The following is a 57671-nucleotide window of genomic DNA, read 5'->3' as shown; positions in this document are numbered from 1 at the left end:
TTCAAAACGAGTTGTTCGGAATAACCGAATATGTGAACTATCCGGTAATTCCGGATGGTTGAACTTGTAAGTAATCCTTACAGGTTGTAGATAACAAAAAACCCCGCCGAAGCGAGGTCTTGAATTCATTTAGTGTGAATGTTTATAAAAACCCCACTATTTATGAACGATAAGACAATTCTATGCAAAAAGCAAATTACCTTTATCCATTACTTTCCAATATTGGTTTCAAATACCCATGCACCATTAATTTCCCCTATTGCTTTAATTTTTACACCCTCTAAAAATGCGGAAAAAATAAAGATAGAGTGAGGAAGCCAGCCTAGATTAAGTATTCGTTCAAATTCTGACTTTAAATCATATGAATTTTTTTTGTTGTAGTTTTTTAATTTATTCCTACTAGCTATTAATTTTCTACAAGGTTCTATTAATTCCTCTCTCTTTTGAATATCAACAACTAATGACTCAAAATCAGTAAACAGATCTATTGGGCTATAAATATTCCATAATCTTTCAAGATCTTTTGCATAAGAATTTTTCATAAAAACCCTTCAGTTTGTTAGTAATAAAAAATCAATATAGCCTCATATAAATCAAATTGCTACACTTTAAAAATATGCTTGACAGATTAAAGGCAATGCTTATTTTTTATACAAAAACATAACAAATAGTTACATTAAAATTTAATAAACCTAAGCCATCACCTTTTATCATATTTACTTTGTAACTTTACTAAATATTTTTTCTGCAACATTCTCTTCAGTAAAACATTTGCTAATTAACTTCTCATAGAACGGTTTCCAGTTACGAGACCATGTAGATTGTGTTAATTCAGGCACTATATGTTTTATCGCTTGATATGCTACTGACGAAGGCATCCTTTTATATCCGCGACCAGCACAACGATGGCATTCTTTAAATACAGGCACTCCCTGTAATTCTGTTTGCACCTCATCCAAGACTTGGCCACGCCCATTACAACGGCACCGATGTGTAATAATTCCTTTTCCTCCACATGTTTGGCATTTATCACCAACCAATTCATTTTTAATCACTGGCTCTGTAATCACTTCGCCATTCGATTTTGTAATACCGGGATATTTAATAACGTCTTTGTGGTTATAAATAAGCTTTCTGCCTTTGCAGTTAGGGCATTCACACACTGAACCTGCTGAACGAGAGTAATCTTCAAACGCCATTTTCGATAATATGACCAAACAGTAACCCAGTTTATTGCCCGCCGATTTGGCCACCAATTTGGGGGTTACTTTAAGTGCATATTGCGTTAACTGCTCTACGGTGCTGAACTTATCTTTTTCACTCACGTCATTCTTAGCAAAAAAAGCAGACACACCAAACTTAGCACGCTGTTCTGTCATACAAAGCGCACCTGCAGTATCCATTCCTTTCATTCTATTGGGATCTGTGCAGTTTGGTGTATCGGTGATCATCGGTGACTTTGGATAAAATTGTTTTAATGCTGACTCTAATTTCATGCTAATACTCCTCGTGCCGTACACACGTTAAATAAATGCACCGATGCCCAATGAACGGTTTAAAAAATGAAATAACAATTCGATTTGATTGCCGTGAGTGGCTTCCCATTGTTTTGGGTCTCGATGTAACTCGTTATGATGAATGCGACATAATGGAATAGTAAATAAGTCATGAGCTTTCGTTCCCATGCCTCCCATACCATGACCTATGATGTGATGCGGATCATCAGCCTGTTGCCCACACACGAAACACGGTTGAGTTTTTACCCATTGCAACCATTGGGTATTTTCCCAACGTTGCATTTTAGGTTTCAGTAGAAATGACGCTGGTGGCTCTGGTTCAATATCAACTTTAATAACCGGCTTTATCGCATCTAAACGCTCATTCATTGCTGATAATGCTGTTACGTTGCTTGGGATAATGTCAGCTTCAGGAAAACCACCATGAACTTTGCGTTCCTCTTGTTTATCTGACCAATTTAAAATCTGACGCAATATCGCTTCTGGCAATTCATCAACCAAGTTATGCATCACTGCGAATGAGAAAAAATCAGGTACTGTCAGCTGGTGGTCACTATCTAATCTCAAACGACTACGAATAGTATCTAACATCCAATTGATACGGTTTTCATGAGCCATCTCAGCAATCCAACCCGCCGATGAATGCCGAATATGGTTATCATGATGCCAGCAAGTGCGGATCACGCCAGCCTCGTGAAAGGTCGTCACTAACTCATGGTGATGATAATTATCTTCATCGTTATCAATCTGACAGTATTTGATATTACTAATAACCCACGAATCCATCGGTGCCACTTTATCAATGGCGTGGATCACTTTTTTGCTATTGAGAAATTGGACGATGTGCTTATTGCTTAAAATTGGCTGTTCATCGCCAGTTAATGCTCCCGACGGAAGAACATCTAAACTTTTAGGCACATCACTAATAATCACGCGGTGATGCTTTTTAAATTGTGCGAGTAATTCAGCGCCAGGCTTAAGCAACACAACACCAAGTTCTGGCTGAATATAAGGCGTTAATAATAATTTCATGCGCTCACCTGTTTATTCAACATCACCATACGGATCAACTCATCCGTTTTACTCTCAAAGAAGTGCGGTTGGGTTTCACGAGGATTATTAGGGCTGGTCATGTTTTTCCCAAACTGACAACCTCTTGCCGTAACAGACCAAAATTCTTTAGTTTTGTTAGCAGTTTTCGTGCTTGGACGTGATAAGCGTTCAACAATGCCAAGATCGGCTAATCGTTTATAGGCCTGTCGTGCTGAAATAGGTAAGTTGTGTTTGTTGATCAGCGTTGATAATGCAACTGTTGGACGACTGGAACCATCCATAGAGCCACTTGGCGCATCAATCGCATAAACAGGCGCTAACTCAGGTAAGCCCGCCATTGCTTGTAATTTTTGATAAGCACCTAACTTTGATGAATTCGAGAAGTTTAAACTTTTAGACATCGATTCCAGTAGTATCACACCCGCCTGCACTTTATCACTGAGTTTCTCTTGGTGCTGTTGTGTCACTAAGGCATCAAATGTGCGGATCACTTTTAAATGAAAAGAAGCACTGATCCACATTGCGTAGGCATACACTAATTCTTTGCAAACATAGGTGCCTTGATTATATCCACCAGCCACAGTGACAATAGGCGCTCCTGTGATCTCAGGAGCGGTCGAAATTTCATCAATTAACTCTTTAGTTTGGGCCAGTGAACTCCAATTTGATGGTTGGTGTCGTTTTTCACCACCCGATACTCGATGTAAATCATTTAAACAATAACGACCGGCTACATCTCTACGAACCTGAAAACCATCAATAACAATTAATCCATTCATGCTATTTCTCTCCACGTTTTACTCGTGACCGTACATCACGTTATTAAATGAGCGGATAGTGATTTCTAACTTTCCACCCTTTACGACTTCCATTAGCATCACATCCATGTGCTTCACTTGCTGATCATCTTCCCAAACACCCGCATGTGTTAATGCATCAAACGGGGCTTTTAAAAAGTTATCAATATCTCTGCGCTGTTTTGTGGGCGGGTATAAGCGAACCAGGACAGAGACATTTTCTTTAATCGCTTTGGGTTTTCGTTTTAACTGCTCATACACAGACGCAATTGTGTTAATTCGAAACTTACGCCCTTTTTCACTGATCAGCGTTCTGCCTTTAATGTTTCTCCAATATGAGTTCACGCTGGGTGGAAATGGCAAAGTGAGCATTAATTCAGGCATAAGTACCCCACAGCCCAATCAGTAATGTCACAACGAACCAAAAACCAACGAACAACATGTATTTAGTTAGCATCGTTTACACTCCTTTTATCCCAAGCCTTCAATGCACCATCAGCGTCATTAGCAATAGGGCCTCTTGCTCCACATTTCTGACAGCGAGTGAATGTATTGATCATCACCTGCATGACTTCTAATTTATTAGAGTTACAAAACGGGCAGTGTTTATTGCTATTTTTCATAATCAAATATCTAGGCTAATCTGCCCGCCTCCATTGAGAGCTATTAAATGATTTCCTTTTTTAGATCTAAACTTCGCATAATGTGCTTGGCGATATATTTTGACCTGCTCAACTTCGTGAAAAATATAATTACGCCCAAACCATGCTTCCTGATGCTCACAAATGGGGCAATAATCAACAGAATCAAAACCACCTCTACTTCCTTTGTGCCAATGAATATTGCCGTGAAAAGTTGAGCAATTAACACACATAGGAGCGTCACATGTGTAAGCAGACGAAAACTTAGACAATAACCCCTTATCATCTCTCTCACCTATGTAACAAATGACTCCATCACACAATAATTCAGCTTCACCTCCACAAAACATGCACTTTCTACTCATAGGTGATTACCTCTTACTGCCCTCACTAATGAATCGTAGGGCTCAGTTGGTAATTTACCCATCAAAGAAAAATTAGAAGTGGCGCGTTTTACCCATTTGATTGTAGGTAGCTCGTGTTTTTTAGCCTTCTGAGTATTCAGCTTTTCAATGTAGACTGACTCACCTGATTTACGTGACTCTGTTATTGCTGAATAAACTCTTTCAGCATCTTTAGTTACTCTGTAACGTAATGGACGCTCTTCGCTAATTCTGACTAATGCGCCTAAAGTCCAAAGGTGTGCTAATGCTCTTGACGCTCCGGCTAAATTAGTGTCTAAATCACGAATAACAATGTCGCGATTAACTTCTTCGCCTGTTTTGTATAATGCTAGTATTTGCTCTGTGATTTTCATGCAACACCTCTCGATACAAGCCACTTCGCTTGCTCAACAAATGTTTTACCGATTTGCTCTAATTCATCACGATGAATGTAATCGAATTTTTTACCCGTCCATGTCTTATCAAATAAAACAATCGCACCAGCAAAAAATGCACCTGTTGGTTTCTGTTTTTCATCGGCTGGAACAAACCAATCAGGAACGTCAAATCCAACACGCCCACGAATAAAGCACACATGATCTGCATCTTCTGGCCACCATGTTTCTGACGTAGCTACCTTTAATAAAAAAACATATCGTCCGGATTTTTCGCGCATAGCTGACGCATGACTCATGATGTGACCAACCCCTGTTAATGGCTGCCCCTCATGATATGAATTACGGGAATAAGGGGGATTTCCGAATGCTGAACCACCGATTTCCTTGAGTTTTTCCGACCAGTCTTGAGTAAGCGCGTTATCTTCAACGGTGTAGAAGTGAGGGCATTTGCTATTTTGACCATCAGTAAATAAATCTAAACTGAATGGCCCATATTTAGAGTTGATACCGTAATAAAGGTTATCTGGTGATTTCCACTGATCGCCAATTTCTTTTAATTTATGAGCAGGTTGACTTTTTAATGCCTGTAATTTCAGTGCGTAATCAATCATTGCTGAACCTCCTGTGACATTTCAGTCGCTTGTTTCCAAATGCTGTTCCATGCTTGACGACCAGAAAACTCACTCATACGACGAATGCCTGTCTTACCAGCTAATTCAAGTGCGATCTCTTCAATACGGTTTTGAGGTTTAGAACGAGAACCAATCAAGCGTGAGAAAGCGCTGTCACGTTCAACGGTATCAACTTGAACCTTTGGCTCATCCTTTGGCTTTTGGCTACGAACGATCAGCTCATCAAAGTGTTTACGTAATTTACGAGGGCTTAAAATGTTTTGGTGCCAGAATGAATCTTTGTTGGCCCAGTCGAACAACGCACAAATTTGCTCATGAGTCCGCCCATCGATTTGACGCATCAAACGAATATCGTTCGCCCAGTCATACCAAGTAGGCTCTAACGCAGATGGATTCAGTTTTTTAACACGACCAAACATCCATTTTGCCGTTTTCAAATCACCTTCATCGCCCCATTTTTGGAAGTTAGCGCTGTAAATCACCGCTTCTGGATAACGAGTTAAAAAATCATTTTTCGGCTGGTCGCTGGATTCGTTAGAATTCTGCGACGAAAGGTCTTTAGTGATCTGTAAGTTTTTATCTGAGTTAAGATCTGTATAAAGATAGGATTCCTCACTTTCGACGTTTCCATGATTCTGCATTTCTGCGGTTTCCATTCCGCAGTTTCGACGTTCCGATTCCTCACTTTCGACGTTTCCATTCCTCACTTTCGACGTTTCAGAAATAGACGGGAAAATCATAGAGATAAGTTTATTACCATCTATTTTGTAATGAGTAACAGGCGTGCCATTAACCTTTTTTGTCTTAGTTTCAATGACACCGGGAAAATACTTCTTGCGTAATTTATCGACGAGGCGTCGAGCTTGCTCTTCACCAGAAAGCCCGTGAATTTCTTCTGCCAGCTCTTCATGGCTTTTATAAAACCAACCATCATCAGCACTTGATGAAACACCAGACCAGAAGACAAGTTGATTTAAAATTGCAGACAAGGCGTGAGCTTGCTGATCACCTTTGAAAAAATCTAAATAGGGAACAGGAATAACAATGACGTTTTTCTGCCCTGACATAGCTTGTACAACATCAAAAATAGTCGTCATAGCAACGCCTCACTTAACTCTGGTGTATTTCTCTTTAAATCGTTGTAATGGTTCACATTGCGGGTCGTCACATCCATCCAGCATAAAAATAACGCGCTGTTTTTCTCTGTCATAACGAACAACATGAACAACGATACCTCGGTGATTTTTGTAGTAGCGATCGAGTTGATTTGGGTTCTCATTGCTCATTGCCTCGCTCTCCACTCAAGAAATAGAAATCAGCCCATGACTTTTTAAGAGACTGTCTATCTACCAAATATGCAGGTTTCTTGTAGTTGTCTGGTTGTTCGTCAGAGGCTATGATTTCTACATAGCGAAATGACTGACTACCCGAGACAGGTAAACAACGGAATTGCTTTTTAGGTATTAAATGCGCTAATCTACTCATGCTAATTTCTCTTCACACAATTGAAATTTGCAAACCGAAGCCAGAGGCCGTACACCTTTGGCTTCACCCTTTCTGGATATAGCCATCTTTAATTTCTCTTTTGATGTAACGAAACAAACGCATTCATAAATGTGCGGGTCTGTGAAATTAATCCATCCAACATCATTTTTATCTTTTGCTCTTCATCACCATCAATAACGCCATCAGCTAAACTATCTTTCATCAATAAGGCTAAACGCCCTTGCATTTCGTCAACATTGCTTCGTAATGTGAATAACTCGGTTGTATCTAGTTCAGCTGGATTGACTCTATCCACCAACAAGCGATTTGATTCACGAGCAACAAACTCAGCAAACAAAACGGTTTTAGAGATATCCTGCATTGCTAACAGCTCGTTTAAATCAAACGAACGACAACCGTTTTTCTCATAAAGCTTGTTGTTGAACGATGTTAAAGACAGACCAAGCGCACCAGCCATTGCCTCACGCCCACCAGCTGTTGCCTCACACATTTCTTTCACTACCTGTTTTATTGATTGGTTACTCATTTCCTACCACCCTTGGTGATTTCTTGTAGTTAACTGTTTTAAAAGGTTTTGCTATTCTTTTGGTAAGCCATCGGTTTTATTTGGATAGAGATCAGGACGCAGTTGATCCCTTGGTATGCCTGTTGCTAGTTCAACTAGTAAAACTTTATCTGAAGGAATTCGTTTATTTCTGTTTAGCCAATTCCATACTTGCTGTTGCTTTACGGTCTTACCTGATATGCCTGTTATTAGCTTCGCTAGGTGAGTCTGCCCACCTGACTTATCGATTGCCTTTTTTAAACCGATCACGCAATCGGTACTGATTGTTTTATTCATAACACCCCCTAGTTGTTAATACAACTTAATGATAATGCATAACAACCAAATTAACAACATAAAGGTGTTGGATGAATGAACACTTAAAGTTGTAAAATACATTCACAAACAAGCGGAGGTTGTTATGTCGATTGCAGAAAGACTGTTATCTGCCAGATTAAAGGCGGGGTTAAGTCAAGCGGATTTAGCGGATAAAGTAGGAGTTAGTCAGCAGTCTATTCAAAAAATTGAATCAGGCCAGACAACATTTCCTCGCAGAATTGAAGATATTGCACACGCAGTCGGTGTCTCTGCTCACTGGTTACAGTTTGGTGCACCAGATGAAAACGGTTCTAAAACAAACTTTGAAGTCAAAGAATGGGAAGATATTAGGTATCATAACGATGATTTTGTTGGTATCCCTGTGTTGGACATAGAGTTATCTGCAGGTTCTGGAGCTAATGCAGAGTTAATTGAACTGGAAGAGTACACTTATCCGTTTCGCAGAGATGAGTTGAGGAAGCATAACGTTAGTGCAAATGATGCTCGTATAGTAAAAATCATTGGAAATAGTCTATACCCCGTATTAAATAGCGGTGATTTAGTAGCGGTAGATGTTAGTAAGAGAGATATACGAGATGGTGATCTTTACGCAATACGTGATGGAGTTTTGTTGAGGGTGAAAATATTAGTTTATCAGCCAGATGGCGGAATAATTATTAAAAGCTTTAATAAAGATGAGTACCCAGATGAGCAGCTCAGTAAAAACGAGATGGCTGCTCGAGTACATATTATTGGAAGGGTTTTTTGGTCATCGAGAAGCTGGTAGTGATTTAATTAACAACTCTTCTGTTATTATCTTTACATTAGATTTTCCGCTATCACGATCAAGGATGGCTTTTTCTATTTTTCTACCGTAACTTGAAAACCTCCAATCTCGAGAAGACATAGCTCCAATTACAAGAAAATGAGTATTCTGTGTCACTCTATCAACAATTGAGCCACCAGCGCTGTTAACTCTTTCAGCTACAGTAGCTCTTTTTCCTGATATAAAACTACCAGTTAAACAGAAAGATGAATTTTTGACCTCCACTGCATCTAATTGGTCGCAGGGTAATATAGAGGACATGCCGTCCACAACACCGTATTCAAGATCTGTACCGGAGAAATCAACTAAAGCTTGATATAAAAGCTGACTTTCGTCTTTATTGATCACCCCGTCTTTTTTTATTCTCTGAATAAGTTCATAAAGATATTTCCCAGGATAATCTTTTTTTAACTGGCCATTCTTAGATAACCACCAATCGAGATAGCTTATCTCATCAACTTTGAGCTTTTTATCTGCGATTATCCCCTTGCAAAGCCCAATTAATAAATTTACATCTGATTCTTTTGAATACAAGTCAACACTAGGCATATCCATGATTGACTGTTGTACGCTTTTTAAGGTTTGAACTAGATCTAATCTTTCTTCTTTGGTTACAACTCCATCATCTAAAATTCGAGTAATTCTATCCTTAAGTAGTTGAATAAATGAGTTATCGGATATTTGATGAGCCTCATTAAGCCATGTAGTTATATATAAAATTTCAGTATCAGATAGCTCTCCGTCGGAAAGAACACCATCAATGATTGATATTAAATTAGCGAATAACTTGTCGCGATTTCTTTTGTAGTTAAATGCAGGGTTAGCGTTCATATATCCTCCTTTGAACTTATAGTTAAATTTTATTTAAGACAAATCAAACAACATAAAGTTGTTGACTTTTGCATTTTTACAACTAATATAACAACCAAAAGGTGTTTTAAATGAGGCGCTAATTACAACTTAGGTGAAGCAAATGACAACTGAACCAGTAATCATACCGCCAGCCAATTTCACTGATGAAGATATCGTTGCTTGGATGAAAGATAAATTATCTTCTGTTGATCATCTGCTTGAGCTTTATGCTAAACGTGGGGAGCTGGTGGCTGACTTATCAAAACTGGATGATGAAATAGACGAGTACAGAATCAAAAGTGCTATTCAGACCCAAAGAAAATGATTTTTATGTGTGAAGAGAACGTGTGAAGAGAAACAACTGTGTGGAGGGAAATTGGCGTGAGTAATGCTACTAATAAAAAACAAAACATCAGGATCTATGCCTTAGTCTTTCATAAGAACGCGCTAACTCTGTCAACCGACAATATTTATGAAGATTTTTGGTTAGAACTACATAAAACCGTCGGTTGGCTTAAGTTTGTAAAACATAGTGAAGAATCTGAATTTGTTAAGAACGGAGCACTGTTTGTAGCCACTGAACTGCGTCCGGTATCTGATTCAGCCCCTTACCCAGTAGTTGAAGCACAATGTGTTTTGTGGCGTCAACGGGAAGCTCTTTTAAGCGCTGCAAATACCCTTTCCTTTCTTCTGGGTCAGGGACGTTTAAAGTAATGAAATCACGAATTTCATTTAATGTTTCATCATGTAGTCTGACTGTAATTACTTTAAGAGAGGTGGATATACTGCCTTCCTCAGTAAGTAGATTTATAGCATGTCTAGTTGCTTTTATTAGTGTAAGTTCAGGAAATGTACCAGCCATTACATGGATTACTCCACCGGTTATCATTTCCTCTTCACTAAGATATGCAATGTTTTTTAATAAAATATCATCATCAATGTCAGAAAAATCTGACGGTATATTTTGGGGTTGAATAGCATTAGGGTAATCCTGTACTGCAATTTCCAGAATTTTTAATTGTAATGCTCTGCTGAAACCTGACATTTTAACATTCTCTTGGTTGTGTCGGATCTTCCAAGAATACCACCACCGCCTGAGGTGGGAAAATAATCAGGCACAATATTTGAAGTGTGAAGAGAAACAATGGCTGGCTGAGTCTTAAACCATTAACGGGGGTGTGGTGATAATGTTCTGCTCAGTCAGCCATTTTTATAGAGTTAGTTTTAGGATTGGTGAATGCGTGTAGCTCAACGGTAGAGCGAGGCCATAAAGCTGGGGTTGTGGGTTCGAATCCCGTCACGTAAGTAGGAGATAAGCACCTACCACCAATCACTAAAACTAACTCAATAAGCAAGGGTACTGGCATTATTTGTGAAATGTCTTATCAGGATTATGTCAACTCGCTAGTGCCCTTTCTTATTGTGTGAAGTGATAACGTGAGGTTATAGAAATGAGCCAAGAAGATCGTAAGACAAATGTTCCCGACTTTCTTTCCGAATTGGACGCTGGCGTTTTTGAAAATAAAGTCTCTGCTGTTTTAAATGATGTGGCTTTAGGCGTTTTAAATAATGGTGGAAAAGGCAAGGTCACTATTGAATTAGATATTGCTCGCCTTAGTAATTCAATGGAAGAAAAACGAGTTGAAATAACTCATAAACTTAAATTCTCTGCACCAACACCACGCGGAAAACGGGCTGAAGAAGACACCACCAAAACACCAATGTACGTGGGTAAAGGTGGTAAGTTGACAATTATGCAAGAAGATCAAGGTCAATTATTTTCTTTGCAAGGTCAGCCCGACGGGAAATTAAAATCCGTTAATTAGTTTCCTTATTTTTAATTAAACCTATCCATTTAATTTAATGCTTTTAAATAAGTAGGAGTTTATTCATGTCTCAATTAGACGGTAATGCTATTTCGCAAATTCAAAATATGGCGGTGGCTTCATTAAGTCTCGATGCAATAGAGAAGTCTCTTTGCCCTGCCATTGTCCTTCCTAATGACTTTAAAGTAAGTAGTTTAGAAAACTTACAAGAAGGTCGCTTCCGTTTCCGTGGTGAAATGAAAACAACAAGCATCAGTGATTTTGTTAAATACTCAATCAAGAATGCAATTGATGAAGGTGTTAGTTGCTTTATTGATGCCAATGAAATGAGTGCCAAAACTATTTTCAATATCGGCACAATTGGTGAGCCTGGTCATGCTGATAATACGGCTCTTGTGAAATTAAAACAAACAGCCCCATTCGCAGCACTATTAAAAATTGATGGTGTTAAACATCGTCAAAAAGAATTAGCGGAATGGTTAGAAGACTGGCGTGATTATTTAATGGCGTTCGATGCTGACGGTAATGTTCTAGATATCAAACAAGCTATTTCTGCTGTTCGCCGTATTACGATTGAATCAACACGCTCTGCTGAACATGAAGATCACGATTTTAGCGCCAAACGTTCAGTATTAGAAAATGTTGAAGCAAGAAGCAAAGATGTTATGCCAACAGCATTCCAGTTCACCTGCACTCCGTATGACGAGTTAAAAGAACGTAGTATTAAATTGCGTTATAGCGTGCTTACTGGCGGTGATGTTCCCGTTTTAGTGCTTCGTATTGTTCAACTTGAAAACCTTGAAGAACAAATCGCTCAAGAGTTTCGCAATCTACTTTGTGATGAATTTGATGAAAGTGAAATCGAAACATTCATTGGTAAATTTTCAGCGTAAATAATAGTACAGATGCCACTGATCTGGTGGCATTTATAGAATTGTGTGGAGAGAATAATGACTTATATTGCAACAGCAACAAATAAGCACTTCAATTACCTCGATGTACGGATCGAGGATATTGATATTCAAGATATTGCAAGTGGACTTGCTAATGAATGTCGTTTTAATGGGCAGCTTGATAATTTTTATTCTGTTGCTCAACACTCTGTATATGCGAGTTATTTAGTTGCACCTGAATTTGCATTGGAAGCCCTACTTCATGATGCTAGCGAAGCTTATGTCAAAGACCTACCGTCACCACTTAAAAATCTATTACCTGAATATAAATTAATTGAATTGCGCGTGGAAAAGATGATCCGCAAAAAGTTTGGGTTACCAGAAAGCATGTCCGATGAAGTTCATTTTGCTGACGTGATGATGTTAGCAACTGAAAAACGTGATTTAGAAATCGATGTTGGTAGTAATTGGCTAATGCTTGAGGGCATCCCAACTGGTGATTTTGTTGTTAACCCACTAACACCACCACAAGCAAAAGCCGTATTCCTGCTCCGCTTTAATGAGCTTTATAAGGGGTCTGAAAATGGCTAACGGATCAGTAAACAAAGTAATCCTCATTGGAAATTTAGGGCGTGATCCTGAAATTCGTTATCTACCCTCTGGCGGTGCTGTTGCCAATTTAGCTGTGGCCACATCAGAAAAGTGGCGTGATAAACAAACGGGTGAAAACCGTGAAAAACAGAATGGCACCGTGTCGTTCTATTCGGAAAACTCGCTGATATCGCCAGTGGCTATTTATGTAAGGGCTCTCAAATTTATATTGAGGGCCAACTACAAACACGCGAATGGGATGATAACGGTGTTAAACGCTATACAGCAGAAATTGTTGTAAAAGTTGGTGGTTCGATGCAGATGCTAGGTGGTGCTAATAAATCAGTAGGTTCACAACCGGCACAGCAAAACCAACCACCAGCTCAACCTCAAGCCCAAAATAATCAGCCACCAATGGATTTTGAAGATGACATCCCTTTCGCACCGATTGGGCTTATGTATCCACGCCATTTTATTAATGTGATTTAGGTACTCATGTAACAATAGATTAGTCACATAGATGTGAGTATGATTCCCATTTTAATTAAGGAGGGATTATGAACAATAGAGATTGGATTGATTGTGTAGTTATTATTTCTAACGTGGTTTCTGGAATGGGTGTATTTATAGCTATCTGTATTTATTTTGACCAATGTAGGAGAGAAAGAAAAAAAATAAAAATAATTAAAAAAAATTTAGCTATAGAGCTAATCAATATAAAAGATAACGTAAATAATGCGCTTGATATCATTAAAGACAAAATTAGAGAGGAAAAAACAAAAAATACAGAAAATAATAATACTCTAATCGAAAAATACGATAAAACAAACAATCTTTTATTTTTCAAAATAAATATAACAACCCTTAAGTTTTATTATGAAAAGTTAACGTCACATGATTTGCTCTTAACAAGAAATATAAGTGATTTAATTGATGCTACAAGTGAATATAACTCAATAATAATCGACATTAAAGAAAATAATAGTTTAGACTCAAACTTATTCTTATCAGAAAAAAAATTAGAAATTGAGCTAACATGTAATTACATCAAAAATAAAATACATATAATTAATAACTCTCTACACTAATACTATTTTTTATGAATAAATTATTGGAGATAAGATGAAACCAATACTTGATATGTGTTGTGGTTCTCGCATGTTTTATTTTGATAAACAAGATGACCGTGTTTTATTTAATGATATTAGATCAGAAGAACATATTTTATGTGACGGGAGAATTTTAAATATAACACCAGATATTATTTCTGATTTTAAAAATCTTCCTTTCCAAGATAATTCATTTTATCAAGTGCTATTTGACCCACCTCATTTAATTAGAGTTGGTAAAAATAGTTGGATGTTTAAAAAATATGGTTCGTTAAATAAAGATTCATGGAAAGAAGATTTAAAAAAAGGATTTACTGAAGCATTTCGTGTGTTAAAGCCAAATGGAACCTTATTGTTTAAGTGGAATGAAACTCAAATATCCGTTAAACAAATATTAGCTTTAACCAATGAAAAACCAACTGCCGTTCAGCGTGTAGGGAAAAACGATAAAACACATTGGATGGCGTTCTATAAAAAAAATCAGTAAATAATTACCACCATCATTAACTAATATCTATTTAAACTGTGTACGGACAGTGTGGAGAGAAAATATGAATACAGTATTTTTATTGTTAGCTGAATATGAAACGTCTCAAATTCCTCTATCTGTTGTTGCTGAGAAATTCCTTAGCATATCGCCTTCTTGGGCTGATAAAAAAGCTAACCTTGGCGAGTTACCATTTCCAACATACAGGGATAATCAAAAATCAGGAAGATTGGTGCATATTGTAGATTTAGCGGAATGGATAGATAAAAAAAGAGAAACAGCAAAACAAGAATTTGAACACCTTCAATGAGAAAAACAAGCTGGAAAATAGATATAATCCAGCTTGTTATCTTTTACTTATCAAAATATTCAAGCTCATCAGAGTTAGACGACTCAACCTCAGGCATCCAGCTTGTATCGCTCCATATTTCTTCTAATGCATCGGTTATTTTGTCTTTTTTTTCATTTTTCTTTAGTCCATCAATGATTAACTTTGTTTGTGACCCCCACAAAGCACTAACCTCCAACTCAGAGTAAGAAGGGGAAAGTTTCTTTTTTACTTCTTTTTTCAGCGCGTTAAACATATCAGGATGGGTATTTTTTTGAATTGCTTTATCAAAAAATAATTTTATATGAATCATGAACACCTCCATTTACTGTTTATTTATACAGTATAATTTAGAGGTGAAAAAGATCAACTTTTATTCAATTTATCAAATTTATCATGCAATGATTTGGGGTATAACTCTGTATATACCTGCCAAAGAACATTTAAAGATCTGTGCCCTGTCACTTGAGCCACCTCTTCAATACTAAAGCCAGCTTCAAATAAACGACTTGCCCCTTCTCTTCTTAAGTCATGATATCTAAGATCTTCAATCCCTAATGCGTTCCTGGTGCGCTGAAAACCTGCAGTAACTGATTTAGGGTTATAAGGGAAAATTCTATCACTTGTTTTTGGTTGGCGACTCAGTATTGCCCATGCATCCCCCAGTAAAGGCACTGACATGTGGTTACCTGATTTTTTACGCGGATCTTTTCTATCTCTAACAATTACTGATCTGTTTTTCTCGTCAACGTCTGCCCATAGAATTTTGCACACTTCACCAATTCGCATGCAACTAAGAATAGAAAAATCTAAAATATCAACATAAGGGATAATGCACTCTCTGTGTTCGCTTCGTTTTTTAAGCGCTTCTCTTAGTTGTTTTAATTCTTCTTTTTGAGGTCTACGACTACGCCGTTGTGATTTACCAATCAATCCCATTTGAATGAGTAACGGGCGTGCCTCATACGCTGGATTAGCCGTATATTCTATACCATAGATAGGTTTTGCCGATTTTAATACCGAGGTCAAATAACTAACATCATGGTTAATGGTTGAGGGTGATGCACCTGATGCGTGTCTATGTCTGCAATGATCAACAATATGTGAAACGGTAAGCTCTGTTAGCCCATATTTAGACAAATCAGAATCAAACAGCATTTCTAAAACATACCGTTTTGTTCTTCCTGCTTTCCCGCCAAGATCTGGATCATTTAAATATTTAAACAGTAAATCCCTGACTGTTATTTTTGTTGCATCAGTTGGATCTGGTATGCCGTTTTGCTCTAACTCTAAAACACGTTTAGTTCCCCATGTTTTTGCATGAGCCTGTTTGGTGAACGTTCTGCTTTCATTATAAATTCTCTTTCCACCAGCTTTCACAGAAACGGAACATCTGTATCGAGCAGTGCCGTCTGCTCTATCGCGTTTTGATATGGTATAGTAAGCCATCTCTATATAAATCCTCTCTCACTCTCAGCGGGACACCAAATTTTGGCGTCCTCACTGGTGTCCTGATAAAGAGAAAATACACTAAAATGGGTTATAATGCACGAAAACACACCAACCAGTAAAACATTAGAAAATAAGCAAACGCAAGGCATTCAAGGCAATTACCCACTTAATAGGTTCTCTGTTGCGCCGATGCTAGACTGGACTGATCGTCATTGTCGTTATTTCTTTCGTCAATTAAGTAAAAATACGTTGCTTTATACTGAAATGGTCACAACAGGTGCCATTATTCACGGTAAAGGTGACTATCTAAAATACAGTGAAGAAGAACACCCAGTTTCTTTACAGCTAGGTGGAAGCGATCCCCAAGCTTTGGCGCAATGTGCAAAATTGGCACAAGAGCGTGGCTATGATGAAATTAATTTAAATGTGGGTTGCCCTTCAGATCGCGTACAAAATGGGCGCTTTGGTGCTTGTTTAATGGGAGATGCACAACTCGTCGCGGATTGTGTGAAAGCGATGCGCGATGTCGTTGATATTCCTGTCACAGTAAAAACACGTATTGGTATTGATGATCAAGATAGCTATGAATTTCTATGTGATTTTATTGATACGGTTAGCCGTGATAATAACTGTGATACCTTTATTATTCATGCACGTAAAGCATGGCTATCAGGCTTAAGTCCGAAAGAGAATCGTGAGGTTCCACCTTTAGATTATCCTCGTGTTTATCAGTTAAAGCGTGATTTCTCGCATCTCACTATGGCGATTAATGGTGGTATTAAGTCACTAGAAGAAGCGAAGGAACATTTAAAATATATGGATGGTGTTATGGTTGGTCGTGAAGCTTATCAAAACCCATCTATTCTAGCGCATGTTGATCATGAGCTTTTTGATAATCAGTTGCCTATTGCTGATGCCGTCGCGGCAGTAAGAGCAATGTATCCTTATATTGAAAAAGAGCTTTCACAAGGCACTTATTTAGGTCATGTAACTCGTCATATGTTGGGAATTTTCCAAGGTATTCCAGGTGCTAGACAATGGCGTCGTCATTTAAGTGAAAATGCCCATAAACAAGGTGCTGATTTATCTGTTTTAGAAAATGCTCTTAAATTTGTCACTGAAAAATAATTGAAGAATAAGTATTTAAAACCTGTCTACTTTATTTCAAACAGGTTTTAAATCTTACAAATAATAATTAAGGAATAAGTAAGCTTGATCCTTGGGATTGTCTACTTTCAAGATAACGGTGTGCATCTTTCGCATCTGCTAAAGCAAATTTCTGATTATCAGGTACACTTACATTAATTTTACCGCTACCAATTAATGCAAATAACGCTTCACTTGCAGCATCTAGCTCTTCACGCGTTGTGATATAACCTGAAATAGATGGGCGCGTGACATACAAAGAACCTTTTTTATTGAGAATACCTAAATCAACGCCAGTTACTGCACCTGATGCGTTACCAAAACTCACCATTAAGCCACGACGTTGTAAACAATCTAATGAATCTAACCAAGTTGCTTTACCAACAGAGTCATAAACAACGGGTACTTTTTGGTTATGAGTCAGCGCCAAGACACGTTCTACAATCGACTCAGTCTGGTAATTAATCGCTTCCCATGCGCCTGCGGCTTTTGCTTTAGCAACCTTTTCATCACTACCTGCTGTACCAATCATTTTTGCATCAATTGCTTTCGCCCATTGGCTTGCAATTAAACCAACGCCACCAGCGGCTGCGTGGAATAAGAAAGTTTCACCTGCTTGTAATTTATAGGTTTCATTGAAAAGATAATAAACCGTTAATCCTTTTAAGAAAGAGGCTGCTGCTTGTTCAAAAGAGATATTATCAGGCAGACGTGCCACTTTATTTTCTGGTACATTATGCGTATCGCTATAAGCCCCTAGCGAAGATTGCGCATACACAACTCTGTCCCCTTCTTTTAGTGAAGTCACTTTAGCGCCTGTTTTGATAATAATACCCGCAGCTTCAGTGCCTAATCCACTAGGGAATTGGCTTACAGGATATAACCCACTACGTACATAAGTATCAATATAGTTAATACCAATTGCCTTATTCACAACCTGAACTTCATGATCGCCAAGAGGAGCAGGTGTAAATGTTACTAACTCAAGAACATCTGCATCGCCATGAGTTGCAAATTGAATACGTTTAGCCATTACTTTCTCCTTTATAGGATGAGGGGTTAAATAAGCAAGCTCTAAAGACCTTTAGTGATAATGACAAAGGATAGCTATTTCTACAAGGCACAGATAATTGGGTTAGCGTATACTAGAGCGTAATGACACTTTTTCGATTTTTATGCAGGATTTATGGCCAGAAATAAGACCACTGACAAGCTGATGTCTGATATCAAAGACCGACAAATGGAGGGATTAAAGCTACCTCCCCATTCGCTGGAAGCAGAGCAGTCCGTGTTAGGCGGTCTGATGATAGATAATGAACGTTGGGATAATGTTTCTGAACGAGTCACCGCGGAAGACTTTTATAGCCGACCTCATCGTACTATTTTCTCGCAAATGCAACGCTTGCTGGAATTAGGTAAACCTATCGATCTTATTACGCTATCAGAAGCATTAGAACAAAATGCCGAATTAGACAGCGTGGGGGGTTTTGCTTATTTAGCTGAGCTTTCAAAAAATACCCCAAGCGCAGCGAACATTAACGCTTATGCGGATATCGTCCGAGAACGTGCGGTTGTTCGCGATATGATAAAAGTTGCCAACGAAATTGCAGATGCAGGTTTTGATCCCCAGGGACGCACCAGTGAAGATCTACTCGATTTTGCCGAATCTAGAGTATTCCAAATCGCTGAAACCCGAGCCAATAAAGACGAAGGCCCTAAAGCAATAGATGCAATTTTAGAAGAAACTGTTGAAAAAATAGAACAGCTCTATCAAAAACCTCATGATGGTGTCACTGGGGTTTCGAGTGGTTATCAAGATCTTGATAAAAAAACTGCAGGATTACAAAAGTCAGATTTAATTATTGTCGCAGCACGTCCTTCTATGGGTAAAACCACATTTGCCATGAACTTATGTGAAAATGCGGCAATGACCGAAGAAAAACCTGTACTTATCTTCAGTTTAGAGATGCCCGGTAACCAAATCATGATGCGTATGTTGGCATCATTATCTCGTGTCGATCAGACAAGAATTCGTACAGGCCAGCTTGATGATGAGGATTGGGCTCGTATTTCAAGCACCATGGGCATTTTGCTTGAAAAACGCAATATGTATATCGATGACTCATCAGGTTTAACCCCAACAGAAGTACGCTCTCGTGCTCGTCGAATTTATCGTGAACATGGCGGTTTAAGCCTTATCATGATTGACTACTTGCAGCTAATGAGAGTACCTTCATTATCTGAAAACAGAACACTAGAAATTGCTGAAATTTCTCGTTCTTTAAAAGCATTAGCTAAAGAATTACAAGTTCCTGTGGTTGCACTATCACAGTTAAACCGTAGTTTGGAACAACGTGCTGATAAACGTCCTGTTAACTCCGACTTACGTGAATCAGGCTCTATTGAGCAAGATGCTGACCTTATCATGTTTATTTACCGTGACGAGGTTTACCACGAAAGTAGCGATTTAAAAGGTGTTGCAGAAATCATCATTGGTAAACAACGTAACGGCCCAATTGGTACAGTAAGACTGACCTTTAACGGCCAATGGTCACGCTTTGATAACTATGCTGGCCCTGCTTACGACGATGAATAATCACTAACCTTGACTTAATTAAAGGAAGTATTGGAATAATATGAAAGCGGCAACCGCAGTGATAGATCGCCGCGCTCTGCGTCACAATTTTCAGCATGTGAGAGACTATGCCCCACATAGCCACCTGATAGCTGTCGTGAAAGCAAACGCTTATGGTCATGGGTTATTAGAAACAGCATATACCCTAATGGATAATGCCGATTGTTTTGGTGTTGCACGTATTGGTGAAGCATTAACCTTACGAAGTGGGGGTATTGTAAAACCCATTCTCCTGTTAGAAGGCTTTTTTGATGTCGTTGACCTGCCTATTTTAGTCGTCAACCACATTGAAACCGTTGTTCATAGCCAAGAACAATTAGAAGCATTAGAACAGGCTGACTTAGATGAACCCGTCAAAGTATGGATGAAAATCGATACGGGTATGCACCGCTTAGGGGTACGTCCTGAAGACGCACAAGCCTTCTATTTACGTCTTTCCGCCTGCAAAAATGTACAACAACCTGTCAATATTGTGAGCCATTTTAGTCGTGCTGATGAACCCGATGTTCCTGAGGCGACACAAAAACAAATCTCGCTATTTCAAGATTTTATTCAAAATAAAGCCGGTGATAAGTCTATCGCAGCTTCTGCTGGTATTTTATTTTGGCCTCAAGTCCATTATCAGTGGGTTCGCCCCGGCATTATCACTTATGGTATCTCTCCTACTGGTGATGAAAGAACGGGAAAAGACTTTGGCTTAACCCCTGCAATGACGCTAAAAACAAGCCTGATTGCTGTTCGTAAGCATAAAGCCGATGAGCCTGTTGGTTATGGTGGCACATGGGTAAGTGAAAAAGACACTTATCTTGGTGTGATCGCAATTGGCTACGGCGATGGTTATCCTCGCAGCGCACCTTCAGGTACTCCTGTGTGGATAAATGGTCGAAAAGTACCCATTGTTGGTCGTGTTTCGATGGATATGATCAGCGTCGATTTGGGGACTGAACTGATTGATAGTGTTGGTGATGAAGCTATTTTATGGGGAGATGTGTTGCCGGTAGAAGAAATTGCCAAATATAGTGGTATTAGCGCCTATGAGTTGATTACCAAATTAACCTCGCGCGTCATCATGGAATACCTAGACGAACAATAATACACACGATATTGTATCCCTATGACACACTAAAAGTGATTGGAGAAGAGCCGTGTTTCAACAGGTTGAAGCGTTTCCGGGAGATCCGATTCTCTCATTGATGGATGTTTATAACAAAGACCCACGTCAGGATAAAATTAATTTAAGCATTGGTCTTTATTATGACGAAGAAGGCAAGACCCCTATTTTAGGAACAGTTTCAGTTGCACGTCAGCAACTCAATGCCATGACCCCCACCGCAACACTTTATTTACCAATGGAAGGGCTGGCACCTTATCGTAGCGAAATTCAAGATCTCCTTTTCGGTGCAGATAATCCTCTAATTGCAGAAAAGAAAATTGCCACGATCCAAACATTAGGTGGATCAGGTGCATTAAAAGTGGGTGCTGATTTTCTGCATCGTTATTTCCCAGGTTCAGAAGTGTGGATAAGTGATCCAACTTGGGATAATCATGGTTCTATTTTTGCAGGCTCAGGCTTCAAAGTGAATCACTACCCTTACTTTGATCCTGAAACCAAAGGCGTAAAATTTGAAGCTCTGTTAGATTGCTTTAAAAAACTGCCTGAAAAAAGCATTGTATTGATGCACCCTTGCTGCCATAACCCAACAGGTTCCGATCTAACTAAAGATCAATGGGATCAAGTCACTGAAGTATTGAAAGCTCGCCAAGCCATCCCATTCTTAGATATTGCTTATCAAGGCTTTGCCGAAAACTTAGATGACGACGCTTATGCTATTCGCACTATGGCAAAAGCAGGATTACCGATACTTATCAGTAACTCTTTTTCAAAAATATTTGGGATCTACGGTGAACGTGCAGGCGGATTATCCATTGTTTGTGATAATGCCACTGAGTGCGAACACGTATTAGGTCAGCTAAAAGCAGGTGTACGCCGTATCTATTCAAGCCCTGCAAACTATGGTGCGCAAATTGTCAATAAAGTGCTATCAGACCAAGTTTTAACTGCACAATGGCAAAAAGAAGTCGCGCATATGCGTGACCGTATTAAAGAAATGCGCGTGACTTTAGTCGAAGCTTTAAAAGTTGCTCTGCCTGAAAAGAATTTTGATCATCTATTAACTCAACGCGGTATGTTTAGCTACACCGGCTTTACACAAGCACAAGTTGATAGATTACGTGACGAATTTGGCATTTATCTTGTCGGTACGGGTCGTGTTTGTATGGCAGGTGTTAATACAGGTAATGTTCAACGCATTGCCCAAGCCTTTGCTGCTGTGAGTATCTAAGGCAATCAACGTGATTTCATAATAAAAAATACCTGCCTATTCTCATAAGCAGGTATTTCTTTTTACTGCATCACAACATCACTATCACTTTAGGTTTTCGCCTTTTATATATTGACAGCTTGCTTCTTTTCCCCAGCATTACGACGCGCTTTTTCTTCCATAATCTCAATGATTTGAATATCTGTATGTTGCATTGCACGACTGGCTAATGCACAGAGATTCGCTATTGAGCTATCGACATCGTCACTGACAATACCATCAGTTCCTGCAACGCTTTGATTTTGCATCGCCATTAATACGGCTTTATAAGCACTCGCTGCACTACTTGATACTTTCATTGCACAGCTATTCGATGCGCCATCACAGATAATGCCACTGATATCACCAATCATACTGTTAATAGACATACTGACAGTGGTGAAATCTTTTGTGAGTAACCATGCCATTCCTGCAGCTGCTCCCATTGAAGCGGTTGTTGCAGCACAAAGAGCGGAAAGGGGTGGAAAATGGCTATGAACATAAATTGCCATTAAGTGAGATAAAACCAACGCACGCAGTAAGGTTTCATCATCTGCTTTGATAAATTCAGCAACAACCATCACAGGCAATGTTGCAGCAATTCCCTGATTGCCTGAGCCTGAATTACTCATTGCGGGTAATACTGCTCCCCCCATGCGAGCATCAGATGCGGCTGATGCTCTGATCATGATTTCATTAAGTAAGTCTTTACCTAACAAACCTTTCTCTTGTTGCAGAATTAAGGTACGACCAATGGCTAATCCATAGGTGTTTTGTAGCCCCTCTTCCGATAAAGCGCCATTTAAACGAGCGGCATTGAGCATAAATTCAATTTCACTCACTGGCACATTAAGTGCAAAGTTATAAATATCTTCAGCACAAACATCAGTAAAAGGTTTTTCATCAGTACATTCGCAATTATTGGTAAGCGCTGATTTATCTTCCTCAAAAACAACGTTACCGTTACATTCACAACGAACAACGTGTGTATGCTCTCTTGCAATACTGACGATGGCATAACCAGATTGGCTATACACTTTCGCTTCAGAGTAAAGAACATCTTCACAGGGTGCTTTTACACCTACTGTGACTTTACCTTCAGCAACCAGTGTTTTTGCTTGAGCAACTGCATCAGTGGATGCTTTTAACAAGACCTCCAACCCTGCATCAGGATCTCCTCCTGTTGCACCTAATGCTGCTGCAATAGGTAGCCCAGCCATTCCCGTTCCCGGCACTGTTACGCCCATTCCGTTTTTCATCAAGTTTGGTGAAACCCAAGCTTCGACACGAACAACAGGCTCGCCTAAAAGTGCAGTTGCTTTCGCTGCTGCCAATGCTAATGAAATTGGCTCAGTACAACCGACTGCGGGCTTAACACCTTCACGTAACTGACGAACAAACTGTGACCATAAATGAGAATTTTTGTTCTGGCTCATAATCTAACACCTTGGATTAATTTAGTTTTTAAAAACAACTCCTAACTAGAACCGAAGTTGGCGACTATGAGAATGCCAAGAACGGAGAGATAACGAGCAGTAAACCGGTAAAGATAATCAGGTAAAGTGATGCACCTTTGTATTTATGTAACATTGGCACTTTGTACACTAAGTATGCAGGGATAAGACAACCCACCATACCGAAGATTGGGCTACAAATTGAAGTGAAGCTCAATACTGGTGCATTAAGGATGATTGCGCCCCATGCCAGTAACACAGCGAAAATCATGATGCCGTTTTGTACCCATTTTTGGTTGATTTTCTCTGTTGGAAGATAACGTTGCAGGATGTTCATCACGATCCCTTGTGTCGCTTCACGGAAACCTAAGTAAACACCAAAGAATGCAGTCATTACGGCAAAGATGTTCAGCATTACGCTTACAACGGTTACCCAACCACCAGGGAAGAATTTCGCAGCAATCGCTAATGCAGAGATATTTTGCTCATACGCTTTAACTGCTTCATCGTGACCCATTGCCAATGTGAATGAGATTGCATAGAAGAAAACAGTACAGAACAACACACCGAACGCGATATTCATTGCACGTAATGCTTTGTGACGAGCAACTTCACGGTTTTTATTACGACCACGGTAAGAGATAACCATTGGGCTTAATGTTTGGATAAACAGAATTGAAGTCAGTGTAAAAGGTAATGTAATGATTGCTTCTTTGATTAAGCGTCCAGCCGGTGGTAATGCACCTACGTTATAAAGATGCCACATACCAATCATGGAGAGCCCTAACGCTGCAACAACAAACAGTTTAGTCAGTACCATAAAGCTTGATACTTTAAACAGTAATTGTTCACCACGAGAAGAGATAGCCACTAACGCACAAATCAGGATCAAACCATAGAATGGGTTTTCTGACAGTAAACCTTCAGTAACACCAAATGTTTGTAAGTAAGAAGCACTGTCATTGGTGATAGCTGTTGAGTAAACAAACATCCAAATGACTAACATCACAAAGTAGAGTGCACCTAATAAAATACCCCAGTTTTTACCGAGATAACCAGTGATAACGCTTGGGTAGTCTTTACACTCCGGAGATTCAGCCAACGTATTAATAAATAGACGTTGGAAAAGATACATCGCTGGATAACCAATGATTGAGGATAGTAGGAAAACCCATAATCCCATCAGGCCTACCTGTACAGGTAAAAACACAATGCCTGCACCGATAGCCATACCGATACTCATGATAACCCAGCCCACATCATTGCCGTCGAATTTAATTGCTGCACGCCATTCTTGTTCAGTCATACCTGCGCGGCGAGCGCCAGCACTAGTTGCGGGATAGCTTGTTGTCTCTGTTTTTGAGGAAGCCGTTTCCATTTTAGTACTCACTTTTTATATTGTAATTGTTAATAGCAAAACGAATTTTTGGGGGTAAAAAAAGTCTATCTAACATTGCGATGTCGAAATAGCCTTACTCTTTGCAGGTATTATTTATTATGGGTAAATGATAGGGAATATTACGGAGAAAAAAGTTGTTATAAATCGTGATAGCCTGAAATGATTTGGAAAAAAATTCTATCGTAAGGAGAAAAGTAGGATTATCTGTTCAAAGAGCATAGTAAATAATAACCTTCCCTCTACTGCACCCCTCAAAAATAAATAACTGATTGATTAATAATAGAAAACACCCATTGTTATACAATAATAGTCAAGTATAACAATTGAAACAAATCACCAAATAAACTGTGCTGTCCATCACGATATACTATGATAATCCTTTCTATTTAGCTTTGTTATCTCGTATTTGGTTAAAATACTGTTACAAAATAGCATAATTAACCATTTAATCTGCTTTTTATAAAAATAGGCAGTTAATAAGATAAAAATAAATAAGTAAGTGTATAACCAACAGAGAATACTTTTTTCAATAGAATTAAATTCTATCATGCTCCACGAATTTACTTTGTTTGAAGAAAGCGCGCTACAAACAGTAAAGCGTTTATTGTCTGTAGCGCTTAGATCATAAGGGAATAAGTGGAGTGATATTAATAACCACGGTCTAAGATTGGTTTTAAGAATCTTGCAGTATGTGAGCCTTCAAACTCTGCAACTTGCTCTGGTGTGCCTGACACTAAAATTTGACCACCACCACTTCCGCCTTCAGGGCCAAGATCTACAATCCAGTCTGCTGTTTTGATCACATCAAGATTGTGCTCAATGACAACAATAGTATTACCTTGGTTACGTAACTGATGAAGAACTTCAAGCAACAACTCAATATCAGCAAAGTGAAGCCCGGTTGTCGGCTCATCGAGAATATAGAGTGTCTGTCCTGTTCCACGTTTTGACAACTCTTTTGCTAACTTAACCCGCTGCGCTTCACCGCCCGATAAAGTCGTAGCTGATTGCCCTAAACGAATATAAGAAAGACCAACATCAATCAATGTTTGTAGTTTACGAGCTAATGCCGGCACTGCATCAAAGAATTCTCTCGCCTCTTCAATGGTCATATCCAACGCTTCGTGAATATTTTTTCCTTTGTATTTGACTTCAAGGGTTTCACGGTTATAACGCTGACCTTTACATTGATCACAAGGTACATACACATCAGGTAAGAAATGCATTTCAACTTTTAAGACGCCGTCGCCTTGGCAAGCTTCACAACGTCCGCCTTTGACATTGAAACTGAAACGACCCGGCGTATAACCACGAGTACGAGATTCAGGTACACCCGCAAATAACTCACGAATAGGTGTAAAGACCCCCGTATAAGTTGCAGGATTTGAACGAGGAGTACGACCGATTGGGCTTTGGTTGATATCAATAACTTTATCGAAATACTCTAACCCTTCAACATCTAAATAAGGCGCTGGTACACTATTTGTAGCCCCATTTAATTGGCGTTGGGCAATAGGGAATAAAGTATCGTTGATAAGCGTTGATTTACCTGATCCTGAAACGCCTGTAATGCAGGTAAATAAACCTACTGGTAATTTCAGATTGACATTTTTTAAGTTATTGCCTTTTGCGCCAAGAATGGTCAGCATTTTTTCGCGATCAACTGGTACACGTTGCTCTGGAATTGCGATACGGCGCTCACCACTTAAAAATTTCCCCGTTAATGAATTCGGGTTATTAATGATATCTTCAAGAGTTCCTTGAGCGACAATTTCACCACCATGAACACCCGCACCAGGTCCAATATCAATAACATGATCAGCTGCACGGATAGCATCTTCGTCATGCTCAACAACGATCACTGTGTTACCCAAATTACGTAAGTGGATCAGCGTTTCAAGTAAGCGATCATTATCTCGTTGATGTAAACCAATTGAAGGCTCATCCAACACATACATAACGCCAACTAATCCCGCACCAATCTGGCTTGCTAAACGAATACGTTGTGCTTCACCACCTGATAATGTTTCAGCTGAACGAGAAAGTGTGAGGTAATTTAATCCTACATTTACCAAGAATTTTAGTCGGTCACCAATCTCTTTTAAGACTTTTTCTGCAATCTTCGCGCGTTGGCCGCTCAATTTCAGATTTTGGAAAAAGGTCATTGCATGACCAATGCTGTAATCGGCTATTTCTGGCAATGTTGTATTTTCAACATACACATGACGCGCTTCTCGGCGTAAACGCGTACCACCACAAGAAGCACATGAGCGATTACTAATATATTTAGAAAGCTCTTCACGTACCGCACTAGATTCTGTCTCGCGGTAACGGCGTTCCATATTATTTAATACACCTTCAAAAGGATGATGACGAACAACAACATCGCCACGATCGTTTGTGTATTTAAATTCAATATTCTCTTTGCCTGACCCCGTTAAAATAACTTTCTGGATATTATCTGGTAACGAATCAAATGGCGCTTCAACATCAAAATGATAGTGTTCACCCAATGAGCGAAGCATCTGGAAATAGTAGAAGTTACGGCGATCCCACCCTTTAATTGCACCACCGGCAAGAGAGATTTCTCTATTTTGGATCACTAATTCAGGATCAAAAAATTGCTGAACACCTAAACCATCACACGTTGGGCAAGCACCAGCAGGGTTATTAAAGGAGAATAAACGAGGCTCTAATTCGCTCATGCTGTAACCACAAACAGGGCAAGCAAAGTTGGCAGAAAAAACAATATCGTCTGCATTGCTATCATCCATATCAGAGATAACAGCGGTACCACCAGAAAGCTCTAATGCGGTTTCAAAAGATTCAGCTAAACGTTGAGTCAGATCGTCACGAACCTTAAAACGGTCAATAACCACTTCAATGGTATGTTTCTTCTGTAACTCTAATGTTGGTGGATCGGAGAGATCACACACTTCACCATCAATACGCGCACGAATATAACCTTGAGCAGCAAGATTATTGAGTAACTTAATATGCTCACCTTTACGCTCTTTAACCACAGGCGCTAAAAGCATTAAGCGCTTGCCTTCAGGTTGTTCAAGCACATTATCAACCATTTGGCTGACCGTCTGAGCGGCGAGCGGAATATCGTGATCAGGACAACGAGGCTCACCAACACGCGCAAATAAGAGACGTAGGTAGTCGTGAATTTCTGTAATCGTTCCCACTGTCGAACGTGGGTTGTGCGACGTAGATTTCTGCTCAATCGAAATAGCGGGAGATAAGCCTTCAATATGGTCAACATCAGGTTTTTCCATCAACGAAAGAAACTGACGAGCATAAGCAGAAAGCGATTCCACATAGCGTCGCTGCCCTTCTGCATAAAGCGTATCAAAGGCTAAAGAAGATTTACCTGAGCCAGAAAGCCCCGTAATAACAATCAGTTTATCGCGAGGAATGATCAAGTTGATATTTTTTAGATTATGGGTGCGAGCGCCCCGTACTTCGATTTTATCCATGAATATATCCCGGATTGAGAGAGTCGCCGAAAAAGAAAGAATCGGATAATTATGACACAAAGTTAACTGAATGGATATACAGTATATATAGTGAAATTGAATGGTGATGTAACTCTGTCATTTTGAGACAGAAAAATTTCGACAATGTTCACAATTGAGAAATTCATCACACGTCATATTCAAATTTTAGCGTACGTGATAAACTTATTCGCTTATGATTTCAAAAAATTTACTTTCGCAGGAGTACCTCACATGGCGAGCAGAGGCGTAAACAAAGTTATTCTTATCGGTAATTTAGGGCAGGATCCAGAAATCCGTTATATGCCAAGTGGCGGTGCAGTTGCCAATTTAACACTGGCAACATCAGAAAGCTGGCGCGATAAACAAACCGGTGAAATGAAAGAAAAAACCGAGTGGCACCGTGTGGTAATTTTCGGCAAATTAGCGGAAATTGCAGGCGAATATCTGCGTAAAGGTTCACAAGTGTATATCGAAGGTCAGTTACAAACACGTAAATGGCAAGACCAAAGCGGTCAAGACAGATATAGCACTGAAGTTGTTGTTAATATTGGTGGCTCAATGCAGATGTTAGGCGGCCGTGGTGGCCAAGATGGCGCACCTTCTCAAGGTGGTCAAGGCGGTTGGGGTCAACCACAACAGCCACAAGCATCACAACAATTTAGCGGTGGTGCACAATCTCGCCCAGCACAACAACCAGCTGCCACACCAGCGCCAAACAATGAACCACCAATGGATTTTGATGACGATATTCCGTTCTAAATTTCAGAACAGTTTATCTAAAATCACTTAAAAAACTAACCCAGTTCAGGCTGGGTTTTTTGTTGCTAATTATCAGTGCTTATCATCATGAAAAACCATTTTCTCCATATAAACCAATCTGGTTTACATAGAATAAATTCGCTCTACACAATAAACTTTTCATATGTTTATCTCTCTTTCTAAAGACTCATTATTTATATTGAAAGAAAACATGTTCTTTTATCTAATAACAGATACTTTTAAAAAAGGACGTAATACCACAGTTATTTTCACAAAACCCCACTTTACACAAAGGTTTACTCTTGAAAAATATGATAGGATCTGTGTCATTAACAACGTCTGAGAGCATCTTATCCCCATGAATGAAGAGAAATTGCTCGCTCAGGCAGAAAAGATCTGCCAGAAACGAGGTGTTCGCCTGACTTCACAACGTCTGGCAGTATTACGTCTGATAATGCAGCAACCTTCTGCTATCAGTGCTTATGATTTATTGGATTTATTACGCCAAATTGAGCCACAAGCAAAACCTCCTACTGTCTATCGCGGGTTAGAGTTTTTACTTGAGCAAGGATTTATCCACAAAATAGAATCCACCAACAGCTATGTGCTTTGTCATCATTTTGATGATGTTGAACATACGTCAGTAATGCTAATTTGTGACCGTTGTTTATCTGTCACTGAAAAGAATAGCCATAAAATTGAAGATGCAATTTCATTACTAGCAAAAGAGAGTGGATTTCATTTACGACATAGCGTCATCGAAATTCATGGATTATGTTCACAGTGCCACGAAGCACAAGAATGTACACATCCTGAAGGTTGTCATCATGATCACAGCATGGATGATAACCTTAAGCAGAAAAAAACCGGCGACTATAAGCCTCGTTAAGCTTATAAAATACAAAAAGCCAGGTGACTTGTATCGTTGTCATAAGCACTTCCGCAATTAAAACACATCATATTGTAATTACATTTGTAGTGCGACGGTGTTTTTTATACAAATTAGAAATAAAAAATGCAGATGATTTTGTGGTCTTACACATCATCTGCATCTTTATAAAATAAGTTGTATTGACTTACTTTGGTACAAATTACAGCCATTCGCCGTTACGAATAACCCCTACTGCTAAACCTTCCACAGTAAAGTTTTGTTCGCGTAAATCGACGATAATAGGTGAAAATTCTGGGTTTTCTGCATGAAGTTCAATTTTATTACCGCTTTTCTTAAAGCGCTTTACTGTCACTTCATCTTCGATGCGAGCCACAATAACTTGCCCATTGTGAACATCTTGCGTTTTATGCACAGCAAGCAAATCACCATCCATAATACCAATATCTTTCATTGACATGCCATTAACGCGCAATAAAAAATCTGCACTTGGTTTAAATAGCATTGGGTCAACTTGATAGTGGCTTTCAATATGCTCTTGCGCTAAAAGTGGTTCACCAGCAGCGACTCGCCCAATTAATGGCAGTCCTTCTGGCTCTTCTTCCATTAGCAAACGGATACCTCTGGATGCACCAGAGACAATTTCTATCACGCCTTTACGAGCAAGAGCTTTTAAGTGCTCTTCTGCCGCATTTGGTGAGCGAAACCCAAGTTGGGAAGCTATTTCAGCCCGTGTTGGTGGCATACCCGTTTGCGAAATGTGATCACGAACCAAATCGTAAACCTGCTGCTGCCTTGCAGTTAATGCTTTCATTCCGCCCCCTGTTTGTTTATACAGTCAGACTGTGAGTATATACAGGTATATGACGATTTGAAACCTTAAATGAATATAAAACACGCATCTTTGGATTATTTTTCGACAAAAATAGAATTTTTTAACTTTATGCGAAGAAATGCCCCCAAAGAATGGTTACCCAAGTAAATAATCCCAATATAATAGCGATCAGAACGGCGGCAGAACCCATATCTTTTGCACGTCCGGATAATTCGTGGTATTCAGATCCAATTCGATCGACAACGGCTTCTATTGCACTATTTACTAGTTCCAAGATCACAACCAATACAACGGAACCAATGAGTAAAATGCGCTCTAGACCACTGACATCGATGAAAAATGAAAGGATAATTGCAACCAAGGTCACAATTGCTTCTTGTCTAAAAGCGGCTTCATTAATCCAAGCGGCACGAATGCCTTTGTATGAATAGCCACCAGCTTTGATGATTCGGGTAAGACCTTTATTTTGATTAGCCATAATAAACTCTATCGAAAACAAACGATTATTTTGCCACTTTTCTCTATTAATATTGTCACAGCACCACAGATCTACGAAAGACTTTCTGTTATGCTTTCGAAGTATTGCTAATAAGAGGCTACAACTATTTATGTCAGCTTGGCGTAAACTATATTATAACACATTGAATTTACCACTAAAATTATTGGTAAAAAGCAAACGAGTTCCGACTGATCCTATCGCTGAATTAGGGTTAGATACGTCGCGATCCTTCCTTTATGTTCTGCCCTATCATTCAAAGGCGGACTTACTGACATTACGACAGCAGTGTCTCTCTTTAGGATTGCCTGATCCGCTGCAACCTATTGAGATCGGTGGAACTAAGCTTCCTGCATATGTCTTTATTGATGACGGCCCAAGAGTATTCCGTTACTACTCGCCCGATCCTCGTAAAGATTCCGTGAAGACATTCCACGCTTATCTTGATGCACATCGTAATAACCCACATCTTGATATCGAGATGTTGCCGGTTTCCGTGATGTTTGGACGCTCTCCTGGTCGTGAAGGCCATAATGGCGTTCCACATTTACGTGTGCTTAACGGTATCCAAAAATTTATCGCTATCCTCTGGCTAGGTCGTGATAGCTTTGTTCGCTTTTCACCTACGGTTTCAATGCGAGAAATGGCGAACGAACACGGTACTGACACCAGTATAGCCCGTAAACTCGCGCGTGTTGCCCGTATCCACTTTTCACGTCAGCGTTTAGCGGCTGTTGGCCCGAAATTGCCAGCACGCCAAGATCTCTTCAATAAATTGCTTTCCTCGAAAGCCATCGAAAAAGCGATTGAAGATGAATCAAAAGCGAAGAAAATTTCGCTCGATAAAGCGCGTAAAAATGCCACAGATATCATGGAAGAAATTGCAGCTAATTTCTCATATGAAGCGGTGCGTATTAGTGATCGCGTATTAAGCTGGACATGGAATAAGCTCTACCAAGGTATCAACGTTTATAATGCCGAGCGAGTACGTAAACTCGCACAAGATGGGCATGAAATCGTTTATGTTCCTTGTCACCGTAGCCACATGGACTACTTACTACTTTCTTATGTGCTTTATCACCAAGGTTTAGTACCGCCACATATTGCGGCAGGTATTAACCTTAATTTCTGGCCAGCAGGGCCTATTTTCCGCCGTTTAGGGGCTTTCTTTATCCGAAGAACCTTTAAAGGTAACAAGCTTTACTCCACCATTTTCCGCGAATATTTAGGTGAGCTATTTACACGCGGTTACTCGATTGAATATTTCGTTGAAGGTGGACGTTCTCGTACAGGTCGATTGTTAGATCCTAAAACAGGAACACTTTCAATGACAGTACAAGCCATGTTACGCGGTGAAACACGCCCTATCTCTGTTGTTCCAATTTACATTGGATATGAACACGTTATGGAAGTGGCAACCTATGCCAAAGAGTTACGTGGCGCAACAAAAGAGAAAGAAGGCTTTATGCAGATGGTCCGAGGATTACGTAAATTACGTAATCTTGGCCAAGGCTATGTGAACTTTGGTGAGCCGATTTCTGTTGTCCAATACTTAAATCAGGCTGTTCCACAATGGCGTGATGATATTGACCCAATTGAACCACAACGCCCAAGTTGGTTAAACCCAACAGTAAGCACACTGGCTGATAACATTATGGTTCATATCAATAATGCGGCGTCTATTAATGCAATCAACCTTGTTTCAACAGCCTTGTTGGCATCACGTCAACGAGCTCTCACTAGAGAGCAACTGTTAGAGCAAGTCGATTGTTATCTGCAATTATTACGCAATGTGCCTTATTCGACAGACATGATTGTGTCTGATAAAAATGCTGAAGCCTTATTAGAACACGCGTTGCAATCAGATAAATTCCAAGTCGAAAAAGACAGTCTAGGCGATATTGTGGTGCTCCCTCGTGAAAGTGCGGTATTAATGACTTACTACCGCAACAACACAATCCACTTAATGATCACTCCATCATTAATTGCAAGCATCGTCTTACATCATGAAAAAATTCATCGTGATGATTTAATGAAACAAGTTGAGCTAATCTTCCCTCTTATTAAAGCGGAACTATTTATTCGTTATGAGAAAGAAGAGCTCCCTGAAGTCATTAATACTTTGATTACAGAACTGTGCCGTCAGCGCCTGATTTGTTGTGATAGTGATGGCTTACTACGTATTAATCCAGCGCGTATTCGTCCATTACAACTTTTAGCCGCCAGCGTCAGAGAAACATTGCAACGCTATGGGATTACGCTTTCCTTACTCAATTTTGCTCCTGAAATTAGCCGTGCATTATTGGAAAAAGAGAGCCGTATCTTGGCACAACGTCTTTCTGTCTTACATGGTATCAACGCACCTGAATTCTTTGATAAAGCGGTATTCTCTACCTTAGTTTCAACGCTACGTGAAGAAGGCTATCTCAATGATAATGAAGATATCCTAAAAGCAGATGCATCTGCCCTTTACCAAGTGATTGCAAAATTAATGTCACCAGAAATTCGCTTGACCATTGAAAGCGTGGGGATCACTGAAGATAACAATTCAGTACAAGCTACTGATGAAAAAAGTGAGTCTGAATCTGATGAGTAATCAGTAAATAGTGTAATGACCTAAATAGAAAAGGGATAAGCTCATTGCTTATCCCTTTTTGTTTCTACTCAGTAATAGAGAATACTTCAGCGCTTACTTATCTTAAAAATAACTAAATAAAATACCCGCAAATAAAACAAAGCCAACATAGTTATTGTTCATAAAAGCTTGGAAACACGGTGCTCTTTCACGCTCTGCAATAAGCTTCTGTTGATAAATAAACAGTGCTGTTACTAACAATAGCGACCAGTAGTAGATACCTTTCAGATTCAGCAAAATACCGATACCCACTAATAAAGCCAACATCACCAGTTGTAAAATACCGATAATAATTTTGTCATAACGACCAAATAGAATAGCGGTAGATTTAACCCCAATTTTTATATCATCATTGCGATCAACCATTGCATATTGCGTATCGTAAACAACAGACCAGACAATATTCACAAGGAATAATAGCCAACACACTAACGGCAAGCTTTCAGAAACGGCAGCAAATCCCATAGGGATTGACCAGCCAAAAGCCATACCTAAAATAAGCTGAGGTAAATTACTAAACCGTTTAACGAAAGGATAAAACCATGCCAGCGCAAGCCCTGCAACAGAAAGCCAAATAGTCATGGTATTAAGTGTTAGGACTAATGCAAAGGACAAGAGCACCAATACGATAAATAAAATTTTGCTCTCTTTTTCTGTCACAGCCCCACTAGGTAATGGTCGATTTTTAGTTCGTTCAACACTGCCATCAATTTTTCGGTCAGCAAAGTCGTTTATTACACACCCAGCGGCACGCATAGAGAACACGCCAATAGTAAAGACAATCAGAATATGCCAATCTGGAAAGCCTTTAGCAGCAATCCATAAAGCCCAATAAGTTGGCCAAAGTAATAATAGCGCTCCGATAGGTTTATCTATACGCATTAAACGGCTATATGCTTGCCATTTACTTTGCGTCATACTTCCCTCCAATTTTAGCTCCCCCTAATTACTTCTTATACACTGGTGATGCAGGTAGAAACATCTCGGTTAATAATAAAGGTTTATCTGAAAGCTGGAAACGAGAACGGCGTAGCCAATACCCATTTTGTTGCCCGATATGAATAAAATCGCGACTTAAGGTTGTTTCCTGAAACAGATAACGCCCAAGTGGAACGGTTCTTAGATTGACTAGTTTTCTATCTTCGCCTGTCAATGTCTCTTCTGGTACTAACGTCCGCCCTAATAACCAAGGAATATCGTCACCACACAATACCACTTCTCTTAACCAATAACGCTGACTTTTGGGTAAACACGCGCTTTCGTCAGTTGATTCAATAACCTCAATAAATCCTTCTTGATAAGGCATTACAGTAACTTTCTGGCAATATTGTTCAAATCGCCGTGTCATTGAGCCTAATTCCATTAACCAACTTAATGTACTTTCTTGAATAGTTGCATGTTCCTCACTGGGTAGCCAATGGATAGGTGCAGAGGTAATTATTGATTTTTTGAACATTTATTCATCATCACGCTTTGATGATCCTAGCTTGTGTGAGTCATGATGCATAAGGATATCATGATGTGACTAATGGAAGTTAAAAGCTGATAACATTTCGCATAAATAATCTAAAAAAGCGTTAAAAGAAAATCAGATTGAGCACTAAACCATCAAAAAGCAAAGGAGGTTATAAAAACCTCCTTTTTATCTAACCAACTACTTATATTCAGTTTATTCGCTTAACGCCATTCTTTATAACGATTGATCAGATTATTTGTTGAGCTATCATGGCTGTTAACACTTTCCTTACCTTTTAATTCAGGAAGAATACGGTTAGCCAACTGTTTACCTAATTCAACACCCCATTGGTCAAACGTGAAGATATTGAAAATAACACCTTGTACAAAGATCTTATGCTCATACATTGCAATCAATGCACCTAATGAATAAGGCGTAATTTCTTTTAACAAAATAGAGTTAGTTGGACGATTACCTTCGAACACTTTGAAAGGTGCAACATAACCCATGGTTTTAGGATCTTTTCCTGCTGCGGAAAACTCAGCATCAACTTGCTCACGGGTTTTACCAAAAGCAAGCGCTTCTGTTTGAGCAAAGAAATTAGACATCAGTTTTGCGTGATGATCTGATAATGGATTATGGCTAATTGCTGGAGCAATAAAATCACAAGGAATGATTTTGGTTCCTTGGTGGATCAGTTGGTAAAACGCATGTTGACCGTTTGTACCCGGCTCTCCCCAAATAATAGGGCCTGTTTGATAATTCACTTTGCTTCCATCACGATCAATATACTTACCATTAGATTCCATATTGCCTTGTTGGAAGTAAGCAGCAAAACGATGCATGTATTGATCGTATGGCAGAATCGCTTCAGTTTCTGTGCCAAAAAAATTGTTATACCAAATGCCAATAAGAGCGAGGATCATTGGGATGTTATTTTCAGCATCTGTTGTTCTAAAGTGGTTATCCATAGCATGAGCACCTTCCAGCAATTGCTCGAAGTTGTCATAACCAACAGACAATGCGATAGATAAGCCAATTGCTGACCATAATGAATAACGGCCACCAACCCAATCCCAGAACTCAAACATATTGGCAGTATCAATACCAAATTTTGCCACCTCGGTGCTGTTAGTCGATAACGCCACAAAGTGTTTAGCAACAAAAGCACTCTCTTTCGCAGAGGCTAAGAACCAATCTCTTGCTGAATGCGCATTTGTCATGGTTTCTTGTGTGGTAAATGTTTTTGATGCGATGAGGAATAACGTTGTTTCAGGATCACATTTTTTCAGCGTTTCTGCGATATGCGTACCATCGACATTAGAAACAAAATGCATAGTAAGATGATTTTTATACGGGCGTAATGCTTCTGTCACCATATAAGGGCCAAGATCAGAACCACCAATACCAATATTTACAACATCAGTAATCGCCTTACCTGTATAACCTTTCCACTCACCACTTATAATACGCTCACTGAATTTCTTCATTTTATTCAGCACAGCGTTAACTTCTGGCATGACATCCTTGCCATCAACAATAACGGGAGCATTGCTACGATTACGTAATGCGGTATGTAATACAGCACGATCTTCAGTACGGTTGATTTTTTCACCCGTAAACATGCTATTTATCGCACCTTCAACATCACATTCCTTAGCCAAAGCCTGCAATTTTTCTAATGTTTCTTTCGTAATACGGTTTTTTGAAAAATCCACTAGAATTTGGTCTGAAAACGTCTTTGAAAATTGCTCAAAGCGTGATGGTTCCTGAGCAAACAGTGTTTTCATCTCGGTATCTTTGATAACCGAAAAATGGTTTTCTAATGCCTTCCAGGCTAAGGTTTGGGTTGGGTTTACATTTTTCATTCACAATACTCTCTTAAGATTACAATCTAATATTCTCAGATTGTAGCCTGACATTTAATAGTTACAGTCAATTCTTTCTCATTTAATGATATTGGTCAAAACCATTCAACAAATCTAGTACTAATTACTTACATAGGTAAAACCGATAATGCGGAGCTGATTATTAATTAAATTGATTATTCTTCACTCTGCATTGACTCTCTACTTAATAACCGATATTCCTAAGTGTGTCCAACATCTCATTTTTGCCTAAAGGAATACGACAATGACTGATAATACTGCTACGCCTTCAACTGCATCATCACCATACACTATCGCTAAATTTGGTGGCACCAGTGTTGCTAACTATTCAGCAATGGAAAAATGTGCAGATATTATCCTGAAACAAAAGTCAGTTCGTGTCGTCGTTCTTTCGGCATCTTCCGGGATCACGAATCTACTGATCGAACTTGCCACAGGTGTAGACGCTTCACAACGAGACGCTTTACTGTCACAAGTACGTGATATTGAATACGCTATTATCAACCAGCTTTCTCAACCAGAAATTATTTCTCAAGAAATAAACCGCCTGCTTGAAAATATTGAGATGCTTTCTGAAGCTGCTTCACTTGCCACGTCGGATGCATTGACAGACGAATTAGTCAGTCATGGCGAATTAATGTCAACCCTGCTTTTTGTTGAATTATTGCGTGAAAAAGGCATACAGGCAGATTGGTTTGATGTCAGAAAAGTGATGAAAACGAATGATCTATTTTGTCACGCTGAACCCGATATGGCGCAGCTTACTGAACTCACACAAAGCCTTATGCAACCTCGTCTAGAAGAAACGGTTATTGTCACGCAAGGCTTTATTGGCCAAGAGCCAAAAGGGAGAACGACAACACTAGGTCGTGGTGGAAGTGACTATACTGCAGCACTAATTGGTGAAGCTCTAGGAATGTCTCGTGTAGATATCTGGACAGATGTACCCGGTATTTACAGTACCGATCCAAGAATAGTGTCAGAGGCACATCGTATCGATCAAATCGCCTTTGATGAAGCGGCAGAAATGGCAACCTTTGGCGCTAAAATATTACACCCTGCGACATTATTACCTGCTGTTCGTAGCGGTATTCCAGTGTTTGTTGGCTCAAGCAAATCTCCCGAAGAAGGTGGTACTTTAGTGTGTGCGCAAACAGAAAACCCACCTGTATTTCGCGCAATTGCACTACGAAGAAAACAAACATTGCTCACATTACATAGCTTGAAAATGCTTCATGCGCGTGGCTTCTTGGCTGAAATTTTTACTATTTTATCGCGCCACCATATTTCAGTTGATGTGATAACAACATCTGAAGTCAGTATTGCTCTAACCCTTGATACTACGGGCACAACAAATTCATCGGGTAGTTTATTAACCAATGCCTTATTAACCGAGCTTTCTGCATTATGCCGTGTTGAAGTAGAAGAAGATCTGGCATTAGTTGCCGTGATTGGTAACTCACTTTCACAGGTAAATGGTTTAGGTATTAAAATTTTTGGCACATTAGAAGATTACAATATTCGTATGATTAGCCACGGTGCAAGTACTCATAATTTATGTTTATTAGTTGATGGTAAAGATGCGGATGATATTGTGCGTAAATTACATGATACTCTGTTTTAATTAATAACAAATTCCAATATATAAAAGAGAGATAAAATTTTATCTCTCTCAAAATTCAACCTTTATTGCTGAAAGGGTGTAAGCTTTAAAGAACTTCATTTAATAATAATTAGAATCAAAATCTAACTTTATTAATGGAGTAATAAAAAATGAAAGTTTATGATAATCTTTGCAATTATATAAAAAACAATGCAGAAAAAGTAACATATTCTAACGCGGATGCTGTTTTAAAAAAAATAAAAAATCTACTTTTCTCGATCGAAAACTCAAATCAAAGTTATACAGCAGCAGAGAAAAATACACTCTCTATATTAAAAAACGTTGAGCTAAATAAGATTTATTCTAATGATATAAAAGATAATGCTTCATTAGATAAACAATGTTTTGAATCAATAATGAAAATAAATAACATGTGTAAAAATAAAGATATTTTTGCAATATGGCAATACAACAAAATAATAAATAAACTTGAAAAAGAAAATATAAAAAAAATAAGTCAAGAAAGTGAAACAAGTAAAAAAGAAACGCTTTTAAAAATTAAAGAAGATCTATTTAATAGAATAAAAGAACCCAACGAGAAAATAAAAGAACTCATTGATATACATTATCAATACTTTCAGAAAATAACAAAAAAAATTGAAAACATTGATGATAAAAACATCCCTGAAAAAATAAATGAATATAACAAATACAAATACCAAATTCTTGATAAAATAAATGGCCATGAAATTAAAAATGAAAAAGAAATGGATTCAACTGAACTTAGACAGTATATAAAAGAACTTCAACAATATGATAATAATCTAGATAAATTTATTGAAAGCGCAAAAAACATCACTCACAGATATAAAAATGAATTAGATATACTTAGCGACAAACATTTTAAATTATCTGATGATAAAATTTTAAAAATGGTAGATTATCATGTAGGTAAATTAAAAGAAATGAATTTACAAATTAATTAACCCTTTAATTTTAAATAAAACAAAATTAAAATTTTCTAATAGGCTTCTTCTAATAAGAAGCCTATTTCTTAATAATTTAATACACCCGATAACCGTTATATTTTTTCGCAAATTGATTAAATTTACCGAAATCAATTAAGGCAATCTCTAAAGTCTTATGCGATAAATGAGACATCTTCGCAATTTTTTCGACAAAAACGCGGTTATCTTCTAGCAGTTTAGCGGTAAGTGTAGAAGCAATAATCTCACACTCTTTCGGCGTGACAATCCAACCATCATTAGTAGCAAATTTATGGATAGGAAGATTTCCTTCTTTTCCACTCTCTTTGGCTAATAACGCTTCTTCTTCTTTCATTGCCTGTTTAAATAATTCTATTTCTTCTTCAACAGGTTCTGGAGAGGTAGGAATTTTATGATAAATATAGTCTCCCACTTCTTCAATGCGGGCAGGGGTCATTTCGGCTTTCAGCCAAATTTTATCAAAGGCTTTTTCATCTAAAATAACATCAGTATCTAAGCTTCCTGTTAATTGCATCAGATTTAAAAAAGCATTAATTAAAACTTCACTTAATGGATAATTTCCTTTTGCTAAAGAAGGAAACGGCACCTCAGCGCCAGCAGGTGGGGTTTTCTGAAGGTACAAAGTATAGTTCATTGTAATGTCCTTTTTTCTGATACAGGTTCACAGCTTAAACATCTTTAATGGGATCGACCAGTGAAAATAACAAGGGGATATTACTATCCCCTCACTATTTATTACATTATTGAGATCTGAAAATAAAAATAAACTAAGACTCATATCCTAAATTAGGCGCTAACCAACGTTCAACTTCACTTACGCTCATTTCTCTGCGTTTTGCGTAATCTTCAACCTGATCTTTTTGAATTTGAGCAACAGCGAAATATTTACTTTCAGGATGACTAAAATACCAACCCGATACCGAAGCGCCGGGCCACATGGCATAAGCATCTGTCAGTTTCATGCCAATGCGATTTTCAACATCAAGTAATTGCCAAATTTTTGCTTTTTCTGTATGTTCAGGACAGGCCGGATATCCCGGCGCAGGTCGCGTTCCTTGATATTTTTCTCGAATCAGTTCGTCATTAGAGAGGTTCTCATCAGGGCTATAACCCCAAATCTTTGTTCTGACCAATTGGTGAAGATATTCCGCAAAGGCCTCTGCTAATCTATCTGATAACGCTTTTACCATAATTTTATTGTAATCATCATGAGCACGATCATAAGCATTCGCGAGGGCATCTTCTTCTAATCCGCCTGTGACTGCAAAAGCACCAAAATAGTCAGGGATACCACTTTCCACTGGCGCAATAAAATCAGCTAAACAGTAGTTAGGAAACTCTTTTTTCTCTGTTTGCTGGCGCAAATGGCAGCTGTGCAATAACTCATGCTGTCGGCTTTCATCTTGATAAATAATAATATCATCACCCAAACGATTAGCAGGGAAGATCCCCATTATTCCTTTAGGTGTTAATAATTTTTCACGACTTAGCTTATCCAGCATCGTGTTCGCATCAGCGAATACCCGTTTCGCTTCTTCACCGACCACGTCATCTTCTAAAATTCGAGGATATTTACCTGCTAAAGACCACGTCATAAAGAAAGGCGTCCAGTCGATATATTCACGCAAGCTTTCAATACTTGCAGTGATCTCCTGCACGCCTAATTGATTGGGTTTTGGGGGGGTATAATTTTGCCAATCAATGTGTAGCGCATTTTTTCGCGCAACCTCTAAAGAAACAGGCGGTGTACGAGGTTTTTTTCTGGCGTATTGCTGGCGTACGACTTCATATTCACGACGTGTTTTAGCAACAAAATCGGCTTTTTGTGTTTCAGATAATAGTGCCGCAACAACACCTACAGTTCTCGATGCATTTTGTACATAAACGGTAGGATGGCTGTAATTTGGCTCTATTTTTACTGCGGTATGCGCTTTAGAGGTTGTTGCTCCACCAATCATTAAGGGTAAAGAAAAACCGCGCCTTTCCATCTCTTTGGCAACATTCACCATCTCATCAAGTGATGGCGTGATCAATCCTGAAAGACCAATAATATCGACTTTTTCATCAATCGCTGTTTGTAGGATCTTATCGCAAGGCACCATTACGCCAAGATCGATAATCTCATAGTTATTACACTGCAAAACAACACCCACAATATTTTTACCAATATCGTGAACATCCCCTTTTACGGTAGCCAGTAAAATTTTACCTGCAGAAGTGCCTGTTTGTTTTGTCGCTTGAATATAAGGTTCAAGGTAAGCTACGGCTTGTTTCATCACTCTTGCTGATTTCACAACTTGAGGCAAAAACATTTTACCTTCGCCAAATAAATCACCCACAATATTCATGCCATTCATCAATGGCCCTTCAATCACTTCAATGGGGCTTGATGCTTGTTGGCGACAAGCTTCTGTATCTTCAACAATAAATTCGGTGATCCCTTTAACTAAAGCATACTCTAGACGTTTCTCTACATCCCATTGTCGCCATTCAGCCAATTGATGGTTTTGTTCATCACTTTTTGTTCCGCGATAACGCTCTGCCAACGCGAGTAAATTGTCTGTACTTTCTTCATGACGATTTAAAATAACGTCCTCAACCGCATTACGCAGTTCATCTGGTAATGAATCGTAAATAGCAAGTTGCCCTGCATTTACAATCCCCATATCCATGCCATTTTTTACAGCGTAATAAAGAAAAACAGAGTGAATTGCTTCACGAACAGGATCATTACCCCGAAATGAGAAGGAAACGTTAGATACCCCACCAGAAATTAAGGCATAAGGTAGTTGAGATTTAATATCTGCACAGACTTCAATAAAATCAACAGCATAATTGTTATGCTCTGCAATTCCTGTTGCGACAGCAAATATATTAGGATCAAAAATAATATCTTCAGGTGGAAAACCCGCTTGCTCTGTTAATAATTGATAAGCTCGACGACAAATTTCAATTTTACGCTCTCGAGTATCAGCTTGTCCGACTTCATCAAACGCCATAACGACAACAGCAGCACCGTATTTACGTACCAATTTAGCATGTTCAAGAAACGGTATTTCGCCTTCTTTCATCGAAATGGAGTTAACAATTCCTTTGCCTTGAATGCATTTTAAGCCTTCTTCAATCACTTCCCATTTAGAGGAGTCAATCATCACCGGAACTTTAGCAATATCAGGCTCACCAGCAATAAGGTTAAGAAAACGCGTCATGGCTTCAACAGCATCTAACATGCCTTCGTCCATGTTGATATCGATGATTTGAGCGCCATTTTCAACTTGCTGGCGCGCAACATCTAACGCTTCTTGATAATTACCTTCTTTTATCAAGCGCTTAAACTTAGCAGAGCCAGTAACATTAGTACGTTCTCCCACATTCACAAACAGTGAATTCTCATCAATGATTAATGGTTCAAGACCTGAAAGACGACATGCTTTTTTCAAGGAAGGTAATACTCTTGGTGCAATACCTTCTACTGCTTGTGAAATAGCGAGAATATGCGCAGGGGTTGTTCCACAGCATCCACCGACAATATTGAGAAAACCCGCTTGTGCCCACTCTCTAATTTGCTCTGCCATTTCTTGGGCATCTAAATCATAGCCTCCAAATGCGTTAGGCAAACCCGCATTAGGGTGAGCACTGACATAAGTTTCAGAAATTTGTGAGAGTGTTTGAATATATTGGCGTAATTCTTTAGGGCCTAACGCGCAGTTTAAACCAAATGAGAGCGCATCTGCATGACGTAAAGAGTGGTAAAACGCTTCTGTTGTTTGACCCGTTAAAGTTCTTCCTGAAGCATCTGTAATGGTGCCAGAGATCATCACAGGTAATTCAATATTCAGCGCTTCAAATTCACATTTAATCGCAAAAATAGCTGCTTTCGCATTTAGTGTGTCGAAAATAGTTTCGACCATAATTAAATCAGCACCGCCTTTAATTAATCCGCGCGTTGCTTCTCGATAAGCTTCCACCAGCTTATCAAATGAAATATTACGAAAAGCGGGGTCATTAACGTCAGGAGATATGGATGCTGTTCTATTTGTTGGCCCCAAAACGCCCGCTACATAGCGAGGTTTATCCGGTGTTAAGGCACTCCATTTATCTGCACAGGCTTTCGCTAATTTTGCCGCCTCTTCGTTCAGCTCAAAACAGAGCGACTCCATCTGATAATCAGCCATCGCAATGGACGTTGAGTTAAAAGTGTTAGTTTCAACAATATCAGCACCTGCTTGAAAATAAGCATCATGTATATCTGCAATAATCTGAGGTTGTGTTAAGACTAAAAGATCATTATTCCCTTTAACATCACAACCCCAATCAGCAAAACGCTCACCTCGATAATCAGCTTCTGTAAGTTGATATTGCTGGATCATCGTACCCATTGCGCCATCTAGTACTAAGATACGTTTTCCTAATGCTTCGACCAGTTGTTGTTTTATGTTTGCCACGTTGTTTCCTCTTAATCGAGAATGTTTTTGTACTTGTTTTTCTTTATTGTTATTTCGTTGTTTTTTTATCCTACCACATCTTTTTGCAAAGATTTCTAAGACGAAGATGAGAGATTTTCACTCAGTGATAAACGCTTTTAATAAATATTTCTTATCACACATTTTGTTTTGAAAAATGCAGTGATCGGAGGAGTTTTATTACACCAGATAGTTCATAATAGATATTAATATGGATAGCATTTCTGGAGTGTATGCATGACAGTTTCCCCTACAAATAAAAAAGTGCGTAAGACGAAAACAACTGCCACTCAAAGCACCGCACAAGGAGGCCCTGTTCAGTCGTTAAGTCGTGGACTGACATTATTGGAATATATTTCCGAATCTCCGGGTGGTATCGCCCTAACAGATCTCGCCTTTCAAGCTGGATTACCTAATTCCACAACACACCGCCTACTCACTACACTTCAACAGCATGGTTTTGTCCGCCAAGTCGGGGATTTAGGCTTATGGGTTGTGGGAACACACGCCTTTATTGTTGGTAGTAGTTTTCTACAAACCCGTAATCTTTTGGTAATGGTGCATCCTATTTTGCGTCAATTAATGGAAGATTCTGGCGAAACCGTTAATCTGGCTATTCTTGACCAAATTGAATTTGATGCGGTGATTGTCGATCAAGTGCAATGTAATGCTCTAATGAGAATGTCAGCCCCTATTGGCGGTAAATTACCAATGCATGCATCTGGTGCAGGTAAAGCATTCCTTTCTACTTTGCCAGAAAATAAATTACTGCCTTTGCTCCAGAAAAAAGGCTTAATGGCTTATACACCTCACACCCGAACACTCCCTTCATCTCTAAAAGAAAACTTAGAGCAAGCTCGTAAACAAGGTTTTTCTTTCGATGATGAAGAACATGCTTTAGGTCTTCGCTGTATTGGTGCTTGTATTTATGATGAACACCACCAGCCTTTTGCGGCTATTTCACTTTCAGGTCCAGTTTCTAGAATGACAGATTCACGCATTACTGAATTAGGTGCGATGGTTATCAAAGCGGCAAAACAAATTAGCCGTGAATACGGTGGCGTAAAAAGTTAATCCAATTTTTACCTTCCTTGTCATCAACAACAAGGAAGGTATTTTCCAAAATAAAACGATTCAGCTTGGTAAAAAGTCGACTTTTCCCTCTTTATTCCCATCAAATATTAAAAAACTGTTACTTATCACTTTAAAAAATTGATGTCGATCACAGATGTTGTTTAAGACCTATTAAGAGTATTGCAACTCTTCTTGTTACCCGTAACAATGTTACCGGTAACAAATACTATAGCGAATTTAAATATTCTTTTTCTAAAGCTAATAGTAACGCTCATCACCCTTGTGTGAATAAAGGAAGCATCATTATGAACCCTAAAAATCATGACCCAATTCAGAACGACTTTGTCCCCCTTAACGAGACAGTAAAACAAGTGACTGAGCGTATTATTGCTCGTTCACAAGCGACTCGTCGTGCTTATCTGAACAAAATTGAAACAGAAAAAAGCCAAACCGTGCATCGTGCTCAATTGGCTTGCGGTAATTTGGCTCATGGTTTCGCAGCTTGTCAGGCAGAAGATAAAAATCGTCTGAAAAATATGGTTCATAATGATATTGCCATTATCACTGCTTACAATGATATGTTATCGGCTCATAAGCCGTATGAAGATTATCCTCAAAAAATTAAAACAGCATTACATGCTGTTGGTGCAGTAGGGCAAGTAGCCGGCGGTGTTCCTGCAATGTGCGATGGTGTTACTCAGGGTCAAGATGGCATGGAGTTATCGCTCCTTAGTCGTGATATTATCGCAATGTCTGCTGCGGTTGGTTTGTCTCATAATATGTTTGATGGCGCACTCTATTTAGGGATCTGCGATAAAATTGTTCCTGGGCTGACTATGGCTGCTCTCTCTTTTGGTCATCTTCCTGCTATTTTTGTTCCAGCAGGCCCTATGACTAGCGGTTTGCCAAACAAAGAGAAAGTTCGTATTCGTCAACTTTATGCTGAAGGTAAGGTTGATCGTAATGCTTTATTAGAAGCCGAAGCAGCGTCTTATCATAGCATTGGAACCTGTACTTTTTATGGCACCGCAAACTCTAATCAAATGGTCATGGAAATGATGGGATTACATTTACCCGGCGCTTCCTTTGTCCATCCAGATACACCACTACGTGATGCATTAACTGATGCGGCGGCAAATCAGATTGTACGACTAACCGAAAATTCAGGTAATTATCTTCCTATCGGCCAATTAGTTGATGAGAAAGTCATTGTAAACGGCATTGTTGCGCTACTAACAACAGGTGGTTCAACTAATCTAACCATGCACTTAGTCGCAATGGCACGCGCGGCGGGTATAATTATTAATTGGGATGATTTTTCTGAACTATCACGAGTTGTTCCTCTTATTGCACGCATTTATCCTAATGGTCCTGCCGATATTAACCAATTTCAAGCAGCCGGCGGTATTGCACTGATCATTCGTGAGCTACTGAAAAAAGGTTTAATCCATCGAGATGTGAACACTGTTGCAGGATTTGGCATTGAGCGTTATACCCTAGAGCCTTGGTTAAATAACGGTAAACTTGATTGGCGTGAAGGCGCTATAAGCTCTTTAGATAAAGATGTGATTGCGGATATTAATACCCCATTCTCATCACATGGTGGCACACAAGTGATGCAAGGTAATTTAGGTAGAGCCGTAATGAAAACCTCTGCAGTACCTGATGAAAATAAAATCATCGAAGCGCCTGCTGTTGTGTTTAATAGCCAACATGATATTGCTGCTAAGTTTGAAGCTGGTGAGCTAAATAAAGATTGTGTGGTCGTTGTACGTTATCAAGGACCACAAGCGAATGGTATGCCTGAATTACATAAACTTATGCCGCCTTTAGGTGTATTAATGGATAAAGGCTATAAAGTAGCATTAGTTACAGATGGTCGACTTTCAGGGGCTTCAGGTAAAGTACCTGCCGCAATTCATGTTACTCCAGAAGCTGTAAATGGTGGTTTACTATCCAAAGTACGTGATGGTGATATCATTCGCGTTAATGGTAAAACAGGTGAGTTAACGTTGCTTATTGATGAGCAAACATTAAATGCTCGCCAAGATGAAATTCCTGATTTAAGTGCCAATAATACAGGCTGTGGTCGTGAGTTATTCGTTAATTTACGCCGTCATTTATCAGGTGCTGAACAAGGTGCTTGTTGCATTGATTTTTAATGTAGGCAAGTTTTTGAGGCTTAACGAGGAGCAGATTAAATTCATTTGCTCACCACTTTCTGATTAGGAAATACAATCATGGATCATTGGAATACAAGTGCAGAGTCTGTACTAAAATCAGGGCCTGTTGTTCCTGTTATTGTTATCAACCATATTGATGATGCCGTCCCTGTTGCAAAAGCTTTAGTCGCCGGTGGTGTAAAAGTTTTAGAAGTGACATTACGTACAGAATGCGCAATTGAGGCAATCCGCCGTATTGCCAAAGAAGTTCCTGAAGCTATTGTGGGCGCAGGCACAGTAATTAATCCTCAACAATTAGCGCAAGTCACTGAAGCAGGTGCTCAATTTGCTATCAGCCCAGGATTAACAGAAGCGTTACTCAAATCAGCCGTTGCGGGAACTATTCCTTTAATTCCGGGTATTTCGACAGTGTCTGAATTAATGCTGGGAATGAGCTACGGGTTAAATGAATTTAAATTTTTCCCAGCTGAAGCTAATGGTGGTGTGAAGGCATTAAAAGCAATTGCAGGACCATTCTCAAAAGTCCGCTTCTGCCCAACAGGCGGTATTTCGCCAGAAAACTACCGTAATTACCTTGCACTTGAGAGTGTGCTTTGCATTGGTGGCTCTTGGTTAGTGCCTAATGATGCAGTGAAAGCAGGTGATTTCCAACGTATTACTGAATTAGCTAAAGAAGCCGTTGCTGGCACTCAGCGTTAATTATCTCTGTATAAAAATAGGTTTTATCCAATAAAGGTAGGTATCCCCTTGTATCTACCTTTATTTTTATCTTTTCTCAGGACTATTTATTAAGTAAATCGCTTAGATTGAGAATAGGCATAAACATCTTCGATATACCCTTCTTTAATTTTTTGCTGTTGTTGTTGCCAATATTCTGGGGATAAAAGCTCACGATGTTGAGCTTCAAAATAGTGGCAAACTTGCTTATCACTACATAAAAAATAGCGAAATTCTTCAGGAAATACATCATTGAGCGCAACGCTATACCAAGGCTCGCTCGCTAATTCATCTTCAGGATAACGGGCTGGCGGGATAGCACGAAAATTCATATCTGTCATATAACTAATTTCATCGTAATCATAGAAAATCACACGATGGTGGCGAGTCACACCAAAATTTTTAAACAGCATGTCGCCGGGAAAAATATTCGCTGCAATAAGCTCTTTCAACGCTTGCCCATAATCTTCAACAACCGCTTTAAGTTGATTTTCATTGCACTGCTCCATATAGATATTGAGCGGTATCATTCTACGTTCCATATAAAGATGGCGGATCAGTATTTTATCACCCAGATCTTCCAACTTATTGGAGATCTCTTGTTCAAGGATCGCCATTAATTCAGGGCTAATTCTTTTCTTATCGATCACAAAATTTTCAAATTCTTGAGTATCCGCCATTCGTCCAACACGATCATGCTCTTTAACCAATTGATAGCACTCTTTTACTCGCTCTGCAGTGATCGTTTTTTGTGGTGCAAATTTATCTTTAATCACTTTAAAAACGCGATCATACGTTGGTAATGTAAAGACCAACATAACCATACCTTTTACCCCAGGAGCTTCAATAAATTGCTCTGATGAAAAATTCATAAAGGCAAGATATTCGCGGTAATATTCTGTTTTACCATGCTTTTGGCATCCAATAGACATATAAAGCTCAGCGATAGATTTACCCGGTAATATATCTCTTAGCCAAGCAACTAATGCCGCAGGAAATGGGGCATAAACCATAAAATAAGAACGAGCAAAACCAAAGACAATACTCGCTTCATCCGCAGAGATAAGGCAAGTATCAATCAATAACTGTTGCTCAATATTATGAATGGGTAATAAGAATGGAATATATTGATCATTAATCACTATTTTTCCTATCAACCAAGCCGCTTTATTACGATAAAAGAGTTCGTTTGCAATATGAAATACCGCATTGTGCAATTGTTCAAAAGAGAACTGAGCAGTAAGTACATTACAAATAGAGTGAATATCGCGTTGTTTATTTTGCCACGGTAACCGCAAAGGTAAGCGCGATAAAATATCTTGCACTAATGTCGGTAAATCACTCTGAATAACAAACTGCTTTGATAATGGTCGAGGCGCTTGTGTAAAGCGATAAGCCGGTTGTGATGAGAAAACAAAAAGATTCTTTTTACTCAATTCACGATGGTAGAACAGACGACAATAAACAGAATTAAAAAAACTTTCGGCAATCTCGAATCGAGGGTAATTGGGCAATAATTGCGTATAATTCTCTTTCACCTTTTGTAGAAAAAGACTTTCTTTGTCAATATCATGTCGAATACATTTTAGTTGCTCAACCACTAATCCAACATGATTGTCGTATAAACGGATGCGCTCTTTCATCGCAATTTGGACACCATGCCAATCTGCTTGCTCAAAACGATATTGTGCCCCTGACGTTATCTCAAGAAAGCGGCCATATTGTGCATCAAAGCCTTGTAAAATTGTTTGAGCAATCAAATCTTCTGGCGTCATTAACAACCTCACGAAAAAGAGGAGCATCCTGCTCCTGAATTATCACCACAAAAAACAGATAATGATATTTTGGGATTTTAGAATTGTTGCTCTTCTGTCGAGCCTGTTAATGCTGTTACAGAAGACATACCACCTTGAATAATCGTCGTTACTTTATCGAAATATCCGGTTCCCACCTCTTGTTGATGCGATGAGAAGGTATAGCCTTGATTAAGTGCCGCAAACTCTTTTTCTTGTACCTTCTCAACATAATGTTTCATACCTTCGCCCTTGGCATAATCATGTGCTAGATCGAACATGTTGAACCACATGCTGTGAATTCCAGCTAAAGTAATAAATTGGAATTTATAGCCCATCGCAGAAAGCTCATCTTGGAAATGTGCAATCGTGCGATCATCGAGATTCTTTTTCCAGTTAAAGGAAGGCGAACAGTTATAAGCCAGCATTTTTCCGGGATATTTATCATGAATAGCTTCTGCAAATTTAGCAGCCATTTTCAGATCAGGAAGTGATGTTTCACACCACACCAGATCGGCATAAGGCGCATAAGCAAGACCACGACTAATAGCCTGATCAATTCCCGCGTGAGTACAGAAGAAACCTTCAGGCGTACGTTCTCCAGTTAAGAACGAGCTATCATAAGGATCGCAATCTGAAGTTAAAAGATCGGCAGCATCGGCATCTGTTCTCGCAACAAGTAATGTAGGCACATCAGACACATCCGCAGCTAAACGCGCAGCGACCAGCTTTTGTACCGCTTCTTGAGTTGGAACTAATACTTTTCCTCCCATATGTCCGCATTTTTTTACCGCAGCTAGCTGATCTTCAAAGTGAACGCCCGCCGCTCCAGCTTCAATCATCGCTTTCATTAATTCAAAGGCATTTAATACGCCACCAAAACCGGCTTCAGCATCAGCCACAATGGGAAGGAAAAAATCAATATAATCTTTATGTTGAGGACCAATACCATTTGACCACTGAATTTGATCAGCTCGTCTAAACGTATTATTGATACGCTGAACAACATTAGGAACAGAATCAACCGGATATAAAGACTGGTCAGGATACATACTTCCAGCTGTGTTAGCATCAGCTGCTACTTGCCACCCTGAAAGATAAACAGCTTCTAACCCTGCTTTTGCTTGTTGCAATGCTTGTCCACCCGTTAAAGCACCTAGTGCATTAACATAACCCTTTTTTGATTTTCCATTTAATGATGACCAAAGCCTTTGAGCGCCGCGTCTTGCTAAGGTATGTTCTGGGTTAACCGAACCTCTTAATTTAATGACATCTTCAGCGCTATAAGGACGGGTAATGCCTTTCCAGCGAGGTTGTTCCCACTCTTTCTCTAATTGGGCGATTTGCTCTGATCTACTAATAGTCATAAAAACAGCTCCTATAAATACGGTAGTGATGATGTTTGCAGTTTATAAATACGTTTGACGTATCTTTTTTAATTTAAAAGTTGGTAACCCGGTAAAGTCAGAAAATCGACTAATTCATCTTGGGTTGTAATCTTATCCATCAAAGAAGCCGCTTCTTTAAAACGCCCTTCTTCAAAACGAGTGTCACCGACTTCTTGGTGTATGACTTCAAGCTCTTCTTTCAGCATTTTACGAAAGAGATCTTTAGTCACGACTTGCCCATCAGACAGTGTTTTTTGGTGGCGGATCCATTGCCAAATAGAGGTACGCGATATTTCTGCTGTTGCCGCATCTTCCATTAATCCATAGATAGGTACGCAACCATTACCCGAAATCCAAGCTTCGATATATTGCACAGCAACGCGGATATTAGCTCTCATACCCTTTTCTGTACGCTCACCTGTACAAGGTGCCAATAACATTTCTGCTGTTATCTTCTCATTACGTTGCACATCGAGTTGATTTGAGCGAGCCCCTAATACGGCATCAAAAGCAGACAATACTGTTTCAGCAAGGCCTGGATGAGCAATCCAAGTACCATCATGGCCATTTGTTGCTTCAAACTCTTTATCATCAAATACTTTTTTCAAAATAATGCCGTTTTGCTCTGGGTCTCGACTTGGAATAAACGCAGACATTCCACCCATCGCAAAAGCACCACGTTTATGGCAAGTCTGGATCAGTAAACGCGAATAAGCACTTAAGAAAGGTTGAGTCATCGTGATCCCTTGTCTATCGGGCAATACACGATCAGGATAATTTTTTAATGTCTTGATATAACTAAAAATATAATCCCAACGACCACAGTTAAGCCCAACGATATGCTCTTTCATATGGAATAGAATTTCTTCCATTTGGAAAACAGCAGGTAAGGTTTCAATTAATACCGTGGCTTTAATGGTTCCTGTTGCTAAACCAAAGCGTTTCTCTGTGAAATGAAAAACATCACTCCACCATTTAGCCTCTTGCCATGTTTGCAATTTAGGAATGTAAAAATAAGGGCCACTCCCTTTTTCTAATAAGGCTTTGTGGTTATGGTAAAAATACAGAGCAAAATCAAATAATCCCCCTGCAATAGGCTTGCCTTGCCATAACACATGCTTCTCAGGAAGGTGAAGACCTCTTACTCTGGCAATCAATACCGCAGGTGACGCTTTAAGCTGATAACATTTGCCTTGTTCATTGGTATAAGAAATGGTGCCTTTGACGGCGTCACGCAAATTGATTTGACCATCAATCACTTTGTCCCATGTAGGCGCTAAGGAATCTTCAAAATCAGCCATAAAGACTTTTACATTAGCATTTAATGCATTAATGACCATTTTGCGATCAACAGGTCCCGTTATTTCAACACGACGGTCTTGAAGATCTTTTGGTATAGGATTAACTTTCCATTCTGATTTTATAATGGAATCAGATTCCGAAATAAAATCAGGAAGCTCGCCATTATCAACTCTATGTTTCCAGCTATCCCTTTCAGCTAATAAAGCATGGCGTCTATCTGAAAAGTGACTTACCAAATCAGTCAGAAATAATTTAACATCATGATTTAATATCTCTTTTTCCTGATCGCCAAAAGATTGCGTAAAATTTAATTCTTCTGTAGTTAATGATTGTGACATTCTGCATTCCCCTAAAAGCTTTTGCACACCTGATTAAGACTAATGCAGTTTTTACAAAAATCAAAAATGAATTCCATTTTTATTTAAATAATTTTTAACAATGTGATTACATCGGTGTTTTTTTATTGTACAAAAATCAGAATTTCAAAAATAACTCGAGGGATCTGGAAGAGATCGATAATAAACAGAGAAAAGGAATGGTTAATGCTTGATGATTTTAGCTATATAGCTTTTTCTTATATGAATATTCTTCATATACAACATGAAGACCTCGACATTCAAAAGGTTATTAGCTAAATTTAGGCCTCTAGATGTCTAGAAGTTTTTAGAGGTTATTGAAATGCCAATTAGAGTACCCGATGAGCTACCCGCAGTCAGTTGTTTACAAAAAGAGAATGTCTTTGTTATGACATCCAGTAGAGCGAGTATTCAAGATATTCGCCCTTTAAAAGTGCTTATCCTTAATTTAATGCCAAAGAAAATAGAAACAGAAAATCAATTTCTGCGATTGCTTTCTAATAGCCCTCTTCAAATTGATATTCAATTATTGCGTATTGACTCTCGTATTCCTAAAAATACACCTGTAGAGCATCTCGATACTTTCTATTGCGATTTTGACCAAATTAAAGAGCAAAATTTTGATGGCCTTATTGTCACGGGCGCGCCATTAGGGTTAGTTGAATTTGAAGATGTAGCTTATTGGGATGAAATAAAAGAGGTGATTACATGGGCTAAAGAGCATGTTACTTCTACACTCTTTATTTGTTGGGCGGCTCAAGCTGGGTTGAATATCTTATATGACCTTCCTAAATATACGCTAGAACAAAAAATTTCAGGCGTATATACCCATAATACTTGCTCACCATATGCACTGTTAACGCGCGGATTTGATGAGACTTTCTTTGCTCCCCATTCTCGTTATGCAGGTTTTCCTATCGACTTTATTCAAAATAATACTGATTTGGAGATCCTTGCAACTTCGGAAGAAGCAGGCGCTTATTTATTTGCATCAAAAGATAAACGAGTTGTTTTTGCAACAGGGCATCCTGAATACGATCCTAATACACTCGCAGATGAATATCACCGTGATGTTAAAGCAGGGTTAGATCCTCAATTACCAGAAAACTATTTTCCTAATAATGATCCGAACAAAAAACCTATCGCTTCTTGGCGTAGTCATGGACATTTATTGTTTGCAAATTGGTTGAACTACTATGTTTATCAGATAACACCGTTCGATCTTGCCCAAATGAACCCAACATTAGACTAAAAAAAACCCCAAACTTAATTTGGGGTTTTAAGATAATCATTTGCCAAGCTAAGAATTATTTATAGCGATGAGCCAATGCGTTAGCTGCAATCATTGCATTATAAACATCTTCTTCTGTCACTCTCATTGGCATATTACCCATTGTGTCGCCTTCAGCACAGGCAATTTTAGCAACAGTACGCCATTCACTTTCGATGAATTCTTTCATACCCATATCTTCAAGTGTCAGTGGTAATTCCGCCGCTTTGATAATACGGATCACTTCATCAATTTCTTCTTGTGGTGCATTTTCTAACACTAGTTGAGTTAATAAACCAAATACTACTTTTTCACCATGTTGAACACGGTGTAAAGACTCAACTGCAGACATACCATTATTTACTGCGTGAGCAGCTGCTAAGCCACCTGCTTCAGCACCAACACCACTAAGGTAGATTGTTGCTTCAATAGTTTGCTCTAATGCAGGAGTGGTAATTTTATGGCGAATCGCATCCATTGCTTTATCAATATTTTCACTTAGCATTTCAAAGCAAAGTTGCGCTAAACCAAGGCCTGTACGTGATGGACGTTGATTAACTAAATTTAAGCCGTCAGCTTGATAACAAGCACGAGCTTCGAAGTAAGTTGCTAGCGCATCACCAACACCCGCTGAGAAAAAGCGTTGTGGAGCTGATGCGATAATAGCGGTGTCTGCGATAACAACATCAGGGTTTTGTGGTAAGAATAAATATTTATCAAACTCACCATTTTCTTTATATAGCACAGACAATGCAGTACAAGGTGCATCCGTTGAAGCGATTGTTGGGAATAAAATAACAGGGATGTGCTGATAATAAGCAACTGCTTTAGACACATCTAATGTCTTACCACCCCCAATACCAATAATAACGTTCGCTTTATTTTCAACGGCAATTTTACCTAAGCGATTAACTTCTGCCTCAGTACATTCATAATTAAATTTTTCAACCAGTGAAACAATGCCATTTTCTTTTAGAGAAGGAACTGCTTCTTTAGTTACTTTTTCTAAAAAAAACTCATCACTAATAATAAATGCATTATCACCAAAATCTTTTACATATTTACCGACAGAAGACAGTAATTGGCTACCAATAAAGAATTTTTTTGGCGAGGTTACAGAGCGAGGTAATATAGATGACATAACTAAATTCCTTTATTTTAGATTTTGCTACAAACAGTAGCAGAATTAGTATTTCATCTTACCTCTCATCATAATATGAATCTAGTAAACTCTCTGATAGTCATTACCTAAATCATTTTCGTTCATCATTTTTAATTTATATAAAACAAGTGGTTATTTTTAAATAATTTTAAAAAAGCAGATTGCCTACGTATTTATCACTATAATAAAGGCATCATTTTACAACTAAAATAATGTTATTTAGGATCATCTATGACTCTTATACGAGAAAAGCTCACATTACCTGCAAATGCAAATAAGCTTTTACTACACTCTTGCTGTGCTCCTTGTTCTGGTGAAGTCATGGAAGCATTACAAGCTTCAGGTATTGATTACACTATCTTTTTCTATAATCCCAATATTCATCCCCAAAAAGAGTATTTAATTCGTAAGGAAGAGAATATTCGTTTTGCTAAAAAACATAATATTCCTTTTGTTGATGCTGATTATGATACAAATAATTGGTTTGAAAGAGCTAAAGGAATGGAAAAAGAGCCTGAGCGTGGTATTCGATGCACAATGTGTTTTGATATGCGCTTTGAAAGAACAGCCCTTTATGCCTCTGAAAATGGCTTTTCCGTTATTTCCAGTTCACTTGGGATCTCACGTTGGAAAGATATGAAACAGATAAATGGCTGTGGTGAAAGAGCAGTAGCACCTTATCCTAATATGGTTTATTGGGATTATAATTGGCGTAAAAAAGGAGGCTCAGCCAGAATGATCGAAATAAGTAAACGTGAACAATTCTACCAACAAGAATATTGTGGCTGTATTTACTCATTAAGAGATACAAATAAGCATCGAAAATCACAAGGCAGAGAACTTATTAAGATTGGTGTTCAATATTATACTCCTTAGCTCTTCCTTTCCTTTTATTCTAGGCATCATTCCTGTGATGCCATAAAAAGAACAACACAATAAATCGTTATTTGATATACAGTCATGTTATATTCACGCTATAACAATATATTATTTTATTAAGGTGATTTCTTGTGGAAGACGCTGTCATTCTCGTAGATAAAAATGATAATGAGCTGGGAACAATGCCAAAGCTTGAAGCTCATATTGTAGGCGCCTTACATCGAGCCTTTTCAATATTTATTTTTAATTCAAAACAGCAGTTACTTATTCAGCAACGTGCGATATCTAAATATCACTCTGGTGGTTTATGGGCAAATACATGTTGTAGTCACCCGCTTCCAAACGAATTACTTTCAGATGCTATTCATCGTCGTCTAGATGAAGAATTAGGTATGAAGTGTGATATGCAATCTATTGGAACTATTCTGTATAACGAAAAAGTGACAGATGATCTGATAGAGCATGAATTTGATCACCTATTTCTTGGATTTAGTAACGAATTACCACATAGCAATCCAGATGAAGTACTGAATTATCGCTGGATCTCTCTTGATTCTCTTTATCAAGATATTGAAGAGAATGCACAAAATTACAGTGTTTGGTTTCGTTATATATTGAACAGGATGGGGATTGAGCAATTTTCTCGTTGGAGCCAAGGTATTATTTAGCAATTATCTTATTAACAACCTCAATATAAAACAAGCAACTCGTGTTTTTAGACTTTTAAGTTATATAAAACCCCAAATGCAAAAAAGCCAACCCATTGGGTTGGCTTTCTCGTCTTATTTAATGCCTGGCAGTTCCCTACTCTCACATGGGGAGGCCCCACACTACCATCGGCGCTACAACGTTTCACTTCTGAGTT

The 57671-nt window shown here is 38.8% G+C and carries 56 protein-coding genes, 1 tRNA gene, 1 rRNA gene and 1 pseudogene; 25 read left to right on the top strand and 34 right to left on the bottom strand.

Annotated elements, in window-relative coordinates; all coding sequences use genetic code 11:
* Positions 1 to 209: 209 nt before the first annotated feature.
* The 14 genes from DK857_RS17300 to DK857_RS17235 form a co-directional block, all read right to left on the bottom strand.
* Entirely contained in the window at positions 210 to 542 is a 333-nt protein-coding gene (locus DK857_RS17300; RefSeq protein WP_109402819.1) for a hypothetical protein, read from the bottom strand.
* Positions 543 to 716: 174 nt separating this feature from the next.
* A complete protein-coding gene (locus tag DK857_RS17295; protein WP_109402818.1) occupies positions 717 to 1496 on the bottom strand; it encodes an antitermination protein in 780 nt (259 codons plus the stop codon).
* Positions 1497 to 1523: 27 nt separating this feature from the next.
* Positions 1524 to 2549 (bottom strand): DUF968 domain-containing protein, encoded by a 1026-nt coding sequence (locus DK857_RS17290; RefSeq protein WP_109402817.1) that lies wholly within the window; start codon positions 2547 to 2549, stop codon positions 1524 to 1526.
* Positions 2546 to 3349: a KilA-N domain-containing protein gene (locus DK857_RS17285; RefSeq protein WP_109402816.1), complete on the bottom strand. Its 804-nt coding sequence runs from the start codon at positions 3347 to 3349 to the stop codon at positions 2546 to 2548. The genes DK857_RS17290 and DK857_RS17285 overlap by 4 nt, the downstream gene beginning before the upstream one ends.
* An 18-nt stretch (positions 3350 to 3367) precedes the next feature.
* A complete protein-coding gene (locus DK857_RS17280) occupies positions 3368 to 3751 on the bottom strand; it encodes a RusA family crossover junction endodeoxyribonuclease (RefSeq protein WP_109373182.1) in 384 nt (127 codons plus the stop codon).
* 62 nt (positions 3752 to 3813) lie between these two features.
* On the bottom strand, positions 3814 to 3990 hold the full coding sequence (locus tag DK857_RS17275; protein ID WP_109402815.1) for a Lar family restriction alleviation protein: 177 nt from the start codon (positions 3988 to 3990) through the stop codon (positions 3814 to 3816).
* Positions 3991 to 3992: 2 nt separating this feature from the next.
* On the bottom strand, positions 3993 to 4373 hold the full coding sequence (locus DK857_RS17270) for a hypothetical protein (protein WP_069369143.1): 381 nt from the start codon (positions 4371 to 4373) through the stop codon (positions 3993 to 3995).
* A complete protein-coding gene (locus DK857_RS17265) occupies positions 4370 to 4765 on the bottom strand; it encodes a hypothetical protein (protein ID WP_109402814.1) in 396 nt (131 codons plus the stop codon). The genes DK857_RS17270 and DK857_RS17265 overlap by 4 nt, the downstream gene beginning before the upstream one ends.
* Positions 4762 to 5400 carry a phage N-6-adenine-methyltransferase gene (locus tag DK857_RS17260; RefSeq protein WP_109402813.1) on the bottom strand — a complete coding sequence of 213 codons (639 nt, stop codon included), beginning with the start codon at positions 5398 to 5400 and terminating at the stop codon, positions 4762 to 4764. Before DK857_RS17260 ends, DK857_RS17265 begins: the two co-directional genes overlap by 4 nt.
* On the bottom strand, positions 5397 to 6518 hold the full coding sequence (locus tag DK857_RS17255) for a replication protein 15 (RefSeq protein WP_109402812.1): 1122 nt from the start codon (positions 6516 to 6518) through the stop codon (positions 5397 to 5399). Before DK857_RS17255 ends, DK857_RS17260 begins: the two co-directional genes overlap by 4 nt.
* 9 nt (positions 6519 to 6527) lie before the next feature.
* The gene (locus DK857_RS17250) at positions 6528 to 6707 is read right to left on the bottom strand and encodes a DUF4222 domain-containing protein (RefSeq protein WP_064720326.1); all 180 of its coding nucleotides are present in this window, start codon (positions 6705 to 6707) and stop codon (positions 6528 to 6530) included.
* Positions 6697 to 6906: a hypothetical protein gene (locus DK857_RS17245; protein ID WP_109402811.1), complete on the bottom strand. Its 210-nt coding sequence runs from the start codon at positions 6904 to 6906 to the stop codon at positions 6697 to 6699. Before DK857_RS17245 ends, DK857_RS17250 begins: the two co-directional genes overlap by 11 nt.
* 88 nt (positions 6907 to 6994) lie before the next feature.
* On the bottom strand, positions 6995 to 7453 hold the full coding sequence (locus DK857_RS17240) for a YmfL family putative regulatory protein (RefSeq protein ID WP_072065169.1): 459 nt from the start codon (positions 7451 to 7453) through the stop codon (positions 6995 to 6997).
* Between the two features lie 51 nt (positions 7454 to 7504).
* Positions 7505 to 7768 carry a transcriptional regulator gene (locus DK857_RS17235; protein WP_072065170.1) on the bottom strand — a complete coding sequence of 88 codons (264 nt, stop codon included), beginning with the start codon at positions 7766 to 7768 and terminating at the stop codon, positions 7505 to 7507.
* A gap of 124 nt (positions 7769 to 7892) precedes the next feature.
* Between DK857_RS17235 and DK857_RS17230 the strand changes: the two genes are divergently transcribed.
* Complete coding sequence (locus DK857_RS17230; RefSeq protein WP_072065171.1) at positions 7893 to 8576, top strand: XRE family transcriptional regulator; 684 nt, start codon at positions 7893 to 7895, stop codon at positions 8574 to 8576.
* Here the strand turns inward: DK857_RS17230 and DK857_RS17225 are convergent.
* Positions 8559 to 9446, bottom strand: a complete 888-nt coding sequence (locus tag DK857_RS17225) for a BRCT domain-containing protein (protein WP_109402810.1) — start codon at positions 9444 to 9446, stop codon at positions 8559 to 8561. The genes DK857_RS17230 and DK857_RS17225 overlap by 18 nt on opposite strands.
* A 142-nt stretch (positions 9447 to 9588) precedes the next feature.
* On the opposite strand from DK857_RS17225, the gene DK857_RS17220 reads away from it, so the two are divergent.
* Positions 9589 to 9792 carry a hypothetical protein gene (locus DK857_RS17220; RefSeq protein ID WP_072070916.1) on the top strand — a complete coding sequence of 68 codons (204 nt, stop codon included), beginning with the start codon at positions 9589 to 9591 and terminating at the stop codon, positions 9790 to 9792.
* 225 nt (positions 9793 to 10017) lie between these two features.
* Here DK857_RS17220 and DK857_RS17215 read toward each other — a convergent pair whose 3' ends face one another.
* Positions 10018 to 10512, bottom strand: a complete 495-nt coding sequence (locus DK857_RS17215) for a hypothetical protein (RefSeq protein WP_109402809.1) — start codon at positions 10510 to 10512, stop codon at positions 10018 to 10020.
* A 192-nt stretch (positions 10513 to 10704) separates the two neighbouring features.
* Between DK857_RS17215 and DK857_RS17210 the strand changes: the two genes are divergently transcribed.
* The 8 genes and pseudogenes from DK857_RS17210 to DK857_RS17175 all read left to right on the top strand — a co-directional run bounded on the left by DK857_RS17210 (position 10705) and on the right by DK857_RS17175 (position 14683).
* Positions 10705 to 10770, top strand: a tRNA-Tyr gene (locus tag DK857_RS17210).
* A 148-nt stretch (positions 10771 to 10918) separates the two neighbouring features.
* Complete coding sequence (locus tag DK857_RS17205) at positions 10919 to 11293, top strand: hypothetical protein (protein WP_006533955.1); 375 nt, start codon at positions 10919 to 10921, stop codon at positions 11291 to 11293.
* 65 nt (positions 11294 to 11358) lie between these two features.
* Positions 11359 to 12186, top strand: coding sequence for a YfdQ family protein (locus tag DK857_RS17200; protein WP_109402808.1), 828 nt, complete (start codon positions 11359 to 11361; stop codon positions 12184 to 12186).
* Positions 12187 to 12243: 57 nt separating this feature from the next.
* A complete protein-coding gene (locus DK857_RS17195; RefSeq protein WP_109402807.1) occupies positions 12244 to 12777 on the top strand; it encodes a hypothetical protein in 534 nt (177 codons plus the stop codon).
* Positions 12770 to 13266: pseudogene (gene ssb, locus DK857_RS17190) on the top strand (single-stranded DNA-binding protein). The gene DK857_RS17195 and the pseudogene ssb overlap by 8 nt, the downstream one beginning before the upstream one ends.
* A gap of 68 nt (positions 13267 to 13334) precedes the next feature.
* Positions 13335 to 13865 (top strand): hypothetical protein, encoded by a 531-nt coding sequence (locus tag DK857_RS17185; RefSeq protein ID WP_109402806.1) that lies wholly within the window; start codon positions 13335 to 13337, stop codon positions 13863 to 13865.
* A 34-nt stretch (positions 13866 to 13899) separates the two neighbouring features.
* Complete coding sequence (locus DK857_RS17180; RefSeq protein WP_109402805.1) at positions 13900 to 14373, top strand: class I SAM-dependent methyltransferase; 474 nt, start codon at positions 13900 to 13902, stop codon at positions 14371 to 14373.
* Between the two features lie 64 nt (positions 14374 to 14437).
* A complete protein-coding gene (locus DK857_RS17175; protein WP_109402804.1) occupies positions 14438 to 14683 on the top strand; it encodes a pyocin activator PrtN family protein in 246 nt (81 codons plus the stop codon).
* Between the two features lie 43 nt (positions 14684 to 14726).
* Here the strand turns inward: DK857_RS17175 and DK857_RS17170 are convergent, their stop codons facing one another.
* The gene (locus DK857_RS17170) at positions 14727 to 15014 is read right to left on the bottom strand and encodes a DinI-like family protein (RefSeq protein WP_072065180.1); all 288 of its coding nucleotides are present in this window, start codon (positions 15012 to 15014) and stop codon (positions 14727 to 14729) included.
* A gap of 53 nt (positions 15015 to 15067) precedes the next feature.
* Entirely contained in the window at positions 15068 to 16150 is a 1083-nt protein-coding gene (locus tag DK857_RS17165; RefSeq protein ID WP_109402803.1) for a tyrosine-type recombinase/integrase, read from the bottom strand.
* Positions 16151 to 16246: 96 nt separating this feature from the next.
* Between DK857_RS17165 and dusA the strand changes: the two genes are divergently transcribed.
* Positions 16247 to 17281, top strand: a complete 1035-nt coding sequence (dusA, locus tag DK857_RS17160) for a tRNA dihydrouridine(20/20a) synthase DusA (RefSeq protein WP_109402802.1) — start codon at positions 16247 to 16249, stop codon at positions 17279 to 17281.
* Positions 17282 to 17348: 67 nt separating this feature from the next.
* Here the strand turns inward: dusA and DK857_RS17155 are convergent, their stop codons facing one another.
* Positions 17349 to 18332, bottom strand: a complete 984-nt coding sequence (locus DK857_RS17155) for an NADPH:quinone reductase (RefSeq protein WP_109402801.1) — start codon at positions 18330 to 18332, stop codon at positions 17349 to 17351.
* 153 nt (positions 18333 to 18485) lie between these two features.
* On the opposite strand from DK857_RS17155, the gene dnaB reads away from it, so the two are divergent.
* Genes dnaB through DK857_RS17140 form a run of 3 tightly spaced genes read left to right on the top strand, consistent with a single transcriptional unit; the run spans position 18486 to position 22276 of the window.
* On the top strand, positions 18486 to 19895 hold the full coding sequence (gene dnaB, locus DK857_RS17150) for a replicative DNA helicase (RefSeq protein WP_023583065.1): 1410 nt from the start codon (positions 18486 to 18488) through the stop codon (positions 19893 to 19895).
* A gap of 40 nt (positions 19896 to 19935) precedes the next feature.
* Positions 19936 to 21027: an alanine racemase gene (gene alr / locus DK857_RS17145; protein WP_109402800.1), complete on the top strand. Its 1092-nt coding sequence runs from the start codon at positions 19936 to 19938 to the stop codon at positions 21025 to 21027.
* A gap of 52 nt (positions 21028 to 21079) precedes the next feature.
* Positions 21080 to 22276 (top strand): amino acid aminotransferase, encoded by a 1197-nt coding sequence (locus tag DK857_RS17140; RefSeq protein WP_075673062.1) that lies wholly within the window; start codon positions 21080 to 21082, stop codon positions 22274 to 22276.
* A 104-nt stretch (positions 22277 to 22380) separates the two neighbouring features.
* Here the strand turns inward: DK857_RS17140 and DK857_RS17135 are convergent, their stop codons facing one another.
* The 3 genes from DK857_RS17135 to uvrA form a co-directional block, all read right to left on the bottom strand.
* Positions 22381 to 23730 carry an L-cysteine desulfidase family protein gene (locus DK857_RS17135; protein WP_109394800.1) on the bottom strand — a complete coding sequence of 450 codons (1350 nt, stop codon included), beginning with the start codon at positions 23728 to 23730 and terminating at the stop codon, positions 22381 to 22383.
* A gap of 64 nt (positions 23731 to 23794) precedes the next feature.
* Entirely contained in the window at positions 23795 to 25126 is a 1332-nt protein-coding gene (locus DK857_RS17130; protein ID WP_075673064.1) for an SLC5/6 family protein, read from the bottom strand.
* A 668-nt stretch (positions 25127 to 25794) separates the two neighbouring features.
* Positions 25795 to 28629: an excinuclease ABC subunit UvrA gene (gene uvrA, locus DK857_RS17125; protein WP_109402799.1), complete on the bottom strand. Its 2835-nt coding sequence runs from the start codon at positions 28627 to 28629 to the stop codon at positions 25795 to 25797.
* A 252-nt stretch (positions 28630 to 28881) separates the two neighbouring features.
* Here uvrA and ssb1 point away from each other — a divergent pair, with 252 nt between their 5' ends.
* On the top strand, positions 28882 to 29409 hold the full coding sequence (gene ssb1 / locus DK857_RS17120) for a single-stranded DNA-binding protein SSB1 (RefSeq protein WP_109394797.1): 528 nt from the start codon (positions 28882 to 28884) through the stop codon (positions 29407 to 29409).
* Between the two features lie 358 nt (positions 29410 to 29767).
* Entirely contained in the window at positions 29768 to 30298 is a 531-nt protein-coding gene (zur, locus tag DK857_RS17115; protein ID WP_109402798.1) for a zinc uptake transcriptional repressor Zur, read from the top strand.
* Between the two features lie 202 nt (positions 30299 to 30500).
* On the opposite strand, the gene lexA is transcribed toward zur, so the two are convergent.
* The gene (gene lexA / locus DK857_RS17110; protein WP_069368330.1) at positions 30501 to 31112 is read right to left on the bottom strand and encodes a transcriptional repressor LexA; all 612 of its coding nucleotides are present in this window, start codon (positions 31110 to 31112) and stop codon (positions 30501 to 30503) included.
* Between the two features lie 127 nt (positions 31113 to 31239).
* On the bottom strand, positions 31240 to 31611 hold the full coding sequence (locus DK857_RS17105; RefSeq protein WP_006536373.1) for a diacylglycerol kinase: 372 nt from the start codon (positions 31609 to 31611) through the stop codon (positions 31240 to 31242).
* A 130-nt stretch (positions 31612 to 31741) separates the two neighbouring features.
* Here DK857_RS17105 and plsB point away from each other — a divergent pair, with 130 nt between their 5' ends.
* Entirely contained in the window at positions 31742 to 34225 is a 2484-nt protein-coding gene (gene plsB / locus DK857_RS17100) for a glycerol-3-phosphate 1-O-acyltransferase PlsB (RefSeq protein WP_109402797.1), read from the top strand.
* A gap of 102 nt (positions 34226 to 34327) precedes the next feature.
* Here the strand turns inward: plsB and ubiA are convergent, their stop codons facing one another.
* From ubiA to pgi, 3 genes are all read right to left on the bottom strand, one after another.
* A complete protein-coding gene (gene ubiA / locus DK857_RS17095) occupies positions 34328 to 35182 on the bottom strand; it encodes a 4-hydroxybenzoate octaprenyltransferase (protein WP_088494414.1) in 855 nt (284 codons plus the stop codon).
* A 28-nt stretch (positions 35183 to 35210) separates the two neighbouring features.
* The gene (gene ubiC / locus DK857_RS17090) at positions 35211 to 35720 is read right to left on the bottom strand and encodes a chorismate lyase (protein WP_109394793.1); all 510 of its coding nucleotides are present in this window, start codon (positions 35718 to 35720) and stop codon (positions 35211 to 35213) included.
* A 221-nt stretch (positions 35721 to 35941) separates the two neighbouring features.
* Positions 35942 to 37588 (bottom strand): glucose-6-phosphate isomerase, encoded by a 1647-nt coding sequence (gene pgi / locus DK857_RS17085; protein WP_109394791.1) that lies wholly within the window; start codon positions 37586 to 37588, stop codon positions 35942 to 35944.
* A gap of 265 nt (positions 37589 to 37853) precedes the next feature.
* Here pgi and lysC point away from each other — a divergent pair, with 265 nt between their 5' ends.
* The gene (gene lysC / locus DK857_RS17080; protein ID WP_109394790.1) at positions 37854 to 39233 is read left to right on the top strand and encodes a lysine-sensitive aspartokinase 3; all 1380 of its coding nucleotides are present in this window, start codon (positions 37854 to 37856) and stop codon (positions 39231 to 39233) included.
* 149 nt (positions 39234 to 39382) lie between these two features.
* Complete coding sequence (locus DK857_RS17075; protein ID WP_109402796.1) at positions 39383 to 40198, top strand: hypothetical protein; 816 nt, start codon at positions 39383 to 39385, stop codon at positions 40196 to 40198.
* Between the two features lie 76 nt (positions 40199 to 40274).
* Here DK857_RS17075 and DK857_RS17070 read toward each other — a convergent pair whose 3' ends face one another.
* Both DK857_RS17070 and metH read right to left on the bottom strand, forming a co-directional pair.
* Entirely contained in the window at positions 40275 to 40853 is a 579-nt protein-coding gene (locus tag DK857_RS17070) for a hypothetical protein (RefSeq protein ID WP_202611101.1), read from the bottom strand.
* Positions 40854 to 40986: 133 nt separating this feature from the next.
* Positions 40987 to 44664, bottom strand: a complete 3678-nt coding sequence (metH, locus tag DK857_RS17065) for a methionine synthase (RefSeq protein ID WP_109402795.1) — start codon at positions 44662 to 44664, stop codon at positions 40987 to 40989.
* A 255-nt stretch (positions 44665 to 44919) separates the two neighbouring features.
* On the opposite strand from metH, the gene iclR reads away from it, so the two are divergent.
* The 3 genes from iclR (at position 44920) to DK857_RS17050 (ending at position 48638) form a co-directional block, all read left to right on the top strand.
* A complete protein-coding gene (iclR, locus tag DK857_RS17060) occupies positions 44920 to 45756 on the top strand; it encodes a glyoxylate bypass operon transcriptional repressor IclR (RefSeq protein WP_075673076.1) in 837 nt (278 codons plus the stop codon).
* 305 nt (positions 45757 to 46061) lie between these two features.
* Positions 46062 to 47918 carry a phosphogluconate dehydratase gene (edd, locus tag DK857_RS17055; RefSeq protein ID WP_109394780.1) on the top strand — a complete coding sequence of 619 codons (1857 nt, stop codon included), beginning with the start codon at positions 46062 to 46064 and terminating at the stop codon, positions 47916 to 47918.
* 78 nt (positions 47919 to 47996) lie between these two features.
* Positions 47997 to 48638 carry a bifunctional 4-hydroxy-2-oxoglutarate aldolase/2-dehydro-3-deoxy-phosphogluconate aldolase gene (locus tag DK857_RS17050; protein WP_075673078.1) on the top strand — a complete coding sequence of 214 codons (642 nt, stop codon included), beginning with the start codon at positions 47997 to 47999 and terminating at the stop codon, positions 48636 to 48638.
* An 89-nt stretch (positions 48639 to 48727) separates the two neighbouring features.
* Here the strand turns inward: DK857_RS17050 and aceK are convergent, their stop codons facing one another.
* The 3 genes from aceK to aceB all read right to left on the bottom strand — a co-directional run bounded on the left by aceK (position 48728) and on the right by aceB (position 53477).
* A complete protein-coding gene (gene aceK, locus DK857_RS17045; RefSeq protein WP_375804077.1) occupies positions 48728 to 50437 on the bottom strand; it encodes a bifunctional isocitrate dehydrogenase kinase/phosphatase in 1710 nt (569 codons plus the stop codon).
* Between the two features lie 71 nt (positions 50438 to 50508).
* Entirely contained in the window at positions 50509 to 51816 is a 1308-nt protein-coding gene (gene aceA, locus DK857_RS17040) for an isocitrate lyase (protein ID WP_109394776.1), read from the bottom strand.
* Between the two features lie 68 nt (positions 51817 to 51884).
* Entirely contained in the window at positions 51885 to 53477 is a 1593-nt protein-coding gene (gene aceB, locus DK857_RS17035) for a malate synthase A (RefSeq protein WP_109394774.1), read from the bottom strand.
* 340 nt (positions 53478 to 53817) lie between these two features.
* On the opposite strand from aceB, the gene metA reads away from it, so the two are divergent.
* Positions 53818 to 54747: a homoserine O-acetyltransferase MetA gene (metA, locus tag DK857_RS17030; RefSeq protein WP_109402793.1), complete on the top strand. Its 930-nt coding sequence runs from the start codon at positions 53818 to 53820 to the stop codon at positions 54745 to 54747.
* Positions 54748 to 54802: 55 nt separating this feature from the next.
* On the opposite strand, the gene DK857_RS17025 is transcribed toward metA, so the two are convergent.
* The gene (locus tag DK857_RS17025) at positions 54803 to 55906 is read right to left on the bottom strand and encodes a glycerol dehydrogenase (RefSeq protein ID WP_109394770.1); all 1104 of its coding nucleotides are present in this window, start codon (positions 55904 to 55906) and stop codon (positions 54803 to 54805) included.
* A 252-nt stretch (positions 55907 to 56158) separates the two neighbouring features.
* On the opposite strand from DK857_RS17025, the gene DK857_RS17020 reads away from it, so the two are divergent.
* Both DK857_RS17020 and idi read left to right on the top strand, forming a co-directional pair.
* The gene (locus DK857_RS17020; RefSeq protein WP_109402792.1) at positions 56159 to 56803 is read left to right on the top strand and encodes an epoxyqueuosine reductase QueH; all 645 of its coding nucleotides are present in this window, start codon (positions 56159 to 56161) and stop codon (positions 56801 to 56803) included.
* Between the two features lie 134 nt (positions 56804 to 56937).
* A complete protein-coding gene (idi, locus tag DK857_RS17015; RefSeq protein WP_109394766.1) occupies positions 56938 to 57474 on the top strand; it encodes an isopentenyl-diphosphate Delta-isomerase in 537 nt (178 codons plus the stop codon).
* A gap of 123 nt (positions 57475 to 57597) precedes the next feature.
* Here idi and rrf read toward each other — a convergent pair.
* Positions 57598 to 57671, bottom strand: a 5S ribosomal RNA gene (gene rrf / locus DK857_RS19665); the annotation flags it as partial.

This window comes from Proteus terrae (assembly GCF_003144325.1).
GTDB classification, from domain to species: Bacteria; Pseudomonadota; Gammaproteobacteria; order Enterobacterales; family Enterobacteriaceae; genus Proteus; species Proteus terrae.
The sequence above is the reverse complement of the archived record's forward strand: the minus strand, read 5'-3'. Positions and strand labels throughout refer to the sequence as shown.

Coding starts and splice junctions, on each gene's coding strand:
- DK857_RS17170 (WP_072065180.1), bottom strand. CDS start 15,014: ATGATTCATATAAAATTATTTTTTGATAAAGCAATTCAAAAAAATACC.
- DK857_RS17260 (WP_109402813.1), bottom strand. CDS start 5,400: ATGATTGATTACGCACTGAAATTACAGGCATTAAAAAGTCAACCTGCT.
- aceA (WP_109394776.1), bottom strand. CDS start 51,816: ATGACTATTAGTAGATCAGAGCAAATCGCCCAATTAGAGAAAGAGTGG.
- DK857_RS17275 (WP_109402815.1), bottom strand. CDS start 3,990: ATGAAAAATAGCAATAAACACTGCCCGTTTTGTAACTCTAATAAATTA.
- edd (WP_109394780.1), top strand. CDS start 46,062: ATGAACCCTAAAAATCATGACCCAATTCAGAACGACTTTGTCCCCCTT.
- iclR (WP_075673076.1), top strand. CDS start 44,920: ATGACAGTTTCCCCTACAAATAAAAAAGTGCGTAAGACGAAAACAACT.
- DK857_RS17285 (WP_109402816.1), bottom strand. CDS start 3,349: ATGAATGGATTAATTGTTATTGATGGTTTTCAGGTTCGTAGAGATGTA.
- DK857_RS17075 (WP_109402796.1), top strand. CDS start 39,383: ATGAAAGTTTATGATAATCTTTGCAATTATATAAAAAACAATGCAGAA.
- DK857_RS17240 (WP_072065169.1), bottom strand. CDS start 7,453: ATGAGTAACCAATCAATAAAACAGGTAGTGAAAGAAATGTGTGAGGCA.
- dnaB (WP_023583065.1), top strand. CDS start 18,486: ATGGCCAGAAATAAGACCACTGACAAGCTGATGTCTGATATCAAAGAC.
- DK857_RS17265 (WP_109402814.1), bottom strand. CDS start 4,765: ATGAAAATCACAGAGCAAATACTAGCATTATACAAAACAGGCGAAGAA.
- DK857_RS17235 (WP_072065170.1), bottom strand. CDS start 7,768: ATGAATAAAACAATCAGTACCGATTGCGTGATCGGTTTAAAAAAGGCA.
- DK857_RS17020 (WP_109402792.1), top strand. CDS start 56,159: ATGACTCTTATACGAGAAAAGCTCACATTACCTGCAAATGCAAATAAG.
- metA (WP_109402793.1), top strand. CDS start 53,818: ATGCCAATTAGAGTACCCGATGAGCTACCCGCAGTCAGTTGTTTACAA.
- DK857_RS17220 (WP_072070916.1), top strand. CDS start 9,589: ATGACAACTGAACCAGTAATCATACCGCCAGCCAATTTCACTGATGAA.
- DK857_RS17165 (WP_109402803.1), bottom strand. CDS start 16,150: ATGGCTTACTATACCATATCAAAACGCGATAGAGCAGACGGCACTGCT.
- DK857_RS17070 (WP_202611101.1), bottom strand. CDS start 40,853: ATGAACTATACTTTGTACCTTCAGAAAACCCCACCTGCTGGCGCTGAG.
- DK857_RS17180 (WP_109402805.1), top strand. CDS start 13,900: ATGAAACCAATACTTGATATGTGTTGTGGTTCTCGCATGTTTTATTTT.
- DK857_RS17105 (WP_006536373.1), bottom strand. CDS start 31,611: ATGGCTAATCAAAATAAAGGTCTTACCCGAATCATCAAAGCTGGTGGC.
- DK857_RS17270 (WP_069369143.1), bottom strand. CDS start 4,373: ATGAGTAGAAAGTGCATGTTTTGTGGAGGTGAAGCTGAATTATTGTGT.
- DK857_RS17050 (WP_075673078.1), top strand. CDS start 47,997: ATGGATCATTGGAATACAAGTGCAGAGTCTGTACTAAAATCAGGGCCT.
- DK857_RS17295 (WP_109402818.1), bottom strand. CDS start 1,496: ATGAAATTAGAGTCAGCATTAAAACAATTTTATCCAAAGTCACCGATG.
- DK857_RS17135 (WP_109394800.1), bottom strand. CDS start 23,730: ATGAGCCAGAACAAAAATTCTCATTTATGGTCACAGTTTGTTCGTCAG.
- DK857_RS17245 (WP_109402811.1), bottom strand. CDS start 6,906: ATGAGTAGATTAGCGCATTTAATACCTAAAAAGCAATTCCGTTGTTTA.
- DK857_RS17025 (WP_109394770.1), bottom strand. CDS start 55,906: ATGTCATCTATATTACCTCGCTCTGTAACCTCGCCAAAAAAATTCTTT.
- DK857_RS17200 (WP_109402808.1), top strand. CDS start 11,359: ATGTCTCAATTAGACGGTAATGCTATTTCGCAAATTCAAAATATGGCG.
- DK857_RS17300 (WP_109402819.1), bottom strand. CDS start 542: ATGAAAAATTCTTATGCAAAAGATCTTGAAAGATTATGGAATATTTAT.
- dusA (WP_109402802.1), top strand. CDS start 16,247: ATGCACGAAAACACACCAACCAGTAAAACATTAGAAAATAAGCAAACG.
- zur (WP_109402798.1), top strand. CDS start 29,768: ATGAATGAAGAGAAATTGCTCGCTCAGGCAGAAAAGATCTGCCAGAAA.
- DK857_RS17130 (WP_075673064.1), bottom strand. CDS start 25,126: ATGGAAACGGCTTCCTCAAAAACAGAGACAACAAGCTATCCCGCAACT.
- DK857_RS17175 (WP_109402804.1), top strand. CDS start 14,438: ATGAATACAGTATTTTTATTGTTAGCTGAATATGAAACGTCTCAAATT.
- DK857_RS17185 (WP_109402806.1), top strand. CDS start 13,335: ATGAACAATAGAGATTGGATTGATTGTGTAGTTATTATTTCTAACGTG.
- DK857_RS17230 (WP_072065171.1), top strand. CDS start 7,893: ATGTCGATTGCAGAAAGACTGTTATCTGCCAGATTAAAGGCGGGGTTA.
- ubiA (WP_088494414.1), bottom strand. CDS start 35,182: ATGACGCAAAGTAAATGGCAAGCATATAGCCGTTTAATGCGTATAGAT.
- DK857_RS17195 (WP_109402807.1), top strand. CDS start 12,244: ATGACTTATATTGCAACAGCAACAAATAAGCACTTCAATTACCTCGAT.
- DK857_RS17280 (WP_109373182.1), bottom strand. CDS start 3,751: ATGCCTGAATTAATGCTCACTTTGCCATTTCCACCCAGCGTGAACTCA.
- ubiC (WP_109394793.1), bottom strand. CDS start 35,720: ATGTTCAAAAAATCAATAATTACCTCTGCACCTATCCATTGGCTACCC.
- DK857_RS17225 (WP_109402810.1), bottom strand. CDS start 9,446: ATGAACGCTAACCCTGCATTTAACTACAAAAGAAATCGCGACAAGTTA.
- DK857_RS17255 (WP_109402812.1), bottom strand. CDS start 6,518: ATGACGACTATTTTTGATGTTGTACAAGCTATGTCAGGGCAGAAAAAC.
- DK857_RS17205 (WP_006533955.1), top strand. CDS start 10,919: ATGAGCCAAGAAGATCGTAAGACAAATGTTCCCGACTTTCTTTCCGAA.
- uvrA (WP_109402799.1), bottom strand. CDS start 28,629: ATGGATAAAATCGAAGTACGGGGCGCTCGCACCCATAATCTAAAAAAT.
- ssb1 (WP_109394797.1), top strand. CDS start 28,882: ATGGCGAGCAGAGGCGTAAACAAAGTTATTCTTATCGGTAATTTAGGG.
- lysC (WP_109394790.1), top strand. CDS start 37,854: ATGACTGATAATACTGCTACGCCTTCAACTGCATCATCACCATACACT.
- lexA (WP_069368330.1), bottom strand. CDS start 31,112: ATGAAAGCATTAACTGCAAGGCAGCAGCAGGTTTACGATTTGGTTCGT.
- alr (WP_109402800.1), top strand. CDS start 19,936: ATGAAAGCGGCAACCGCAGTGATAGATCGCCGCGCTCTGCGTCACAAT.
- aceB (WP_109394774.1), bottom strand. CDS start 53,477: ATGTCACAATCATTAACTACAGAAGAATTAAATTTTACGCAATCTTTT.
- plsB (WP_109402797.1), top strand. CDS start 31,742: ATGTCAGCTTGGCGTAAACTATATTATAACACATTGAATTTACCACTA.
- DK857_RS17290 (WP_109402817.1), bottom strand. CDS start 2,549: ATGAAATTATTATTAACGCCTTATATTCAGCCAGAACTTGGTGTTGTG.
- pgi (WP_109394791.1), bottom strand. CDS start 37,588: ATGAAAAATGTAAACCCAACCCAAACCTTAGCCTGGAAGGCATTAGAA.
- DK857_RS17155 (WP_109402801.1), bottom strand. CDS start 18,332: ATGGCTAAACGTATTCAATTTGCAACTCATGGCGATGCAGATGTTCTT.
- DK857_RS17215 (WP_109402809.1), bottom strand. CDS start 10,512: ATGTCAGGTTTCAGCAGAGCATTACAATTAAAAATTCTGGAAATTGCA.
- DK857_RS17250 (WP_064720326.1), bottom strand. CDS start 6,707: ATGAGCAATGAGAACCCAAATCAACTCGATCGCTACTACAAAAATCAC.